At 73.0% G+C, this 47257-nt stretch carries 47 protein-coding genes and 1 pseudogene; 17 read left to right on the forward strand and 31 right to left on the reverse strand.

Translation table 11 applies throughout. The features are described 5' to 3' along the window. Positions 1-89 (forward strand): integrase core domain-containing protein (locus ASD19_RS14250; RefSeq protein WP_156377096.1); only part of this gene is annotated, 89 nt, incomplete at its 5' end. Positions 90-99: 10 nt separating this feature from the next. On the opposite strand, the gene era is transcribed toward ASD19_RS14250, so the two are convergent. The 8 genes from era to hrcA form a co-directional block, all read right to left on the reverse strand. After that, positions 100-996 (reverse strand): GTPase Era, encoded by an 897-nt coding sequence (era, locus tag ASD19_RS03655; RefSeq protein WP_055988803.1) that lies wholly within the window; start codon positions 994-996, stop codon positions 100-102. Next, positions 989-2302, reverse strand: coding sequence for a hemolysin family protein (locus ASD19_RS03660; RefSeq protein ID WP_055988845.1), 1314 nt, complete (start codon positions 2300-2302; stop codon positions 989-991). The genes era and ASD19_RS03660 overlap by 8 nt, the downstream gene beginning before the upstream one ends. Before the next feature lie 46 nt (positions 2303-2348). Further along, positions 2349-2819, reverse strand: a complete 471-nt coding sequence (ybeY, locus tag ASD19_RS03665; RefSeq protein ID WP_055988804.1) for an rRNA maturation RNase YbeY — start codon at positions 2817-2819, stop codon at positions 2349-2351. Further along, positions 2813-3856 carry a PhoH family protein gene (locus tag ASD19_RS03670; protein WP_235562962.1) on the reverse strand — a complete coding sequence of 348 codons (1044 nt, stop codon included), beginning with the start codon at positions 3854-3856 and terminating at the stop codon, positions 2813-2815. The genes ybeY and ASD19_RS03670 overlap by 7 nt, the downstream gene beginning before the upstream one ends. 37 nt (positions 3857-3893) lie before the next feature. Further along, entirely contained in the window at positions 3894-4244 is a 351-nt protein-coding gene (locus tag ASD19_RS03675; protein WP_055988806.1) for an HIT domain-containing protein, read from the reverse strand. 59 nt (positions 4245-4303) lie between these two features. Then, entirely contained in the window at positions 4304-5035 is a 732-nt protein-coding gene (locus ASD19_RS03680) for a 16S rRNA (uracil(1498)-N(3))-methyltransferase (protein WP_055988807.1), read from the reverse strand. 3 nt (positions 5036-5038) lie between these two features. Further along, entirely contained in the window at positions 5039-6151 is a 1113-nt protein-coding gene (dnaJ, locus tag ASD19_RS03685; RefSeq protein WP_055988808.1) for a molecular chaperone DnaJ, read from the reverse strand. 62 nt (positions 6152-6213) lie between these two features. Then, positions 6214-7254 carry a heat-inducible transcriptional repressor HrcA gene (gene hrcA / locus ASD19_RS03690; protein ID WP_055988809.1) on the reverse strand — a complete coding sequence of 347 codons (1041 nt, stop codon included), beginning with the start codon at positions 7252-7254 and terminating at the stop codon, positions 6214-6216. Positions 7255-7407: 153 nt separating this feature from the next. Between hrcA and ASD19_RS03695 the strand changes: the two genes are divergently transcribed. Both ASD19_RS03695 and ASD19_RS03700 read left to right on the forward strand, forming a co-directional pair. Beyond that, positions 7408-7731 carry a hypothetical protein gene (locus tag ASD19_RS03695; protein WP_134746440.1) on the forward strand — a complete coding sequence of 108 codons (324 nt, stop codon included), beginning with the start codon at positions 7408-7410 and terminating at the stop codon, positions 7729-7731. An 18-nt stretch (positions 7732-7749) separates the two neighbouring features. Further along, positions 7750-8598, forward strand: a complete 849-nt coding sequence (locus ASD19_RS03700) for a hypothetical protein (RefSeq protein ID WP_055988811.1) — start codon at positions 7750-7752, stop codon at positions 8596-8598. A 12-nt stretch (positions 8599-8610) separates the two neighbouring features. Here ASD19_RS03700 and ASD19_RS03705 read toward each other — a convergent pair whose 3' ends face one another. The 16 genes from ASD19_RS03705 to lepA all read right to left on the reverse strand — a co-directional run bounded on the left by ASD19_RS03705 (position 8611) and on the right by lepA (position 24604). Then, a complete protein-coding gene (locus ASD19_RS03705; RefSeq protein WP_055988812.1) occupies positions 8611-9081 on the reverse strand; it encodes a hypothetical protein in 471 nt (156 codons plus the stop codon). After that, positions 9078-9749 carry a phage tail protein gene (locus tag ASD19_RS03710; protein WP_055988813.1) on the reverse strand — a complete coding sequence of 224 codons (672 nt, stop codon included), beginning with the start codon at positions 9747-9749 and terminating at the stop codon, positions 9078-9080. Before ASD19_RS03710 ends, ASD19_RS03705 begins: the two co-directional genes overlap by 4 nt. Then, positions 9739-12294: a baseplate J/gp47 family protein gene (locus tag ASD19_RS03715; protein WP_055988814.1), complete on the reverse strand. Its 2556-nt coding sequence runs from the start codon at positions 12292-12294 to the stop codon at positions 9739-9741. The genes ASD19_RS03710 and ASD19_RS03715 overlap by 11 nt, the downstream gene beginning before the upstream one ends. Before the next feature lies 1 nt (position 12295). Then, positions 12296-12742 carry a GPW/gp25 family protein gene (locus tag ASD19_RS03720; protein WP_055988815.1) on the reverse strand — a complete coding sequence of 149 codons (447 nt, stop codon included), beginning with the start codon at positions 12740-12742 and terminating at the stop codon, positions 12296-12298. Further along, the gene (locus ASD19_RS03725) at positions 12739-13083 is read right to left on the reverse strand and encodes a hypothetical protein (protein WP_055988816.1); all 345 of its coding nucleotides are present in this window, start codon (positions 13081-13083) and stop codon (positions 12739-12741) included. Before ASD19_RS03725 ends, ASD19_RS03720 begins: the two co-directional genes overlap by 4 nt. Before the next feature lie 12 nt (positions 13084-13095). Beyond that, complete coding sequence (locus tag ASD19_RS03730) at positions 13096-14640, reverse strand: phage baseplate assembly protein V (protein WP_055988817.1); 1545 nt, start codon at positions 14638-14640, stop codon at positions 13096-13098. Beyond that, a complete protein-coding gene (locus tag ASD19_RS03735; RefSeq protein WP_055988818.1) occupies positions 14637-15449 on the reverse strand; it encodes a CIS tube protein in 813 nt (270 codons plus the stop codon). The genes ASD19_RS03730 and ASD19_RS03735 overlap by 4 nt, the downstream gene beginning before the upstream one ends. Further along, the gene (locus tag ASD19_RS03740; protein ID WP_055988819.1) at positions 15449-16543 is read right to left on the reverse strand and encodes a hypothetical protein; all 1095 of its coding nucleotides are present in this window, start codon (positions 16541-16543) and stop codon (positions 15449-15451) included. The genes ASD19_RS03735 and ASD19_RS03740 overlap by 1 nt, the downstream gene beginning before the upstream one ends. Beyond that, positions 16536-17018 (reverse strand): phage tail protein, encoded by a 483-nt coding sequence (locus ASD19_RS03745; protein ID WP_055988820.1) that lies wholly within the window; start codon positions 17016-17018, stop codon positions 16536-16538. The genes ASD19_RS03740 and ASD19_RS03745 overlap by 8 nt, the downstream gene beginning before the upstream one ends. Next, on the reverse strand, positions 17015-18259 hold the full coding sequence (locus ASD19_RS03750; RefSeq protein WP_055988821.1) for a phage tail sheath family protein: 1245 nt from the start codon (positions 18257-18259) through the stop codon (positions 17015-17017). Before ASD19_RS03750 ends, ASD19_RS03745 begins: the two co-directional genes overlap by 4 nt. 18 nt (positions 18260-18277) lie before the next feature. Further along, positions 18278-18796 carry a hypothetical protein gene (locus tag ASD19_RS03755; RefSeq protein WP_055988822.1) on the reverse strand — a complete coding sequence of 173 codons (519 nt, stop codon included), beginning with the start codon at positions 18794-18796 and terminating at the stop codon, positions 18278-18280. A 92-nt stretch (positions 18797-18888) separates the two neighbouring features. After that, positions 18889-19815 (reverse strand): hypothetical protein, encoded by a 927-nt coding sequence (locus ASD19_RS03760; protein WP_055988823.1) that lies wholly within the window; start codon positions 19813-19815, stop codon positions 18889-18891. An 8-nt stretch (positions 19816-19823) separates the two neighbouring features. Continuing rightward, positions 19824-20729 (reverse strand): hypothetical protein, encoded by a 906-nt coding sequence (locus tag ASD19_RS03765; protein ID WP_055988824.1) that lies wholly within the window; start codon positions 20727-20729, stop codon positions 19824-19826. 83 nt (positions 20730-20812) lie between these two features. After that, positions 20813-22030 (reverse strand): radical SAM family heme chaperone HemW, encoded by a 1218-nt coding sequence (hemW, locus tag ASD19_RS03770; protein WP_055988825.1) that lies wholly within the window; start codon positions 22028-22030, stop codon positions 20813-20815. Positions 22031-22043: 13 nt separating this feature from the next. Continuing rightward, the gene (locus ASD19_RS03775; RefSeq protein WP_055988826.1) at positions 22044-22700 is read right to left on the reverse strand and encodes a DUF1990 family protein; all 657 of its coding nucleotides are present in this window, start codon (positions 22698-22700) and stop codon (positions 22044-22046) included. A gap of 56 nt (positions 22701-22756) precedes the next feature. Further along, positions 22757-24604 (reverse strand): translation elongation factor 4, encoded by a 1848-nt coding sequence (lepA, locus tag ASD19_RS03780; protein ID WP_055988827.1) that lies wholly within the window; start codon positions 24602-24604, stop codon positions 22757-22759. 248 nt (positions 24605-24852) lie between these two features. Between lepA and ASD19_RS03785 the strand changes: the two genes are divergently transcribed. From ASD19_RS03785 to rpsT, 6 genes are all read left to right on the forward strand, one after another. After that, positions 24853-25836, forward strand: coding sequence for an ABC transporter permease (locus ASD19_RS03785; RefSeq protein WP_055988828.1), 984 nt, complete (start codon positions 24853-24855; stop codon positions 25834-25836). A 2-nt stretch (positions 25837-25838) separates the two neighbouring features. Beyond that, a complete protein-coding gene (locus tag ASD19_RS03790; RefSeq protein WP_055988829.1) occupies positions 25839-26780 on the forward strand; it encodes an ABC transporter permease in 942 nt (313 codons plus the stop codon). Beyond that, positions 26777-28840, forward strand: coding sequence for an ABC transporter ATP-binding protein (locus ASD19_RS03795; RefSeq protein WP_055988830.1), 2064 nt, complete (start codon positions 26777-26779; stop codon positions 28838-28840). The genes ASD19_RS03790 and ASD19_RS03795 overlap by 4 nt, the downstream gene beginning before the upstream one ends. Before the next feature lie 101 nt (positions 28841-28941). After that, positions 28942-30651 (forward strand): ABC transporter family substrate-binding protein, encoded by a 1710-nt coding sequence (locus tag ASD19_RS03800; protein WP_055988831.1) that lies wholly within the window; start codon positions 28942-28944, stop codon positions 30649-30651. Positions 30652-30749: 98 nt separating this feature from the next. Continuing rightward, positions 30750-31490: an alpha/beta fold hydrolase gene (locus ASD19_RS03805; protein ID WP_055988832.1), complete on the forward strand. Its 741-nt coding sequence runs from the start codon at positions 30750-30752 to the stop codon at positions 31488-31490. A 117-nt stretch (positions 31491-31607) separates the two neighbouring features. Next, positions 31608-31868, forward strand: a complete 261-nt coding sequence (rpsT, locus tag ASD19_RS03810) for a 30S ribosomal protein S20 (RefSeq protein ID WP_055988833.1) — start codon at positions 31608-31610, stop codon at positions 31866-31868. A gap of 49 nt (positions 31869-31917) precedes the next feature. Here the strand turns inward: rpsT and holA are convergent, their stop codons facing one another. The 5 genes from holA to leuS form a co-directional block, all read right to left on the reverse strand. Next, positions 31918-32961 carry a DNA polymerase III subunit delta gene (gene holA / locus ASD19_RS03815; protein WP_055988834.1) on the reverse strand — a complete coding sequence of 348 codons (1044 nt, stop codon included), beginning with the start codon at positions 32959-32961 and terminating at the stop codon, positions 31918-31920. A gap of 38 nt (positions 32962-32999) precedes the next feature. Next, on the reverse strand, positions 33000-35381 hold the full coding sequence (locus ASD19_RS03820) for a ComEC/Rec2 family competence protein (RefSeq protein WP_235562959.1): 2382 nt from the start codon (positions 35379-35381) through the stop codon (positions 33000-33002). Between the two features lie 106 nt (positions 35382-35487). Next, on the reverse strand, positions 35488-36099 hold the full coding sequence (locus ASD19_RS03825) for a GntR family transcriptional regulator (protein WP_235562960.1): 612 nt from the start codon (positions 36097-36099) through the stop codon (positions 35488-35490). 185 nt (positions 36100-36284) lie between these two features. Then, positions 36285-36908 (reverse strand): ComEA family DNA-binding protein, encoded by a 624-nt coding sequence (locus ASD19_RS03830; RefSeq protein WP_230667816.1) that lies wholly within the window; start codon positions 36906-36908, stop codon positions 36285-36287. A 94-nt stretch (positions 36909-37002) separates the two neighbouring features. Beyond that, complete coding sequence (gene leuS / locus ASD19_RS03835; protein WP_055988836.1) at positions 37003-39576, reverse strand: leucine--tRNA ligase; 2574 nt, start codon at positions 39574-39576, stop codon at positions 37003-37005. A 96-nt stretch (positions 39577-39672) separates the two neighbouring features. Here leuS and ASD19_RS03840 point away from each other — a divergent pair, with 96 nt between their 5' ends. The 7 genes and pseudogenes from ASD19_RS03840 to ASD19_RS14595 all read left to right on the forward strand — a co-directional run. Then, on the forward strand, positions 39673-40311 hold the full coding sequence (locus ASD19_RS03840; RefSeq protein WP_055988837.1) for a DedA family protein: 639 nt from the start codon (positions 39673-39675) through the stop codon (positions 40309-40311). Between the two features lie 52 nt (positions 40312-40363). After that, positions 40364-41398, forward strand: coding sequence for an App1 family protein (locus ASD19_RS03845; protein WP_055988838.1), 1035 nt, complete (start codon positions 40364-40366; stop codon positions 41396-41398). 62 nt (positions 41399-41460) lie between these two features. Next, entirely contained in the window at positions 41461-42177 is a 717-nt protein-coding gene (locus ASD19_RS03850; RefSeq protein ID WP_055988839.1) for an SOS response-associated peptidase, read from the forward strand. 44 nt (positions 42178-42221) lie between these two features. Beyond that, positions 42222-43514, forward strand: coding sequence for a M18 family aminopeptidase (locus tag ASD19_RS03855; protein WP_055988840.1), 1293 nt, complete (start codon positions 42222-42224; stop codon positions 43512-43514). A gap of 2 nt (positions 43515-43516) precedes the next feature. Further along, positions 43517-43690, forward strand: a complete 174-nt coding sequence (locus ASD19_RS13910) for a hypothetical protein (protein ID WP_156377095.1) — start codon at positions 43517-43519, stop codon at positions 43688-43690. Positions 43691-43704: 14 nt separating this feature from the next. Beyond that, complete coding sequence (locus ASD19_RS14490; RefSeq protein ID WP_055988841.1) at positions 43705-44973, forward strand: recombinase family protein; 1269 nt, start codon at positions 43705-43707, stop codon at positions 44971-44973. Continuing rightward, a pseudogene (locus ASD19_RS14595) lies at positions 44928-45287 on the forward strand (zinc-binding dehydrogenase); the annotation flags it as partial. The gene ASD19_RS14490 and the pseudogene ASD19_RS14595, both read left to right, overlap by 46 nt. Before the next feature lie 54 nt (positions 45288-45341). On the opposite strand, the gene ASD19_RS03870 reads toward ASD19_RS14595, so the two are convergent. Then, positions 45342-46349 (reverse strand): nitronate monooxygenase, encoded by a 1008-nt coding sequence (locus tag ASD19_RS03870; RefSeq protein ID WP_055988842.1) that lies wholly within the window; start codon positions 46347-46349, stop codon positions 45342-45344. Positions 46350-46408: 59 nt separating this feature from the next. Here ASD19_RS03870 and ASD19_RS03875 point away from each other — a divergent pair, with 59 nt between their 5' ends. Continuing rightward, positions 46409-46786 (forward strand): YdeI/OmpD-associated family protein, encoded by a 378-nt coding sequence (locus ASD19_RS03875; protein WP_055988843.1) that lies wholly within the window; start codon positions 46409-46411, stop codon positions 46784-46786. Between the two features lie 78 nt (positions 46787-46864). On the opposite strand, the gene ASD19_RS03880 is transcribed toward ASD19_RS03875, so the two are convergent. Further along, a partial coding sequence (locus ASD19_RS03880; protein WP_235562961.1) for an HNH endonuclease signature motif containing protein occupies positions 46865-47257 on the reverse strand: 393 nt, incomplete at its 5' end.

The raw sequence follows: 47257 nt of genomic DNA on the forward strand, positions 1-47257 counted from the left end.
CGCCCTGGCTCGAGCACTACAACTACGCTCGACCACACACCGCCTGCGGCGGCCGACCCCCGATCAGCCGGGTGTCACCAACCTCATGACCGAGTACACCTAGAACCCCAGGCGGCCCAGCTGCTTGGGGTCGCGCTGCCACTCCTTGGCGACGCGCACGTGGAGCTTCAGGAAGACCCGGGTCCCCACGAGCGGCTCGATCTGCGCGCGGGCGCGCGCGCCGACGTCGCGGAGGCGCGAACCCTTGTGCCCGATGATGATCGCCTTCTGGCTGTCGCGCTCGACCACGACGCTCGCGTGCACGTCGGTCAGGTCGCCGTCCTCGCGCCGCGAGATCTCGTCGACGGTCACCGCGATCGAGTGCGGCAGCTCGTCGCGCACGCCCTCGAGCGCCGCCTCGCGGATGATCTCCGCCACGCGGTCCTCGGTCGACTCGTCGGTCACGACGCCCTCGGGATACAGCGGCGGGCCCTCGGGCATGAGCTGCAGCAGCTCGTCGGTCAGGACGTCGAGCTGGTCGCCCGTGAGCGAGGACAGCGGGATGACAGCGGCCCAGTCCTCGCGCAGCGCGTCCACCTCGATGAGGCGCTCCATGATGTCATCGCGCGAGGCGGCATCCGTCTTCGTCACGATCGCGACCTTCTTGGCGCGCGGGTACCCGTCGAGCGACTCGGCGATGCGGCGGTCGCCCGGTCCCACCTTCTCGGTCGCAGGCGCGCAGAACGCGATCACGTCGACGTCGCCCAGCACCTGCTCCACCAGGTCGTTCAGGCGCTGGCCGAGCAGCGTGCGCGGCTTGTGGATGCCCGGCGTGTCCACGACGACCAGCTGGCCGGTCGGGCGGTTCAGGATGCCGCGGATCGCGCGCCGCGTGGTCTGCGGCTTCTCGCTCGTGATCGCGACCTTCTCGCCGACCAGGGCGTTCATCAGCGTCGACTTGCCGACGTTCGGCCGTCCCACGAACGTCACGAATCCGGACCGGGTCGCGTCAGCCATCGTTGTCTCTCTCCCTGTACTCCTCCATGGCCCGCAGCGCCTCGCCGCGTTCCACGAAGACCGTGTTGATGCCGCGGCCGCGCCCCCGCGACGTGCCGCCCGTGAGCACGATGCCCGCGACCTCGGCGACGTCGCCGGGCTGCGGCACGCGTCCGAGCGCCTTGCCGAGCAGGCCGCCGATCGAGTCCACGTCCTCGTCCTCGAGCTCGACGTCGAACAGGTCGCCGACCTCGTCGAGCGACAGCCGCGAGCTGACGCGGTAGCGACCGGGCGCCACCTCGACGACCTCCTTCGACGGGGCGTCGTACTCGTCTGCGATCTCGCCCACGAGCTCCTCGATGAGGTCCTCGAGCGTGACGAGCCCCGCGATGCCGCCGTACTCGTCCACGACGAGGCACACGTGCACGGCGTCCCGCTTCATCTGCTGCAGCAGGGTCTCGGCGCGCATCTGCTCGGGCACGAACACGGCCGGGCGGGCGATCGCCCGGATGCCGGACTCGCGCCACGCGCCCGAGTCGGGCAGGCCCGCGGCGTCGCGGAAGCCGAACTGCACGACGTCCTTCAGGTACAGCACGCCGATGATGTCGTCGACCTCGCCGTCGACGACCGGCATGCGCGAGATGCCGCGATCGAGGAAGATCCGCATGGCGTCGCGGATCGTGGCGTCCGCCTCGACCGTGACCATCTCGGTGCGCGGCACCATGACGGCGCGCACGACCTGGTCCGTGAAGTCGAACACCGAGTGGATGAGCGCGCGGTCGTCGGCCTCGATGACGTCCTGCGACGCGGCCTCGTCGACGATGCTGAGGAGCTGCTCCTCGGACTCGAAGCTGCGGCGCCCGCCGCCGGGCGTGACGCGGCTGCCGAACGCCGCGAGGGCGGTCGAGATCGGGCCCAGCACGATCATGGCCCCGCGGACGAGGGGCGCCAGGAGCGGGAGCAGCGTGGACGCGTACCGGCGCCCGAACGACGCGGGGCTCGAGGACACCGCGACGTAGGAGACCCCCGTCATGATGAGCGCCGCGACCAGCAGCGCCCACCAGATGCTGTCGAGGAGCAGTGCGAAGGCGGCGGTGACGAGCACCGCCGCGGCCGTCTCGGCGAACACCCGCACGAACACGACGACGCCGGCGTGGCGATCCGGATCCGCCGCGATGCGCCCGAGGGCCCGGGCGTTCCGTCCCTCCGCCGCGAGGTCGACGAGGTCGCCGCGGGACGTCACCCCGAGCGCCGCGTCGACGGCCGACATCACGCCCGCCAGCAGGATGAGCAGGAACGCGGCGCCGATCAGCAGCGCGGCGAGCAGGCCGACGAGATCGGGACTGAGTGCGTCGGTCATTCGGGCGCGTCGGTCACTTCGCGCCGCGGCGGCGCTCGGAGGCGGCGAACGCCGCGATGAGCTCGCGCTGCAGGCCGAACATCTCGCGCTCCTCGTCCGGCTCGGCATGGTCGTAGCCGAGAAGGTGGAGCAGGCCGTGCGTGGTGAGCAGGATCAGCTCGTCCATCGTCGAGTGGCCGGCGGTCTCGGCCTGCGCCTCCGCGACCTGCGGGCACAGCACGATGTCGCCGAGCAGCCCGGGCGGCGTGGGCTGGTCCTCGGTGCCCGGCCGCAGCTCGTCCATCGGGAAGCTCAGCACGTCGGTCGGGCCCGGCTCGTCCATCCACTGCAGGTGCAGCTGCTCCATGGCGCCCTCGTCCACCAGGACGATCGCGACGTCCGCGTCGGGCGACACGTGCAGCGCGGCCAGGTTCTCCTGCGTGAGGCGCAGCAGCACCGACTCGTCGATCTCGACGGCGGACTCGTTGTTGATGTCGATCACGATCGTCCTCGCTTGGGCATGCGGTCTCGGGGGCCGGTCGCCCGCGAGGCCTTCGGGAAGTTCGCGGCGCGTCGCTCGGCCCGGTTGGCGAACTCCGCGGCCTCGTCGCGCTCGTGACGCGCGGCGAGGCGGCGCTCGTCGTACTCGCTGTACGCGTCCACGATGCGGCCCACCAGCGAGTGCCGCACCACGTCGTCGCTCGTCAGGCGCGCGAAGTGGATGTCGTCGATCCCCTCCAGCACGCGCGTCACGAGGCGCAGGCCCGACGCGCCCTGCGGCAGGTCGACCTGGGTGATGTCGCCGGTGACGACCATCTTGGTGCCGAAGCCGAGACGCGTCAGGAACATCTTCATCTGCTCGGGCGTGGTGTTCTGCGCCTCGTCGAGCACGACGAACGAGTTGTTGAGCGTGCGGCCGCGCATGTACGCGAGCGGCGCGACCTCGATCGTGCCCGTCGCCATGAGCTTGGGCACGAGCTCGGGGTCCATCATCTCGTTGAGCGCGTCGTACAGCGGGCGCAGGTACGGGTCGATCTTGTCGGTGAGGGTGCCGGGCAGGAAGCCGAGCCGCTCGCCCGCCTCGACCGCCGGGCGGGTCAGGATGATCCGGTCGACCTCGCGCCGCTGCAGCGCCTGCACGGCCTTCGCCATCGCCAGGTAGGTCTTGCCCGTTCCGGCGGGGCCGATCCCGAACACGATCGTGTTCTGATCGATCGCGTCGATGTAGTCCTTCTGCCCCACGGTCTTGGGCCGGATGGTCTTGCCGCGGCTCGACAGGATCGCCTCGCCCATGACCTCGCTCGGCCGCGGGCCGGACTCGTCGCGCATCATGCGCGCCGAGCTCGCCACGTCGGCCTCGCCGAGCGCATGCCCGGCCTTGGTCATCTGGAGCAGCTCGTCGACCAGCGCGCGCGCCGCGCGCACGTCGCCCTCCGCCCCGCGCAGCGTGATCTCATTGCCGCGCACGTGGACGTCGACATCCGGGTGCGCGCTCTCGACCATCCGGAGCAGGCGGTCCTGCGGGCCGAGCAGCTGCACCATCGCGACTCCGTCGGCGGTCACGGTCTCCGTGTGAAGCTCACTCACCGACGAGGCTTCTCTCTCCCAGGCCGCCCGCGAGCACGTGCGCATGGACGTGGAACACGGTCTGGCCCGCGCCCGATCCGGAGTTGAACAGCAGACGGAAGTCGCCGTCGGCGTGCTCGGATGCGAGGCCCTTCGCCACGGACACCATCTCGGCCAGCAGCTCGGGGTCCCCCGCGGCGAGCTCCGCGACGTCGCGGTACTCCTGCGTCTTCGGGATCACCAGCAGGTGCAGCGGCGCCTGCGGCGCGATGTCCTTGATGGCGAAGACCCGCTCGGTCTCGGCCACGATCTCGCCGGGGATGTCGCCCTGCAGGATGCGGGTGAAGATCGAGGGATCGCTCATGGACCTCAGTCTATGCGCGCGCCCCTCACCCGACCCGGGGGCTTGACCCGCGTCGCGGGTCACCAGCGGCCCAGGCGCGCGTTCACGAGCGCGAGCGCCGCGGGCCCGGCGGTGGACGTGCGCAGCACCGTGTCGCCGAGCCGGACGCGCACGGCGCCGGCGGTCCCCAGGCGGTCCAGCTCCTCCGGGGAGATGCCGCCCTCGGGACCGACCACGAGCACGATGGATGCGGCGTCTCCGAGATCCACCGCCGTCAGAGGGGTCTCGGCGGTGGGCTCGAGGACCAGGACGCGCTCGCCGGCCGCGCGCGCCGCGAGGGCCGCGGTCGTCGCGACCGGCACGACCTCCGGCAGCCACGCGCGGTGGGCCTGCTTGGCCGCCTCGCGCACGATGGCGGCCCAGCGGACGCGCCCCTTCTCGGCCTTGGGCCCCTCCCAGCGCGACACGCTGCGGGCGGCCTGCCACGGCACGATCTCGTCGGCGCCCAGCTCGGTCGCGGCCTGGACCGCGAGCTCGTCGCGGTCCCCCTTCGCCAGGGCCTGCGCCAGCACGAGGCGCGGCCGCGGCGCGTCCTCGTCGCGGCGGGCGGTGATCCGGACGACGACCTCCCGCGGCTCGACGCTCTCGGCCTCGCCCTCGAGCCACGCGCCCCGGCCGTCCGTCACGGTGACCGCCTCGCCGACGCGCACGCGGCGCACGGCGGCGGCGTGATGCGCCTCGGCGCCCGTCAGCGTGACCGCGTCGCCGACGCGGGCGGCCCCGGCTGTCTCGTCTATGAAGTGCAGGGCCACGCGTCAGCCCCGGAACCGGTCGCGCAGCTTGGAGAACAGGCCCTGCTGGAACTCCGCCAGGCGCGGCTTCGGCGCCTTGGTGCGCTTCGCGAGCTCCTCCACCAGCGCCCGCTCCTTGGCGTCCAGTCGCGTCGGCGTGACGACGTGGATGCCGACCCGCAGGTCGCCGCGCTGCGAGGACCGGAGCCCAGTGATGCCGCGGTTCTTGACCGTCAGCACCTCGCCGGCCTGGATGCCGGGCCGCAGCTCGAGGTCGACCGGGCCGTCCAGCGCCTCGATCGTCGTGGTGGTGCCCAGGATGGCGTCGGTCATCGACACCTCGAGCGTCGCCAGCAGGTCGTCGCCGTCGCGGCTGAAGACCGGGTGCGGCGACACCTGGACCTCGATGTAGAGGTCGCCGTTGGGGCCGCCCGCCGGGCCGACCTCGCCCGAGCCGGGCAGCTGCAGGCGCAGGCCGGTCTCGACGCCGGCCGGGATGTCGACCGACACGGTGCGGCGCGAGCGCACCCGGCCCTGGCCGTGGCAGGTCGTGCACGGGTCGGGGATGGTCGTGCCGTAGCCCTGGCACGCGCCGCACGGCTGCTGCGTCACGACGTTGCCGAGGAGGCTGCGCACCTGGCGCTGGATGAAGCCCGAGCCGCCGCAGATCTCGCAGCGCGCCAGGCCCGTGCCCGGCTGGCAGCACGAGCCCTGGCACGTCTCGCACAGCACGGCCGTGTCGACCTCGAGGTCCCGGTGCGCGCCGAAGACGACGTCGCCGAGATCGAGCGTGACGCGCACGAGCGCGTCCTGGCCGCGCTCGCGGCGCGACCGGGGGCGTCCCGCGCGGCCGCCGCCGGCGCCCGCGCCGAAGAACGTCTCGAAGATGTCGCTGAAGCCGCCGAACCCGCCCGCGCCTCCGAACGGGCTCTCGTCGCCGCCCATGTCGTAGCGGCGGCGCTTCTCGTCGTCGCTCAGCACCTCGTACGCGTGCGTCACGAGCTTGAAGCGCTCCGCGGCGTCCTCGCTGGGGTTGACGTCGGGATGCAGCTGGCGCGCCAGCTTGCGATACGCCTTCCTGATCTCGTCGGACGTCGCCTCGCGCGACACCCCGAGCACCTCGTAGTGGTCAGCCACACTCGCCTTTCATGGTCGCGCGCCGTCTGCCGCGCGCTCCCGCGTGATGAAATCGGCGCCGCCTAGCGGCGGCCCTCGTCCTCGTCCAGCAGCCGCGACAGGTACCGCGCCACCGCGCGGGCCGCCGACAGGTTGCTGGGGTAGTCCATGCGCGTCGGGCCCATCAGCCCCACGCGCGCGCGGCCCACGCCCGCGTCGTAGTCGCTCGCGATGATCGACGCCTCGGGCAGCCCGAACTCGTCGTTCTCGCGGCCGATGCTCGCCGACAGGCCGTGCTCGTCCGCGACCATCTCCGACATCAGCCGCAGCAGCGTGACCTGCTCCTCGATCGCCTCGAGCAGCGGGTGGATGCTGCCGCGGAAGTCCTGCTCGCGCTTGGCGAGGGTCGCCGCCCCGGCCATCACGAGTCGGTTCTGGCGGAACTCGTCGAGCTCCTCGCCCACGACGGCCGCGAGCGACAGCAGCGCGTCGTCGCGGCGGCCGCGGTCCGCCGGCGCCGCGGCCCGCAGCGCCTCGATCCGCTCGGACGCGTCGCGCACCGAGCGCCCCGTGACGAGCGACGCGAGCTGCGCGCGCAGCACCGCGACGTCGTCCTCGTGCACACCGCCCGGCGTCGCCGTGAGGCGCTGCGAGACCCGGCCCGTGTCGGTCACGATGATCACGAGCATCCGGATGTCGCCGAGCCGCACCAGCTCCACGTGCGTGACGTTCGCGGACGCGAAGGACGGGTACTGCACGAGCGCGACCTGACCCGTCAGCTGCGTGAGCACGCGCACGGTGCGCGACAGCAGGTCGTCCAGGTCCGAGGGGTCGGCCAGGAACGTCGAGATGGCCGAGCGCTGCGCCTGGGACAGCGGCCGCAGCTCGGCCAGGTGGTCGACGAAGACGCGGTAGCCCTTGTCGGTCGGCACGCGGCCCGACGAGGTGTGGGGAGCGGTGATCAGCTCCTCGTCCTCGAGCAGCGCCATGTCGTTGCGGATGGTGGCCGCGGAGACGCCGAACGCGTGGCGCTCGACGATCGACTTGCTGCCCACCGGCTCGTGCGTGTCGACGTAGTCCTGCACGATGGCGCGGAGCACCTTCAGCCCACGTTCCGTGACCATGCCGCACCTCCCCGACGTCTCCTGGCACTCGCTCGTTCTGAGTGCCAATTCTAGCGAGGATCCACCCGGATGACGCCGAAGGCGCTGCGAGCGCCGCGCGTCTCCGGCGCACACGGCGGGTATCAGCGGGGCGCGGCGCGGGCTCCTCAGAGCATGAACACCACGCTGAACGGCATCACCGGCAATCCCACCGTCAAGCTCGTGCTCACGATCGCGGGCTACATCCTGGGCGTCGCGGCGGGCGTCACCGCCGTCGTCGTCGGGATCATGCGCTCCGAGGCCGGCTTCATCGTCATCGGCGTCGCCTTCCTCGCCGCCGTCGCGGTCGCCTTCATCGCGGGCGCCACCGCGACGCCGCACGCGTCGCTCCAGCCCTCGTACGGCGGAAAGTTCGTGCCGCCCGACTGGGCCTGGTACGTCGCGGCGGGCATCCTCGTCGTCGGCCTCGTGGCCGGCGGCATCCTGCTGGCACTCTGAGAGACCGCGCGGCGCCCCGTGGACAGCCTGCGCAGGTGGGCGCTGTGGGTCGCCGTCGCGGCGATCCTGCTGGCGGTGCTCGCCTGCGTCGGCGCGGGGGTCGTCGTGTCGCCGCCACCCCTGGGCGAGCGCATCGCGGCGCTCGCCCAGCCGGGCGCGTCGCTGCCCGAGGGGGTGGACGCGGGCGACGTCGCGGCCATCGCCGAGGACGGCGCGTTCGGAGCGGAGGCCGAGGACCCGCCGGGCCTCGGCATCCCGTTCCTGGCGCTGCCGCTCGCGCTGACGCTGCTGATGGTGGGGATCATGGCCCTGCCGCTGCTGATCGGGCACCGCGCGGGCGCGCTCGTGAACGGCATCGCGAGCCTCGTGGGCGGCCTCGGCGCCGCGGTCGCCGGCGTGCTGCTGGCCCTGCTCGCCTTCGCCGCCCTCACCACGATGGTGGCGCTGTTCCTGGCGGCCCCCTTCGGCACGCTCGCCTACCTCGCGGTGTTCGGGTTCTTCGATGTCGGCGCGTCGGCGGCGATCCTGGGGGCGGCCCTGGTACTGCAGCTCGCCGCCGTCGCATTCCTCATCGTGGCGCAGCCGCGCATGCTCGGCAGCAAGCGGATGGTGTTCTTCCTGCTGCTGGTCCTTCTCCTCACGCTCCTGACGATGGTGCTGCACTCGGTCGTCCCGGGGATCGTGGTGAGCATCGCCGACGCGCTCGCCGCGCTCATCACCGCGGTGGTCGGCGCCGTGTGGGGGTTCCTCGTGCTCATCGGCGGCGTCGTCGCCGTCCTGAAGCAGCTGAGCCTGGGCCGCCAGGGCGGCGGGGCCCTGCGCGAGCGCGACGCGGGGACCGCCACGGTTCCCACCGCCGGCGCGTGATGCAGAGCGCGGTCACCCGGCATCCTCGGGCGGGAGCACCCGCACCACGCATTCGCCCGCCACGGCGGTGCACACGAGCATGAGCGTGCTCTCGTCGTCGTACACGGGGACGGCGACCGGCCTCGCGCACGACAGGTCGGCGGCGTCGACCTCCTGCTCCGGGTAGTCGGCGCCCCTCGTCCTCACGATCACGTCGCCGGGCGTCTCGGTGCAGAGCAGGATCCGCGCCGGGTCGGGCACCGCCGCACTGCAGGCGCTCGCCGCCGGCACGACGAGCGCCTCCAGATCCGCGCGGGCGCACGGCGCGTCCGCGACGTCCTCGAACGACAGGGGCCGGCTCAGGTCGAGCCAGCCGAGCGATCCCTCCACGCCGCCGCGCGCGTCGTCGGGCGATGCCGGGGGTTTCAGCGCGCCGTAGAACAGCACGAGCCCGGCCGCCACGACCAGGGCGACCAGCACCACGACGAGCGCCTTCACGTTCATCCCGGCGGCTCCCCCGCCGCGGGCGGCTCGGCGCCGGGGAGCAAGGGCTCCGGCGACGAGGGCGGCGCGCCGACGGGCAGCGTCGGCGGTGCCTCGGGGGCCGCGGGCTCGTCACCCGGCTCCGGATGGGCGTCGGCAGAGCCCGGACCGGGGTCCGCGAACACGAGCTCGACCGTGACGTGCGCCGGCTTCTCCTGCGCCACGATCCGCCGCGCGAGCGCCAGGTGCGGGGCCGCCTCTCGCGGCAGGACGACCCGCGCGTGGAACAGCCGGGGCGCACCGGACTCGTCGGCCGCGGCCTCGTCTACGCGGACGCCCGAGACGCCGAGCGCCCACTCGAGCGCCTCCCGCAGCCCCTCCGCGGTCCCGCGCCGTCGCGACAGGCGCGGCGCCGCGGCGATCACCTGCCGGAGGCGCCCGACGCCCGTGTCGAACTCGCCCGAGGCGTCGTCGATCCAGCGCGCGAGGTCGACCCAGTGCGCCAGGAACGGCACGAACCGGTCGGGTGCGCGCTGCGGGTCGAAGTGCGACGGCAGGTCGGCGAGCACGTCCTCGACGGGCGCGTGCAGCTCGGCCATCACGTCGACGAGGGCCGCGATCGGCGTGCCCGGCACGATCGTGCGCCGGTGGACCTCGGGAAGGAGCCGCCCGATCCTCTCAGCCCGCATCGCCGTACCCCACGTCGATCTCGTGCGCGCCGGGGGCGAAAAGCCAGTTCGGCGGCAGGGCGACCTCGTCGGACAGCTCTGCCGGCGCGGCCGGTCGCCAGGTGCGGCCGTCGGAGCTTCGGAACAGGCCTGCGGGGCCGCCCGTCAGCACGAGCGGCGGCACCGCGTCCCCTGCGGCCACGCTGCGCAGCGCCTGGAACGCGCCGGTCTCGCGGAGCGGCAGGCCGCAGTCGCGCGTCGGGGTTCTCCAGACGCCGTTCGCCTGCCGCGGGTTCGCGACCGTCACGCCGGCGCGCTCGGTGGCGGCCAGGACGGTGTCGCCGATGAACGCGACGTCCCGGCAGCTGCCGCCCGTCCAGTTCGCCCCCACGGGGCCCCAGCCCTGCGCGTCGAGCTCGGTGCCGTGCAGCTCGACGCGGAACACGCCTGCGCCCTCCTCGTCGCCGGTCGCGTACGCGCCGGCCACGAGCACGCGCCGGTTGGAGAGCTCCAGCGTGCGCAGCACGCGGATGTCCTGCCCCGTCAGACCGGTCTGCGTGAACGTCCCCGGACGCCCCTCGTCGAACGACAGGTACACGCCCTTGAGCTCCTGCGCGGCCGCCGCGACCCGCAGCTCGCCGGAGGGATCGACGACGGTCGTCACCGCGTAGAAGCCCAGGCCCGCGTCCTCCCCGACGACGAGCAGGCGGTCGCCCACCGCGCCCTCGCGCAGCGGCTGCCGGAACAGGCCGGCGTCCGTGGCGAGGAACGTATGCGGCGCGCCGTCGATCAGCGCGAGCGCGACGTCCTCCACATGGAACTCGAACTGGGCGATCCGGCTCCAGGTCTCGCCGTAGTCGGCCGAGGCGTGGACCACGCTGGACTCGGTGTCCCCGACCCGCGTGCAGGCCACGACCCACCCGGGTGCCTCGCGCAGCACGCCGATCCGCTCGACGACCTCTCCCTCGATGCGCGCCACCGCGACCCAGCCGCGCGCGTCGTCCACCGTGCGGAACACGCGCGCGCCGCCGCCCGCGTACCAGGTGCGCGGATGATTCGGATCGCGCACGGTCGCCGACACGGCGTCGGGCACCTCGTCGACGACCAGCCGGACGTCGGACACGTAGCGCACGCCCCGCTCGCCCTGCAGCGCGTCGTAGACCCGCGCGACCCGCAGGTGCTCGCCGAAGGGCCATCCGCCCGCACCGTCGAGCGGCACGGGCGAGAGCATCCGGTCGAGCCGGTCGCGGAGCCGGCGCTCGACCGCGACGCGGTCCTCGGCGCGGTGCACCACCACGGAGGCCCGCACCCGGATGGGCATGAGACCCGCCCATCGCACGCGCACGCGCGTGCCGATCGGCTGACGGGCGTGCAGCGCCTCCTCCAGCCGCTCCAGCACCTGCGCGCTCATCCGCGCCTCCAGCACGTCGGGGGCGAAGGAGCCGCCCTCGAGGCCCGGCACCACGTACACCTGGACCTCGCCGGGCGGGGCGCCCGTCCACGCCTCGGCGCGCGTCACGGCGCGAGCGCGCGACACGCCGCCGTGCGCGGCCACGGCGAACTGCTCGTAGTCGCGCCCCGTCACGACGCGGTCCAGCGTGTGCAGCGACTGGGGTCCGCGGATCATCGCGTTCTCGAGCGTCTCGCGGTCCCGTCCGCCGGTGGCGCCTCTGGGGTTGGTGACCGACACCCCCGGCATCGCGTCCTTGAGGACGGTCAGAGTGCCGGCGGCGACGTTGCCGTTCGCGCCCCCGCCGCGGCGGTACCAGGCGACGATGCGGCGGCCAGCGGCGGGCACCGCCGCCAGGGCCACGGGCTGCGCGGCGAGGCCGCCGCCGGGATCGGCGTGCGCCGCGGGCGCGAACGCGATCACGCCCTCGGCGCGGTCGACCACGTAGAGGTGGCGCTCGTCGTCCGGTCCCGGGGGCGCGCCGAAGTGCTCGGTCTCGGTCCAGATCCGATAGGTGACGCCGCCGGATTCGCGGGCCGGCTCCCGGTTGCCGAGCTCGTCCGGCTCGGCCTCGACCCCCACGACCAGGTCGAGCACGTCGCCGGTCGCGAGCGAGATCGGCGGGCGCGCCACCCGTGCGGACTGCCCAGGGCGGCCGTTCCCCACGCCGAGCGGCTCGGCCTCGACGATCTCGCCGGCGTGCGCGCGCACCATGGCCGTCCGCGACCCGGCCGCGATGCGCGCGTCCTCGGCGGTCGCGAAGACCGGCGAGTCCGCGCCGGAGCGCGCGGTCGTCACGCGGCTGCCGCGCGGGATCACCACGTCCGTCGCCGCGGCGGCCGCGAGTGAGAACTCCAGGTCCACGCTCGCCGCGGCCGGCGGCATGACCTTGACGCCGATGAGGTCGAGGAACTGCACGAAGGCCTTCTCCGGGAGGCGGTTGACGCGATAGATCAGCGTGTCGGTGAGGTAGGCGAACACCTCGAGCAGGGTGACGCCGGGATCGCCGGGCGACAGATCCGTCCACTCGGGGCTGCGCGCCTCGATCAGCGCCTTGGCGTCGGCGAGGAGCCGGGCGAAGTCCCGGTCGTCCAGGTTCGGAATGGGAAGAGCCATGTCACTCAGCCCCCTGCAGCGGGATCGAGGCGACCAGCCGGCCGGCCGGGCCGCCGAGCCTCGGGCGGTAGTCGAGCACGACCTCCAGGCGGTCGGGTGCGTCCGGCGCCGGGCCGGCGTCGAGACCGAGCACGACGACGCGGGGCTCGAAGCGCTCGACCGCGCGCCGCACGTAGTGGATCGCCAGGCCCGCCGTGGTGTCGTCGTTCGGCCAGAACACAAGCCGCGCCAGCTCGCACCCGTAGTCCGGGCGCATGACGCGCTCGCCGGGCACGGTGGAGAGCAGCAGGATGAGCGACTGCCGGACGGCGTCCGCGCCCCGCACGAGCTCCACCCTGCCGGTGTCGGCGATCGTCAGCCCGCCCGGACCGCGACCGGAGTCGGGATGGGCGAAGCGCCATCCGGTCGTGACGGGCGGCGTCCGCCTGACGGGGGCCCGGGTGCTCATGGCATCTCCGACACCAGGAGCTGCCCGGGATGCTCGACCCGGTACCGCACCCCACCCTGCGGGGTGCCGTCGGTCGTGCCCGCGAGATCCGCCCGGATGACCGGCCGCCCCGCGATGGTGACGAACCCGGACCGGCCGGTCTGCACATCGAACGTCGTGGTGCACGGCTTGATGCCGACGTTCACGTTCGGGCATCCGCCGATCGGCCGCCGCAACGGCTCGTCGCCCGTCACCACGGGCCGGGCCCCGACGAACACGAAGTCCTCGCCGGCGATCATCGCCACACGGCCGAGCTTGTGGTCGCACCTCACATCGGCATCCGCCGTCACCCAGAACCACATGTCATCCCCCGCTCACGCCCGCTCCAGCTCGATCCGTCCGGCGCGCAGTCGCAGCAGCCGGCCGGGCGCCTCCAGGACGAGGTCGCCGGCGGCATGGACGACCACGCCCGTGTCGGTGAGGGCGACGCGGCTGCCTGCGGCGTTCGCGAGCGCGAGCGCGTCCCCGTCCGCGCTCAGGCGCAGCGACTGGCCGGACGGCAGCCGCATCCCGTACGCGCCGACGGCTCCGCCGACGACGCCGACGCCCGGCTCGCCGCCGTCGCTCGTGCGCAGCCCTCCGAGGACGACGCCCCTGCCCGGGTCGCCCGCCTCGTGCGCGACGAGCACGCTGTCGCCCACGTCCGGCTGCAGCGCCAGGCCCTTCCCCTCGCCCGCGCCCAGTGCGAGCACCGGCAGCCATTCGGATTCGAGGCCGTCGAACGCCGGCAGCGTCACCCGCACGCGGCCCCGCGCCTCGGGATCGTCGACGCGCAGCACCTGAGCCGCGGTCAGCGTCATGGCGCCGCGCGGCGGCCGCCCGCCGGCGGGTCCGAGGGCCCGCAGGTGCGCGGGCGGCTCCGACGTGACCGTGCACGTGTACCCGCCCGACGCGTCGATCACGTGGTCCGCGGCCAGCAGCACGAAGTCCCCGGTAGCGCCGGGCGTGAGTCCCGCGAGGCGCAGCACGCTGCCCGGGCCGAGCTCTGGATGACCCTCGACGACCGCACGCACGACGCGCGCCGATGCGCCGTCCTCGGCGGCGAGTCCCCGGGCGAGCGCCTCGAGCTCGTCGGCCCCGGATGCCACGGCGCCGCCCCGCACGGCGTCGCGAGCGTCGGGGTCGTCGACGCCCGAGTCGGCCGAGCCGTCCGACACCTCCCCCGTGACCGGATCCCACCCCACCACGCGCCAGCCGGAGCGATGCGCGAGCGCGCTGTCGGTGACCACCGCCTCGATCAGCCCGTCGCCGTACGCAGCGCGCGCCTCGTGCCCGATCCCGGATCCGTCGAACAGGCGCAGGGTGCCGCCCGCGGCGTCCACCTGCCACCACAGCCCCGCCTCGCGCGTCAGTCGCGTGAGCATCTCCAGCGCGGACCGCCCGTCGCGCAGCAGCCGCGGCAGGCGCGGGCCCTGCGCGTCGGCGGCGACGGACAGGCCCGCGGGCTCAGCGAGCTCGCGCACGAGCTCGGCGAGGGACACGTCGACGTGCGCGCGCAGCTGCGAGTCGCCGCGCAGCCGGTGGGCGGCGTCCTGGCAGCGGGCGGTCATCGCCACGGTGCCGTCCGCGCGGAACGCGCGATCCAGCACGACGACGTCGCCGGTGAACAGCGGGACGGCGTGCCCCTCGACCGCAACGTCGAGGCCGGCACCAGGCGTCAGAGCCGATTCGAGCGCGGCGGGGTCCACCGGGTCCTCGAACACGAGCGCGCACGCGGCCGGCGCGCTCGCCTCGCGCCGGACGCGCACCGAGGTCAGCCGGGCGACCCGGTCGACGTCGAGCTCCGCGCCGTCCACGCGCACGCGCACGCCCGGGATGACCGCCGGGGCGGGCGCGACGAGGTCGATCGTGTCGGTCATGGCCGCTCCCCCGTCGAGACCTGCTCCGGCGCGGGCGGGACGATGAGCTCCCTGCCCGGCTCGGGCCACACCACGTCGTCGAGGCCGTTCACGTCGGCGATCCAGCGCCACAGCGCGGCCCGGCCCCCGAACCAGCGCGCCGCCAGCTCGGCGAGCGTCTCGCCGCCGCTCGGGGCGCCGTCGTCGCCCGGCCCGGCTCCGATGACCGTGTGGACCGCGGCGGGCGCGGCGGCCGCGACAGCAGCGGCCGCCGCATCGGGGATGTCCGCGGCGGGAGGCGTCTCGGGAGCCGGCGGATTCGGATCCGGCACGCGCACGAGCCGCAGGCTCATCCACGAGCGTCCCGGCGTGCCGTTGCGGTCGAACCTCTCGAACCGCTCGGCCACGGCCTCGACGACGGCGAGGACGTTCCAGCTCTTGCCGAGCACCATGCGCACGTGCGGCACGCCGCGCCCGGAGGGATCGCTGTTCTCCGCGAGCTGCCAGAGCGCGCGGGTGTAGTCCCGCACGTCCGCGCGCACGGCGGCCGGTGGCGGCGCACCGCCGTCCGCCCCGGAGGCGGCGGGAGCCGGCGGCGCGAGCGGAGGGGGCACCAGGTCGACGTCGAACAGCAGCTGCAGGTCGAGCTCGGTCCGCCCGCCGCCGGTGTGCAGCAGCGGGGAGTCGCTGAGGGCGGCACCGGACACGACCCCCGAGCCGCCGCGCCGCGGGGCGAGGCCGGCGACGCGCCGCTGCACGACGTGCTCCGGGTTGAGCATGCACGTCACGCGTGCGCCGGTCTGCTCGTCGATGAACGCCACGCGCTCCATCACGTCCTCCGCTGCTCGGCCACGAGCGGGTCGGCGGACGCATCGCCTGCCCAGCCCCATTGCGCCGCCCACCCGGCGGCGTGGTCGGCGAGGGCGCCGTCCCGCGGCGACCGGTCGGCGGGGCGCGGCGGCAGCTCCGGCCACGGCGCGGCGCCCACGCCCGCGTATGCCCCGCGCCCGCGCGCCCCGGCCTCGGGGCCGGAGTCAGGCCGGTCCGCCCGCCGCGGGAGCGCGCGGGGCGCGGACGACGCGCCGGGTGCGGCATCGAGCACCGGGAACGGGTGCCGCTCCGGCGCCGGCGACGGAGACGTCGCCGGCTCCCCCGGGCGCTGCCCGCGCGACCGCGTCTCCAGCGGCGTCGGCCGGGGGCTCGCGGGCGTCATCCTGTCGTCGCTCGCGCGCTGCGGGGTCTCCGGCCCATCCTGCGGCACGGCGGGAACAGGCGCGGGGCCGCTGAGGACGCGGTTCGTCGCACCCGGCTCGGGGAACGGCACGGTGCTCGGCTCCCGGCGTACGCGCTGCTCCACGCGGACCCCCGCCGGCCGCGCGGCCGCCGGCGAGGAGGGGGCGTGCTCGGGTGCCGAGGGCGGGTGTGCCGCGGTCGGCGTCGCCGCGCGGAACGCCACGTGAGGCGCGCCGGAGGGTTCCGCGGGGGACTCCCCGGCCGCCTCCGCCGTCGCGGGCGCGGGAGCCGCCGGGGCGCCGGGTGCCCTCGGCCGCGCGGGCGGATCGACGTGCGTCACAGCGACCCTTCCGTGAGCCTCCGTGCGCTCCGTCTCGCCGCGCACGCGGGCGCCGGGGCCGGGGCCGGGGCCGGGGCCGGCAGCGGGTTCCGCCGCCGCCGGATCCCCGGCCTCGAACGCGAACCACTCGGGATCGCGCGCCGCGACGTACGCGGCGATGTCGGGATCCGCCCCCGCGAGGTGCGGGTCGTCCGGCGGCGCGCCCCGAGGGGCGGCCGGCCGCGGACCGGCGCCCAGTCGGGCGGGCGGGTCGCGGCGGACGAGCGCGCGCCACACGCCGGCGAGCGCCTGCCGCACCCGCCGCAGCACGCCCGCGGCGCCCCGACGCGCGGGGCCGTGCCGGTCAGCCATCGCGCGAGCCCACCCTCTCGATCGACTCGTACTTCAGCCCGAACTCCTGGATGTAGACCTCGCGGGCGGTCGCCCGGAGGTCGGCGCCCAGGAACCGCACGGGCAGGGCCTGGTCCAGGTCCAGCTGCATGACCGGCGTCGTGCCCCGAGAGTCGAGGAGGATGATCGACACCGGCAGGCGCCGGATCTCCCCCGCGACCGTCGCCATGAACCAGTCCCACAGCTCGGTCGACCGGGTGAGGCCCTGGCGCAGCGTGATCTCGCCGTACGTCGTGATGGTCGGGATGTGGTGCACGACCTGCGCCTGCCCCGCCTCCCGGTACTCGACCGTGTCGATGGTCACCTGAGGCCCGGAGCACTCGGTGAAGTGCCCGACCGCCATCCCGCTGATCATGAGCTTGAAGTTGTAGGCGCCGAACGGGTCGGTCCACTGGGTCTTCGCGGACGCCGAGGGCGCCGCCGTCGCATCGCTCACTGTGCTTCCTCTCCTCCGGCGGCCGCGTACTGGCTCACCTTGAACACGATGAATTCGGCGGGTTTGACCGGCGCCATCCCGATGAGGGCGGTGACGATGCCGGCGTCGATGTTCTCCTGCGGGTTGGTCTCGGCGTCGCACTTGACGAAGAACGCCTCGCGCTCGGTCGCGCCCAGCAGCGCGCCGTCGCGCCACAGCCGGCGCAGGAAGGCCCGGATGTCACGCCGGATCGCGTTCCACAGGACCTGGTCGTTGGGCTCGAACACCACCCATCCGGTGCCCTGCTGGATCGACTCCTCGGCGAAGGCGAACAGCCGGCGCACCGGCAGGTACCGCCACTCGCTCGAGCCGCCGGCGAGGGTGCGCGCGCCCCAGATCCGGATGCTCCCCAGGATGCTGCGGATCGCGTTGACGCCCGCGCTGTTGAGCAGCCCCTGCTCGCTCGGGGTGAGCGCCCGCGTCAGGTCGAGCGCGCCGCGCACGGTCTCGTTCGCGGGCGCCTTGTGCACCCCGCGGCTGCCGTCGGTGCGCGCCCACACGCCGGCCACGTGGCCGGACGGCGGGGCGTCGACGAGCGCGCCCGTGAGCGGATCCAGGACGCGGATCCACGGGAAGTAGACGGCACCCCACTCGGACTGGCGCGGCGCGGCCCCGTCGCCCGACGCCCGAGGCTTCGGCGGCGACGCGGCCTCGCCCGAGTCGGCGTCACCCGCCTCCGCGTCCGACGCCGAGCCGCCCGACGCGGAGGCACCGGGCGAGCGCGGCTTCGCCGGACGGGTCAGCGCGTTCAGGTCGGCGACGTCCGCCGGGGCGTCCAGCACCGCCACGCGGTCGCGCATGAGCTCGCAGTGACTGAGGACCGCGTCGAACGACCCGGCGTCCGTCATCCCCGGAGCCGCCACGATCGCGATCTCGTCGATGTGCTCCAGCGCCGAGATCCCGGGGCTGTCGGCGGTGCCGCCCACGGTGCCGTCGGGCCCGACGTTGAGCACGTAGCAGCGGTCCCCGCCGTTCAGGAAGAACCCGTGGACCGCGAGCGTGAGCGCGCTGCTGGGCCCGTCCCCGCCGAACACGCTGGTGTACTGGGTCCAGTTGTTCACGGCGGTGGGGACGCCCACCGGCGCATCCGGGTCCGTGACGAACCCGACGAAGGCGGCCACCTGGGTGCCCACCCCCTCGATGGGGCGTGCACCGCCCATGATCTCCTCGACGTAGACGCCCGGAGTGAGGTACTGGGGCATGACGGTCCTTTCTCGGCACTATCCGACGGGCGCCGTGCCCGAGCGGAGTGGGGCCTCCCGGCCCCGGGGATCGGCCGGCATCGGCACGAGGTCGGCATGCAGCGGCTCGCGCACGGGCGGCGCGGCGGCGCGTTCGATCAGGCGTCGCACGGGCACCTGCAGGATGAAGGCCGGCTGCGGCGGGCGCCCGAGGGCCCGCCACAGACCCGGGTCGACCGGACCGGGCTCGAGCCGCCACGGGACGTCGGTCTGGGCCGCGAGGGCGAGGGCGACGGCGGCTCGCGCGGAGTCGTAGGCGTTCCGGCCGACGACGGTGACGAGCACGTCGAGAGTCACCTCGGCGCTCGAGATGTGCCGGAGCACCGGCCCGGTCGCGGGTGCGAGCGCGATCGAGAGCGGACGCAGCAGCACGGCTCCGCCCGCCGCGGCGTCGCCCTCGTCGAACACCACCGGCAGGCCGGTCGCCTCCGCCGCCCAGCGCTCGACCGGTTCGAGCGCGGCGACCAGGTCCGCGCCGAGCTGCTCGCTCGCGCTCATGCCCGCCCCCCTTCGGCACCGCACGGCGGGTCGCCGCGCACCCTGAAGGAGGCGCACCCGCCGACGGAGATACCGTCCTGCGGGAGAAACGCCTACTCGCCGCGGGCCCACACGGTGGCCGCGATCACGTGCACGCTGCTGCCCGCCTCGGTCGGGCGGACCTCCAGGAGCGCGCGGCGCTGCTGATCCGTCAGGTCGACGCAGACATAGGTGGTCTCGTCCGCCGGGATGGGCAGCGGCTGGCCCTGGGTGTAGTCCGTGGCCGCCTCGCAGGCCTCGAAGGTCGGGTCGGGCACGACGGCCAGCCGGGCGGAGAAGTACCCCACCGCGTTCAGGAAGCCCGAGCTGTGGAACTCACCGGAGAACGACAGATCGGCACCGGTCACGTCCACGGCCGCGTCCACGCTCCGTCCGGCGTCCAGATCGTACGAGAGACCTCCGTACGCCTCGAACTCATACGCGGCGAACACCTCGTGCTCGATCACGGGAGGGCCCGTGGTCGCCGCGGGCGTCGGCTCCGGCGCGGGCTCCTCGCGCGTGAGCCACCAGATCAGCGCTGCGCCCGCCGCGAGCAGCGCCGCCGCCACGACGACGATCCACCACGGGAACCGGCGGCGGGCTCGCTCGGGCACGGTGAAAGCCACGGTGGGGCCGGACACCACCTGATCCGGCGACTCCTCCAGGGCCGCGCCGATCGTGAAGGTCCCGGGCCCGGCAGGCGCGTCATCCGGGACGGCCACGGTCACGTCGACCGTCGTGGTCCCGGCGGTCGGCAGCGCCCGCTCGGCCTCCCCGACGATCGAGAACCAGCGCTCCTCCGTGCCGGCCCCGGCGCGCACGATCAGACGCGCCTTCACGGGGCGCCTCGTGACGTTCGACACGGTGAAGGATCCCGTTCCGCGCCGGGCGGCGTCGATCGCCACCTGCGTCGGACCCGCGACCGAGAACGGCGGCGCGGATGACGGCGCGGGCCCGTCGGGGCCGAAGTCTCCCGGTCCCGGAGTCGGAGCATCGGACATTCCGCTCCTCACTCCCACACCGTGACCGCGATCTCGCGCGGCTCGCCGGCGCCCGTCGGTCCCACCTCGAGCACGGCGGCGTGGCCGCCGGTCGTGAACGTGCACACGTAGCTGGTCGGCCAGCCGTCCTGGATCTCGACGGAGTCCCGGAGCATCACGTCGCGGCACAGGTCGAATCGCGGCTCCCCGATGAACTCGACGCCGCGCATCAGCCCGTAGACGAACGTGGGGTGAGAGAAGGCGAGGAACGAGAAGTCGTTGTCGGTGAGCAGGATGTCCGGCTCGCCGTCCTCGTCGAGGTCGGCGTACACCGGCGTGGTGTCCTGCACCACGGTCGTCTGGAGGATCACGGCCGGCCCGGTCGGCACGGGCGTCGGGGTCGGGGTCTCGCTCGGGCTCGGGGTCGGCGAGGGGCCGGGACCGACGGCCTCCGGGCGCGTCAGCATCCAGATCAGGATGCCGCCGCCCGCGAGCACGACGAGCGCCACCGCCGCGACGATCACGATCCACCAGGGGAAGCGCCGCCTGCCTGCCGGTGCGACGGCGAGCGCGACCGTGGGCCCCGGCACCACCTGATCGGGCGACTCCTCGAGCGCGGCGCCGAGCGTGAACGCGCGGGCGCCCTCGGGGGCGTCCGCCGGCACGGCCACGTCGACGTCGACCGTGGTGGTGCCGGCCAGCGGCAGGGAGCGCTCCGCGTCGCCCGCGATCGTGAACCAGCCCGCGGCCGCGTCGGGCCCGGGCGTCACGATCAGGCGGGCCCGGACGGGACGTCCCGACACGTTCGAGACCGTGAACGAGGCCCTGCCGCGGCGTCCGCCGTCGAGGGCCAGCTGCGTGGGACCCGCCACGACGAACGGGGGCGTCGCGCCGGCCGCGGGGGCGGTGGGGCCGAAGCCGTCGTCGGGCGTCATGGTGTCCCCCTTCGCGGCGGCATGGCCGCCGCCGCCTCTGCAGAAGGGAGCCGCGGCCGCACCGCGTGATACACCCGGGCGCTTCAGGCGGTCAGCGCGCGCACGACGGCGTCCGCCAGGAGGCGCCCCTGGAGCGTCAGGACGACACGCCCCCGCACGGCCGCCGCTCCGTCGACCAGGCCGTCGGCTACCAGGCCGGCGACGGCCCGCCGCGCGTCGTCTCCGAGCGCCGCGATCGGGAGCCCCTCGCGGATGCGGCTCTCGAGCAGCACGCGCTCGAGCGCGCGGGCGTCGGCATCCGGCGTCTCGCGTCCCGCCGCGGGCGACTCGCCGAGCGCGAGGCGCTGCGCGTAGGCGGCGGGGTGCTTCACGTTCCACCACCGCATGCCGCCGACATGGCTGTGGGCGCCGGGACCGAAGCCCCACCAGTCGGTGCCACGCCAGTAGGCGAGGTTGTGACGGGAGCGGTGCTCCTCGCCGCGCGACCAGTTGCTGATCTCGTACCACTCGAAGCCGGCGGCGGCGAGCCGCGCATCCGCCAGCTCGTACATGTCGGCCTGCAGGTCGTCGTCGGGCGCCGGGACCTCGCCGCGCCGGATCTGGCGCGCCAGCTTGGTGCCGTCCTCGATGATCAGGGCGTACGCCGAGAGGTGATCGGACTCGAGGGCGAGCGCCGCGTCGAGCGAGGCCTCCCAGTCGGCGAGCGACTCGCCGGGCGCGCCGTAGATCAGGTCGACGCTCACGTCGAGGCCGGCGTCGCGCGCCGCGTCGACCGCCGTGCGGACGTTGGACGGCGTGTGGGTGCGATCGAGCGCGGCGAGGACGTGCGGCACGGCGGACTGCATGCCGACGGACATCCGGGTCACGCCTGCGTCGGCGAGCTCCCGGGCGACGTCCGGCGTGACCGTGTCGGGATTCGCCTCCACCGTCACCTCCGCGTCCTCCGCGATCCCGAACGCGTCGCGCACGCCGTCGAGCATTCGGGCGAGGTCGCCGGCGGGAAGCAGCGTGGGCGTGCCGCCGCCGAAGAACACCGTGCGCGCGGGCCGCAGCCCGCCCGCCTCGAGGAGCACGTCGCGGCTCAGCGCGACCTCGCGCAGCAGCGTGTCGGCGTACTCGTCCTGGCGGGCGCCGCGCAGCTCGCCCGACGTGTAGGTGTTGAAGTCGCAGTACCCGCACCGCACGCGGCAGAACGGCACGTGCAGGTAGACACCGAAGTCGACGTCCGGGTCGGCGCGGACGCCCTCGGGAAGGCGCCCGTCGGCGGGAGCCGGGTCGCCGAGCGGCAGCGGACCGGCCATCAGGATCGGCCCATCAGGAGCCGGGCGTGGCGAACAGCGGCGAGATGGCGCGGAGGTACCCCGCGAACAGCACGCGGCGGCGACGGCGCACGAACCCGCGGAACATCCGGTAGAGCAGACCCACGGGGCGGTCGAACGCCTTGACCGTGAACCACACCTCGTCGTTGTCGCGCCACTCGATCATGAACGACTCCTCGCCGCTGACCATCGAGCCGCCGACCGTGCCGAGCGCGAACCCGATGCGGCGCGGCTCCTCGATCACGAAGATGACCCGCAGCTCGGCGTCGGCGCGCATGCCCTCGACCCGTCCGTGCACGCGCAGCGTGGTGCCCGGTCCGGCCCACGGCGTGCCTTCGGCGTCGTAGCGCTGGTCGGCCTCGAGCTTCGAGGGCGTCACGGGGTTGCCCTCGCCGTCGAAGCTGACGCCGGAGTACGCGGGGCCGGGCGCCGGGCGGACGTCCGTGACCTTCAGGCCCGCCCCCTTGAGCGCGCCCCACGACAGCAGCGCCTCGCCGGCGGTGCGGAAGCGGTCCTCGCCGCTGCCGATGCGCCACGAATCGGCCGCCGGGATGCTGTGCTCCGGCGGGTACTGCAGCAGGTCCTGCGCCTGCGTGGCGCCGACCGCCGCATAGTCGACCGTCTCGTCGTCCTGGAACGTTCCGCGACGCATGCGGGTCAGCCTACTTCCTTCGCCTGGGTCCCCCTGGGGAACCGGTGCCCTTCGGCTTACTTGGCCTTGGTCTCGACGTCGCCCGAGAGCGCCGCGATGAAGGCCTCCTGGGGGACCTCCACGCGTCCGACCATCTTCATGCGCTTCTTGCCCTCCTTCTGCTTCTCGAGGAGCTTGCGCTTGCGGCTGATGTCGCCGCCGTAGCACTTGGCGAGCACGTCCTTGCGCATGGCGCGGATGTTCTCGCGGGCGATCACGCGCGCGCCGATGGCGGCCTGGATGGGGACCTCGAACTGCTGACGCGGGATGAGCTTGCGCAGCCGCTCCGTCATGGTCGTGCCGTAGGAGTAGGCCTTCTCGCGGTGCACGATCGCGCTGAACGCGTCGACGCGGTCGCCCTGCAGGAGGATGTCGACCTTCACGAGGTCCGCCTCCTGGCGGCCGGCGGGCTCGTAGTCGAAGCTCGCGTAGCCCTGCGTGCGCGACTTCAGCTGATCGAAGAAGTCGAAGACGATCTCGCCCAGCGGCATCGTGTACTTCAGCTCGACGCGCTCCTCGGACAGGTAGTCCATGCCGAGCATGGTGCCGCGGCGCGACTGGCAGAGATCCATGACCGTGCCGACGTAGTCCTTCGGTGTCAGGATCGACGCGCGCACGATCGGCTCCGACACCGAACCGATCTTGCCGTCGGGATACTCGCTCGGGTTGGTCACGACGATCGTCTCGCCGGTCTCGGTCGTGACCTCGTAGATCACGCTGGGCGCGGTCGTGATGAGGTCGAGCCCGAACTCGCGCGACAGGCGCTCCGTGACGATCTCGAGGTGCAGCAGGCCCAGGAAGCCGCAGCGGAAGCCGAAGCCCAGCGCGACCGACGTCTCGGGCTCGTACGCGAGCGAGGCGTCCGACAGCTTCAGCTTGTCGAGCGCGTCGCGCAGGTCGGGGTAGTCGCTCGCGTCGATCGGGTACAGGCCCGAGTAGACCATCGGCTTGGGGTCCACGTAGCCGGCCAGCGCCTGGGTCGCGGGGTTCCGCGCCGTGGTCACGGTGTCGCCGACCTTGGACTGGCGCACGTCCTTCACGCCCGTGATCAGGTAGCCCACCTCGCCGACGCCGAGGCCCTTGGACGGGACCGGCTCCGGCGCGGACACGCCGATCTCCAGGAGCTCGTGCGTCGCCCTGGTCGACATCATCTGGATGCGCTCACGCGGCGTGAGCGTGCCGTCGATCATTCGGACGTAGGTGACGACGCCCCGGTAGGCGTCGTAGACCGAGTCGAAGATCATCGCGCGGGCCGGCGCGTCGGCGTCGCCCTTCGGCGCGGGGATCTCGGCGACCAGGCGGTCCAGCAGCTCCTCCACGCCCTGTCCCGTCTTGCCCGACACGCGCAGCACGTCCTCGGGACGGCCGCCGATCAGGTCGGCCAGCTCCTTCGCGAAGCGCTCCGGGTCGGCCGCCGGGAGGTCGATCTTGTTGAGCACGGGGATGATCGTGAGGTCGTTCTCGAGCGCCAGATACAGGTTCGCGAGCGTCTGGGCCTCGATGCCCTGCGCGGCGTCGACCAGCAGGATCGCGCCCTCGCACGCGGCGAGCGAGCGCGACACCTCGTACGTGAAGTCCACGTGCCCGGGGGTGTCGATCATGTTCAGCGCGAACGTCTGACCGTCCTGCTCCCACGGCATGCGCACGGCCTGCGACTTGATCGTGATGCCGCGCTCGCGCTCGATGTCCATCCGGTCGAGGTACTGCGCGCGCATGTCGCGGTCGGCGACCACGCCGGTGATCTGCAGCATGCGGTCGGCCAGCGTGGACTTGCCGTGGTCGATGTGGGCGATGATGCAGAAATTGCGGATGCGCTCGGGGGGCGTCGCGGCAGGCTCGAGCGGCGTAGAGGCACGGGGTGACATGTCCGTTCGATTCTACGGTGCGCGGTCCGCTCCGCCCGCCGCGCGCGGGAGCGCTCACATCGTGCGCCCCGCGGCCGTGCGCTCGCGCGTGCACTATGCAGGTTGCGCGGTCGTCACCCGCATGTTGCGCGCTTTTCACGACGAGAGCACAGATCGGTAACGCTTTTCGCCCATCCGTGTCTCGTCATGGTGATATTGCGGCTCGACGGTAGAGTCGCCGACAACGTCGTCAGAAAGAGTTCCACGCCTTGATCCGATTCCTGCTGCGCCGCACTGCGGGCTGGCTGTTGATGATCGTGGCGGTGACCAATCTCACGTATTTCCTGGCCTGGGGCTACCTCGACCCCCGCGCCAACTACGTCGGCCGCCGTCCGCCCCTGTCCGAGCAGGAGATCGTGAATCTCCTCGAGCCGCGCAACCTGAGCGACACCGTGCCGCTCGTGACGCGCTGGTGGAACTGGATCAGCGGCATCGTGCTGCGCTGGGACTGGGGCGTGAGCCCGGTCGGGCAGTCGGTCAACGAGCAGGTCGCGTACCGCATGTGGGTCTCGGCGGAGCTGATGCTCGGCGCGACCATCCTCCTCACGCTGCTCGGCGTCGGCCTCGGCGTGTACACGGCGTCGCGGCAGTACAAGACGGCCGACCGCGTGTGGCAGGGCATCTCGATCGTGACCATGAACATCCCCGTCGTGGTCGCCGCGCTCGGCATCGTTTTGCTGGCGATCGCGCTGAACAACGCGGTCGGCGAGCGCATCTTCTTCGTCACCGGCGCTTCATCACCGGGCGTCGAGGGCCTCTTCCCCGTGCTCGTCGACAAGCTGCAGCACCTCGTGTTGCCGACCCTGTCGCTCGTCCTGATCGGCTACGCCACGTACCACTTCCTGCAGCGCTCGCTGCTGCTGGACAACATCAAGACCGACTACGTGCGGATGGCGCGCGCCAAGGGCCTCACGAAGCAGCAGGCGATCCGCCGCCACGCGCTGCGGACGTCGCTCATCCCCGTCGCCACGCAGGTGGCCTTCTCCATCCCCGGCATCTTCACGGGCGCGATCCTCACCGAGCGGATCTTCGCCTGGGAGGGCATGGGCAAGTACTTCCTCGACACGATCACGCTGAACGACATCCACGGCGTCGTCGCGATCGCGGCGTTCAGCGCCGTGCTCACGGCCATCGGCGCCGTGCTCGCCGACATCGCCGTCGTGATCCTCGACCCCCGAGTGCGGGTGAGCTGAACATGAGCATCGCAGACCAGCTGATCGACCCGCTCGAGCACGGCGACAACCCGCCGCCCTCCGAGCCCGAGCTGCGCGCCGGCCGCAAGCGCATGTCGAAGTGGGAGCTCTACTCCCGCCGCTTCGCGCGCAACCGCCCCGCGCTCGCGGGCCTCGCGATCTTCGCGCTGCTCGTCGTCTTCGCCGTGGTGGGGCCGCTGTTCCAGAAGTACGACCACATCGAGCTGGACTTCCTCGCCCTCAGCGACCCGCCGAACGCGGACCACTGGTTCGGCACCAACAACGCCGGCAACGACCTCTATGCGATGGTCGTCGTCGGCCTGCAGCGGTCGCTCATGATCGCGGTCGTCGTCTCGACCGGGTCGACGATCATCTCGGCGGTCGTGGGCGCGGCCGCGGCGTACTTCGGCGGATGGATCGAGAAGGTCAGCCTGTTCGTCATCCACTTCCTGATGCTGACGCCGACGTTCCTGCTGCTGTCGATGATCTCGAACGACTCGGGCGGCGACTGGCGCGTGATCGCGCTCGTGCTGATCTTCGTCAGCTGGTTCTTCGCGGCCCGCACGATCTGGACCCTGTCCCTCTCGCTGCGCGAGCGCGAGTACATCCACGCCGCGCGCTACATGGGCGTGCCCGGCATCACGATCGTGCTGCGTCACATGCTGCCCAACATCGGCTCGCTGCTCGTGATCAACTTCACGCTCGGCGTCGTGAACGCCGTCGTGGCCGAGACCGGCCTGTCGTTCATCGGCTTCGGCGTCAAGCTGCCCGACGTGTCGCTGGGCTCGCTCATCGGCATCGGCGCCAGCACGGTGTCGAGCGCGCCGTGGCTGTTCTACTTCCCCGCCGCCGTCCTCACGCTGCTGACCGTCTCGATGGCGCTCGTCGCCGACGGTCTGCGCGACGCCCTCGACCCGACCTCGGCGGCGGGAGGCCGCGCATGAGCCCCGCCACCAGCCCCGTCCTCTCCGTCCGCGACCTCACCGTCAGCTTCGCCTCCGAGGCCGGCCGGGTCGACGCCGTGCGCGGCGTCTCGTTCGACCTCATGCCCGGGCGCACGCTCGGCATCGTGGGCGAGTCGGGCTCGGGCAAGTCGGTCACCTCTCTCGCGGTCATGGGCCTGCTCGACGACAACGCCCGCGTGGGCGGATCCATCGTGTTCGACGGCCAGGAGCTGCTGGGCCGCACGGACGCGCAGCTGTCCAAGCTGCGCGGCAACGGCATCGCGATGATCTTCCAGGACCCGCTGACGTCGCTCACCCCGGTGTTCACGATCGGCGACCAGATCATCGAGGCGCTCACGGTCCACAACGGCCGGATGTCGCGTCAGGCAGCGACCGAGCGCGCGATCGAGCTGCTGCGCCTCGTGGGCATCCCGAACCCCGAGAAGCGGCTCAAGTCGTTCCCGCACGAGTTCTCGGGCGGCATGCGCCAGCGCGTCGTGATCGCGATCGCGATGGCCAACGATCCGAAGCTGATCATCGCGGACGAGCCGACCACCGCGCTCGACGTGACGATCCAGGCGCAGATCCTCGAGCTGATCAAGACCGCGCAGCGCGAGACCGGCGCGGCCGTGATCATGATCACGCACGACATGGGCGTCGTCGCGAACATCGCGGACGACGTGCTCGTGATGTACGCGGGCAAGCCGATCGAGCAGGCGCCGGTCGACGAGCTGTTCGGCGACACGCGCATGCCGTACTCGATCGGCCTGCTGGGCGCGATCCCGCGCGTGGACAAGGCCGAGAAGCAGCCGCTGGTGCCGATCAAGGGCAACCCTCCCCTGCTGATCGATCTGCCGGACGCGTGCCCGTTCGCCGACCGCTGCCCCATCGTCGTCGACGCGTGCCGCCGCAAGGAGCCCGAGCTGCTGCCGGTCGGGGGCAAGGCCGACCACCGCGCGGCCTGCATCCGCGCCGAGGAGATCCGCAGCGGCCGGATCGACGGCGCGCCCGTCTACCCCGTGCCGGTCATCCCGACCTCCGACCTGGTGCGCACCCCGCGCGAGGAGCGGCTCGTCACGCTGCAGGTCGAGAACCTCACGAAGACGTTCCCGCTCACCAAGGGCGCGTTCCTGAAGCGCAAGATCGGCGAGGTGCACGCCGTCAAGGGCGTCACGTTCGACGTGCGCGAGGGCGAGACCATGGCGATCGTGGGCGAGTCCGGCTCGGGCAAGACCACGACCCTGCTGCAGATCATGGACTTCGTCCCGCAGGACGACGGCGACATCCGGATCGTGGGCACGAGCGTCGGCGACGTGAAGGGCGGCCGCGACGAGCGGCGCCTGCGCCGCGACATCCAGATCGTGTTCCAGGACCCGATGGGCGCGCTCGACCCCCGCATGACGGTGTTCGACATCATCGCCGAGCCGCTGCGCACGATCCGCGAGCCGCGGGAGCGCGTCGAGGCGCGCGTCGACGAGCTCATGGACCTCGTGGGCCTCAACCCGGCGCACAGCGACCGCTTCCCGACCGCGTTCTCGGGCGGCCAGCGCCAGCGCATCGGCATCGCGCGCGCCCTGGCGACCAACCCGAAGGTGGTCGTGCTCGACGAGCCCGTCTCGGCGCTCGACGTGTCGATCCAGGCGGGCGTCATCAATCTCCTCGACGAGCTCAAGGTCAAGCTGGGGCTCTCGTACCTGTTCGTCGCGCACGACCTCTCGGTCGTGCGTCACATCGCCGACCGCGTGGCGGTGATGTACCTCGGAAGCTTCGTCGAGCACGGCGACGTGGACGAGGTGTTCGACAATCCGCAGCATCCGTACACGCAGGCGCTGCTGTCGGCGATCCCCGTGCCCGATCCAGTGAAGGAACGGACCCGTGAGCGCATCGTGCTCTCGGGGGATCTCCCCAGCCCGACCGAGAAGCCCAAGGGCTGCCCGTTCGTGAGCCGGTGCCCGCTGTACCGGACGCTCGGTGACGCGGAGCGCACCCGCTGCGAGTCGGAGACACCGGCTCTCACGGGGCGCGAGGGGGTCCACGTGAACGCCTGTCATTACCGCTGATGTCCGACGGCCGGCGGCCCTCGGCCGCCGACTCACGCAATCCAACTGAACAGTCCCCACCATCCCAAGGGCGCCCACCAGGCGCCGAAAGGAGCACCAAGATGAAGCTGCAGCACAAGCTGCTGGGCGTGGTCGCCGCAGGCGGCGCGCTCGCTCTCACCCTCGCCGGCTGCGCCGGCGGCGGCAACGGCGGAGGCACGACCGAGGAGACGCCGGCCGAGACGATCGAGGGCGCGGACTACAACCCGCAGCCCCGCGAGAACCTCGAGCAGGGCGGCGAGGTCGTCTTCCCCATCACCGAGATCACGCCGCAGATGAACGTGAACCACTCGGACGGCTCGGTCGACACCGCGACCATCTGGGAGTGGTACAACCCGCAGACGATCCTGATGTCGCCGGAGGGCGAGGCGTCGGCCAACCCGAACTACCTCACGGGCTGGGAGGCCGAGGAGGTCGACGGCAAGACGGTCGTCACCTTCACGATCAACCCCGAGGCGACCTTCAACGACGGCACGCCGTTCACGTGGGAGTCGTACAAGGTCACGTGGGAGGCGAACCGCTCGAGCGAGGAGGGCTACAACCCGAACTCGACCGACGGCTACTCGCTGATCGAGTCGGTCGAGCAGGGCGAGGACGAGTTCCAGGCCGTGGTCACCTTCTCGCAGGTGTACCCCTGGTGGCAGGGCCTGTTCTGGCACCCGCTGCACCCGGCCGTGAACAGCCCGGAGATCTTCAACGAGGGCTACCTCGAGGAGCCGAACGCCGACTGGGGCGCCGGTCCGTACAAGGACGAGTTCGACAAGAACGGCGGCACCATCTCGTTCGTGCCGAATGAGAACTGGTGGGGCGACGAGCCGCTGCTCGACAAGGTCACGTTCCGCGTGCTCGAGCCGGTCGCGGCGGTCAACGCCTTCCAGAACGGCGAGATCGACTACGTCGACAACCTGTCGGCCGACAACCTCGAGCAGCTCAAGGACGTCGAGGGCGCCGTCACGTACCGCGCGCAGCGCACCGCGACGAACCTGCTCCAGATCAACGCCGAGCGCCCGCAGTTCGCCGACCTCGAGGTCCGCGAGGCGATGTTCAAGGCGATCGACCGCGAGCAGATCAAGCAGGTCATGTGGGACGGCCTCGGCTACACCGAGGAGCCCGTCGGCTCGCTCAACCTGTTCCCCTTCCAGGAGGGCTACGTCGACGCCCTGTCCGAGGCGGGCTGGGAGTTCAACGTCGAGGACGCGAACGCGATCCTCGACGAGGCCGGCTGGACGCTGAACGGCGATGTCCGCGAGAAGGACGGCGTCGCGCTCGAGGGTCGCCTCCCGATCTTCGGCGACGACCCGCTCACGCAGGCCCGCGCCCAGGTCGTGCAGTCGCAGCTCGCCGAGATCGGCGTCAAGGTCGAGATCGACGCCCGCCCCGCGAGCGACTTCTCGACCGTCCTGACGACGAAGGACTGGGACCTCGTGATGCTGGGCTTCTCGTCGAGCGACCCGTATGGCGTGGCCTACATGTGCCAGCTGTACTGCTCGGACAGCGGCCTGAACCTGTCGGCCACCGGCACGCCGGAGATCGACGAGCGCATCAAGAACGAGGTGTCGGCTCTGCCCACGGCCGAGGAGCAGACCGAGGCCGGTCTGAAGCTCGAGGCCGAGATCATCGCCGAGACCTGGGGCATCCTGCCGCTGTACATGGGTCCGTGGATCTCGATGGCGACCGAGGGTCTCGCGAACCTCACGCCCGAGACCTACACGGGTCTGGACCTCTTCGGCCTGCAGCCGGTCGAGAACGTCGGCTGGGAGAAGTCGGAGTGATCCGTCGCTGATCTGACGATCCGCACGTCGGGGTCGGTGGTTCGTCCACCGGCCCCGACGTCGTCCCCGGGCCCGTCACCGGGCCTAGGGTGAGGGGCATGCCGGTGCAGGTCGTGCTCGTCCACGGGATCCGGACGTCCGCGACCATGTGGCGCGCGCAGGTCGCCCACCTCGAGCGGCGCGGCGTCGCGGCCCACACGATCGACCTGCCCGGCCACGGCACGCGGATGGCCGAGACGTTCACGCTCGAGGGCGCATTCTCGGCGATCGACGCCGCGGTGCGCTCGGCCGCCGCCGCCGGGCCCGTGCTGCTCGTGGGCCACTCGATGGGCGGTCTCCTCGCCACCGAGTACGTCGGGGCCGAGGATCCGCCGCCGGTGGCGGGACTGGTCGCGGTATCGAGCACGTCCATCCCCCGCGGCCTCGGGCTGCGCGCGTACCGCACGCTCATGGGCGGCTTCAACGCGCTGCCGGGTCGCGGCGTGGTCTTCACGAAGGCGATGCTGCGCGCCACCCTGCCGGACGAGACCCGCCGCGACTTCGGCGCCGGCGGGTACGCCTTCGGGGCGCAGGACGCGGCCCTCCGCAGCCTCTCGGTCCTGGACCTGATGGCCGCGCTGCGACGCATCCGGGTGCCCGTGTGGTTCGTGAACGGGCAGTGGGATCAGCTGCGGCTGCACGAGAGGCGGTTCGCGGCCGCGGTGCCCGGGGCGGAGCTGATCGTCGTGCCGCGCACGACCCACCTCGTCACGGCCATGCGACCGGACGTGTTCAACGCCGTGCTCGACCTGGCGATCGCCGTGATCGAGAGCCGCGAACGCCGGGAGGATGCGCGCTGACCTGGTAGAGTAGGTCCTTGGCTTGCGTGTGGGTCCCACCCCGCACCCGTCGTGCGACGCCCCTCTACCGTCAAGCGACATCGTCCGAACAACCTCTGAACGAAAGTCCTCTGACACGTGGCAAACATCAAGTCGCAGATCAAGCGCAACAAGACCAACGAGAAGGCCCGCGAGCGCAACAAGGCCGTGAAGAGCGAGCTGAAGTCGGTCGTCCGCCGCACCCGCGAGGCCATCGCCGCCGGCGACAAGGCCGCCGCCGAGGCCGCCCTGCTCAAGGCCGCCAAGAAGCTCGACAAGGCCGCCAGCAAGGGCGTCATCCACAAGAACCAGGCCGCCAACCGCAAGTCGGCGATCGCCAAGAAGGTCGCCGCTCTCTGAGCCGCCCCTTCTGAAGAGAGCCCGTCCCCGTCGGGGGCGGGCTCTTCTCTTACTCTCCGAAGGGGCGGCGGGTCGCGATGACCGCGACCATGCGCTCGAGCGCGAACACCGGGTCGCGCGAGGCGCCCTTGACCTCGGCGTCCGCACGCGCGGCGGCCTGGATCGCGAGGCCGAGCGTCGACTGCGTCCAGCCGGCCTGCAGGTCGCGACGCGCGCGATCCACCTGCCAGTCCTTCATCCCCAGCCGCGCGGCCAGCGCACGGGCGGGCTCGCGGGATCCCGCGACCTTCGCCATGGTGCGCAGCTTCATCGCGAACGCGGCCACGATCGGCACGGGGTCGGCGCCCGACGCCAGCGCGTGGCGCAGGCCGATGAGCGCCTCGCCGTAGCGGCCCGCGATCGCCGTGTCGGCCACCGCGAACGCGTTGGTCTCGACGCGGCCGCCGTAGTAGCGCGTCACGATGTCCTCGGTCACGTCGCCGTCGACGTCGGCGATCAGCTGCTGGCAGGCCGCCGCGAGCTCGGTGAGGTCGTCGCTGAAGGCAGACAGCAGTGCCTGCAGCGCCCGGGGCGCGATGCGTCGACCCGCGGCCTTGAACTCGCCGGCGGCGAAATCATGACGCTCGGCGTCGCGCTTGATCGCGGGGCACGGCACCTCGACTCCCCCACCGACACCCGCGCGGATCGCGTCGAGCAGCTTCTTGCCGCGCACGCTGGCGCCCGTGTGGCGCAGCACGACGGTCGCGCCCTCCTGCGGCTGGTCGATATAGGCCAGCGCCTCGGTCAGGAACGCATCCGAGCACTTCTCCACGCCCGACACGCGCACGAGGCGCGGCTCGCCGAACAGCGAGGGCGCAGACACGGCCAGCAACGTGCCCGCCGTGTAGTCGTCGGCCCGGATGTCGCTGATCTCGACGGCCGGATCCTCGGCCTTCAGGTAGTCGCGCACGCCTGCGATCGCGCGCTCGGCGCAGACCTCCTCGGGGCCGGACACCAGCACGATCGGAGCCGGGCGCGGCGCACGCCACGACAGCTGCGGGATCAAGGACTTCGCACCGCGCGCCGGGGACTTCGAAGCGGGTGCGGGTGCCATGACCTCAGCCTACCGGCGGGCGCAGACACCGCCCGCGCTCACGGCGGCCGCTCGCGCCAGACGGTCACGCCGTCCGGCGAGGGCGAGACGAGCACGAGGCCGGATCGATCCGTGCGCGCGACGGAGGCTCCGAGCGCCGCGAGCGTGGTGAGGATCTCCTCGCGCGGGTGACCGTAGTCGTTGTCCGCGCCGACCGTGACGAGGGCGACCGACGGGCCGATCTCGCCGTAGAGCTCGGGCAGCTGGTCGGCGCTGCCGTGGTGGGCGACCTTCACCACGGGGTACGGTCCCGCGAGCAGTCCGGTCCCGAGGAGCGCCGCCTGCGCGGAGGCGGACAGGTCGCCGAGGAGGATCGACCGCGGCACGTCGGGGCCCGCGATCTCGATCACCACGCTCGCGTCGTTGCCCGCGGGGAAGGCGGCGGATGCCGCCCGCGGCCACAGCACGCGCCATCGCGCGGAGCCGAGCATCCCCGTCGCGCCCGCCGCGACCTGGATCCGCTGCGCCGCGCCCAGCTCGTCGAGCGCGCGCGCATCCGCCGCTTCGCCGAGCGGGCCGTGCAGCACCGTGCCGACCCGGTCGCGCAGCGCCGCCGCACCACCGGCGTGATCGACGTCGAAGTGCGTGAGCACGAGCAGGTCGACGCGGGCGACCCCGAGCCTGGCGAGGCAGGAGCTCAGCGGCTCGGGCTCGGGACCCGTGTCGATCACGGCGACGGATCCCGCGGAGCGCACCACGAGCGCATCCCCCTGGCCGACGTCACAGGCGGCGATCGCCCAGTCGCGCGGAGCGGCGAGCGGCCCGGCGACGCCCGTCAGGGCGGTCGCGCCGACCGCAGCCCCCGTGCCGAGCGCCAATCCCGCCGCCCCGACGCGACGGGCCCACACGTCCCACGCGCCGATGCGCCCTGCGCGCGCGATCAGGACGCCCGCGGCCGCTCCGGCCAGCGCGAGGAGGACGGCGCCGCCCAGCCCGGGCGGCCACAGCACGCGCGCTCCGGGCAGGGCCGACACCGTCTGCGCGGTCGCGGCGATCCACGCGGACGGCACCCACGCCACGGCGGCGAGGCCGTCCGCGAGCACCGGCAGCGGCGCGGCCAGGCACGCCGCGAGCCCGACGATCGTCACGAGCGGCGCCGCCGGCGCGGCCAGGAGGTTCGCGACGACGCCGTACGCGGGAACCTCCGGCGCCAGCAGGACGAGCACGGGCCCGCACGCGAGCTGGGCCGCGAGCGGCACGCTGAGCGCAAGCGCGAGCGGCGAGGGCATCCAGCGGGAGAGCCCCGCCGCAAGAGGCCGGGCGAGGAGGAGGAGCGAGCCCGTCGCGACCACCGACAGCACGAATCCGTACGACGCCGACAGCCACGGATCGGCGATCACCAGCACGGTCGTCGCCAGGGCGAGCACCGAGACCCCCGCGCCCACCCGTCCCAGCACGAGCGCGAGCAGCGCGATCGACGCCATGGTGGCCGCGCGGACGACGCTGGGCTCCGGCGTCACGAGCACCACGAACCCCGCCAGCGCCGCCGGCGCGACGGCCACGCGCACGCCGCGCGCGGCGCCGAGCAGCGCGGCGGCGCCGAAGGCGATCCCGACGACGAGCGCGCAGTTGGCCCCCGACACGGCGGTGAGGTGGCTCAGCGACGCCGCCTTCATCGCCGCATCCAGGTCTTCGGACACCGCGCGCGTGTCCCCCACCGCGAGGCCGGGCAGCAGCATCGCGCCCGGCGCAGGAAGGGCGGAGGCCCGCTCCACCAGTCCGTCCCGCAGCTCCGCGGCGAGATCGAGCCCGGCCGGCGGGGTCGAGGTCACCTGCACCTCGCGGGCGAACACGACCAGCGCCGCGCGCTCCCCCGCGTCACCCGGCTGCGCGCTGCCCCGCGCCACCGCCGTCGAACCGAGATCCAGCCCGGCACCGCTCACGGCGTCCTGCGGGACGCTGACGGTCACCGGCACCGCGCCGAGCAGAGAGTCCGCGTCCCGCCGCACCGCCGCGGCCTCGGCGTCGAACCACAGCGCATCGCCGTGGCGCTCCACCTTCGAGGCGACCACGACCTCGACCTCGATGGCGCGGCCGCCGCCGGTCGCGAAAGCGACGGCCGCCTCGCGCGCCGGATGGGCAAGCGCCACGTGCCCCGATACGGCACCCGCGGCGGCACACGCCAGAACGGCCACCGCGCACGCGGTGCGCGCCCCGACCCACCGCCACGCGAGCACGCCGCCCAGGGCGAGAAGCCACGCGGCGATCGACACCGCACCGGCCGAGGCCGGGACCGCGACCGCCCACAGGGCCACCGCCCACGCGGCGATCGCGACCGGCACCAGCCGCATGTCGCGCGCGCCCACTCGGTCGACGGCATGGACGACGCGGCGCGACCGCGGCTCGATCCGCTCGACGGGATGCCCCTCGATGACCGACACGGGCCCACGCTAGGGAGGCAGAGCGTCGCGCCGGAGCGACGCCTGCGCTCTCGTGGAGCACCCGCGGCACCGCACCGCCTGGGGACGAACGACCGGCTCGCGGCGGTCAGCTCATGGCGCGCTGCGCGACCTCCGGAAGGTCGCCGTCGATCCCGTGCAGTTCGCGCACGACGCGCTCCGCGGCGTCGGCGTCGCCCTCCGCGATCGCCCGGCGCAGTCGGTCGAGCATCGGGCGCACGACGTGCATGATCCCGTCGAACGACACGTTCCTCGTCACGTAGTCCACGGTGTAGACCAGGTCGCTGACGAGCAGGAAGCTGCGGTTGCCGCACGACGCGAGAATGTGCCGGTTGTACGCGCGTCCCGCCTGGAAGTACGCGTTTCTGTCGGTGCCCGCCGCGATGATGGCGTCGAGCAGCGCGAGCGCCTCGGTGCGCTGCGCGTCGTCCATGCGTCGCGTCGCCATGCGGGTCGCCGCGCCGTACAGGTACCCGGCGTGCTCGACGATCTCGAGCGTGCGCTCCGGCGTGATCTCGATCACCCGGGTGTACCGGCTGGCCGACGTCTCGACCAGTCCGGCGCGCTCCAGCCGCAGCAGCGCCTCGCGCACCGGCATCCGCGAGACCCCCAGCCGCTCGGCGAGGCCCTGATCACGCAGGTTCTCTCCCGGGAGGATCTGTCCGTGGACGATCGCTTCGGCGAGGCGATCGAACACCATGTCCGACAGCCGAGGAGCCTGCGGAGGGCGCAACGGCGCGCCGAAGTCGAGGGGCATGCACGATCCAATCCGACCGGGGGTCGTCAGATAAGGGGTCGGGTGAACACCCCTTCGGCTCAGGATTGTGCATTCCCCGTATTTTGTCGGGTCCCCATGACGCAATTCCGGAAGCCGTTGCCGCCGCCTCACCCGACCCGCACATGCGGTCGCAGGGTCTCGAGCATGCGGTCGCCGATGCCCGGGACCGCGAGCAGGTCCTCGACGCTCGTGAAGCGGCCGTTGGCGTGGCGCCACTCGATGATCCGCTGCGCCAGCGCGGGACCGATGCGCGGCAGCTCCTCCAGCGCGGCCGCGTCGGCCGCATTGAGGTCGATCAGCGCGTCGCCCTCCGGCGCGGCCCCGCCCGCAGCCGCGACCGGCGCCTCGCCCACGGCCGGCACGACCAGCTGCTCGCCGTCGCTCACGACGCGCGCAAGGTTCACGGCCCCTCGGTCGGCGCCGTCGCCGAACCCGCCCGCGGCGGCGAGGGCGTCGACGACCCGCGCGCCGGCGGGAAGCACGTACAGCCCGGGTGCGCGCACCTCGCCCGCCACGTGCACGTAGATCCGCCCCGCGGCGACCGTCGCGCCGGCCGACGGCATGGGGCCCGTCACATGCTCGACGGGAGCGGTCGCGCCGCGCCACATCCCGATGCCGATCGTCACGGCGAGGGCGGCAAGCGCCAGGACGATCACCGCGCCGAGCCCGAGTCTCACGCGCCGCGGCGGCGGCGCGATCTGCTCGATGGGACTCCCCTCGATGCCCGGCACCCGCCCACGCTAGGTCGGGCGCGAACGCCGGCGGGCGGGCATCCGGCCCTCCGTGGAGAGCCCGCGACGCCCGCCCGCCTGGGGACGAGAGCCCTCAGCGCGTCGAGAAGCTGACGACCTTCGGGGCGCGCACGATCGCGCGCACGATCTCCTTGCCGCCGAGCGCGCGGATGACGCGCTCGTCGCGGCGGGCCATGTTCTCCAGCGTGTCGGGGTCGACCTTGGCCGCGACCTCGAGCGTCGCGCGCACCTTGCCGTCGATCTGCACGACCGCGGTGACCGACTCCTCGACCAGCAGGGCAGGATCGGCGCTGCGCCACGACACGAGCCCGATCGAGCCCTCGTAGCCCAGCAGCTGCCACATCTCCTCGGCGGTGTGCGGCGCGAACAGGTCCAGGATCATCGCGGTCGCCTCGACCGCCTCGCGCACGGCGGGGTCGGCCGGGCCCGCGGCGCCGTCGACGGCCTTGCGGATCGCGTTGACCAGCTCCATCAGGCGCGCGACGACCACGTTGAACTTCGTCTGCTCGATCAGCACGGGCGCGTCGGCCAGCAGGCGGTGCGTCACGCGGCGCAGGCCGGCGTCGCCCTCGGCCCACACGACGTCGGGCTCGCTCGCGACCTCCTGCGCCAGGCGCAGCGCGCGCGCCAGGAACTTCTGGGCGCCCGTGGTCGAGACGTCCTTCCAGTCCTTGTCGTCCTCCACGGGGCCCGCGAAGGCGAGCGCGACGCGCAGCGCGTCCGCGCCGTGACGCTCGAGCTCCTCCTTGAACAGCACCAGGTTGCCCTTGGACTTGGACATCTTGGCGCCGTCCAGGATCACCATGCCCTGGTTGATCAGGCTCGAGAACGGCTCGGTGAAGTCCACCAGGCCCATGTCGAAGAGGACCTTCGTGATGAAGCGCGCGTACAGCAGGTGCAGGATGGCGTGCTCCACGCCGCCGATGTACGCGTCCACGGGCGCCCAGCGGTCGGCGTCCTTCGGGTCGAAGGCGGCCTGGTCATTGCCCGGCGACAGGAAGCGCAGGAAGTACCAGGAGCTGTCGACGAACGTGTCCATCGTGTCGGGGTCGCGCAGCGCGGGCTCGCCCGTGCGGGGATCCGTCGTCTCGACCCAGCCGGCGGCGGCGCCGAGCGGCGACTGGCCCTTCGGCTTCAGGTCCAGGCCGGCGGCCTCCGGCAGGCGCACCGGCAGTTGGTCGGCCGGGACCGGCACGATCTCGCCGTCCTGCGTGTGGATCATCGGGATCGGCGTCCCCCAGAACCGCTGGCGCGAGATCAGCCAGTCGCGCAGGCGGTACTGCTTGGCGGCGCGGCCGAGGCCCTTCTCCTCCAGCTCCTCGATCACGCGGGCGATCGCGTTGCGCTTGGACAGCCCGTCGAGGCTGCCCGAGTTGATCATCCGGCCCTCGCCGGTCAGCGCCTCGCCCGTGTGACGCGGGTCGAGCTCGCTCAGCTGCGGGTCGATCGGCACGCCGTCCTCGTCCACCTCGATCACGGGGATGGCGCCCGTGATCGGCGCCGTGGTGTCGACCACGACGCGGACGGGCAGGTCGAACGCGCGGGCGAAGTCCAGGTCGCGCTGGTCGTGCGCGGGCACGGCCATGACCGCGCCGTGACCGTAGTCGGCCAGCACGTAGTCCGCGGCCCAGATCGGCAGGCGCTCGCCGTTGATGGGGTTGATCGCGTAGCGCTCCAGGAACACGCCCGTCTTGGGACGGTCCGTGGCCTGGCGCTCGATCTCGGTCTCCTTCTGCGTCTGCTCCAGGTACTCCTGGAAGCGGGCGCGCGCCTCGGGCGACGCGGTGGAGACGAGCTCGGCGGCCAGGTCGCTGTCGGGCGCGACGACCATGAACGTCGCGCCATGCAGGGTGTCGGGGCGGGTCGAGAAGACCGTGATCTTCTCGGCGCGGCCCTCGATCTCGAAGTCGATGTCGGCGCCGACCGAGCGGCCGATCCAGTTGCGCTGCATCTGCAGCACCTTCTGGGGCCAGAAGCCCTCCAGCTGGTTCAGGTCGTCCAGCAGGCGGTCGGCGTAGTCGGTGATCTTGAAGTACCACTGGGTCAGCTTCTTCTTGACCACGGTGGCGCCGCAGCGCTCGCACGCGCCGTCGACGACCTGCTCGTTCGCGAGCACGGTCTGGTCGTTCGGGCACCAGTTGACCGGGCTCTCCTTGCGGTAGGCCAGGCCGCGCTCGTGCAGCTGCTGGAACAGCCACTGGTTCCAGCGGTAGTAGTCGTCGTCGCTCGTGTGCAGCACGCGGCTCCAGTCGAACGAGACGCCGTACGCCTTCAGGCTCTCGCGCTGCTGCGCGATGTTCGCGTACGTCCACTCGCGCGGGTCCGCGCCGCGCTGGATGGCGGCGTTCTCGGCGGGCAGGCCGAACGAGTCCCAGCCGATCGGGTTGAGCACGTTGTAGCCGCGGTGGCGCCAGAAGCGGGCGACGATGTCGCTGTAGAGGTAGTTCTCGGCGTGACCCATGTGCAGGTCGCCCGACGGGTACGGGAACATCGCCAGCACGTACTTGCGGGGCCGGGTGTCCTCCTCGCCGCCCGCGAGGAACGTCTCGTTCTGCTCCCAGTACGCCTGCCACTTGGCCTGCAGGGCGTGGACGTCGAACGCGCCGTCGACGGGCGCGGTGGTGGGTGCGGGAGGAGTCTGCGACACGGGAGTGATGAGCCAATCGGTTCGTGAGCACGCCGAAACAGCGCGTTGATGCGAGATTCCAGGTTAGCGCCCGGTGAGCGCCCATATGCTCGTGGCGTGAACGAGGCGCTCAACTGGCTGCTCGGCGCGGTCCAGTCCGTGGATCCCGTGCTGCGGACGGTCATCGCGGGCCTGGCGATCATGCTGGAGACGAGCGTGCTGATCGGCCTCGTGGTGCCCGGCGACACGGTCCTGATGGTCGCGGCCACGGGCGTCGGCAGCCTGACCGAGGGGCTCGTGCTCGGTGCCGTGGTCGTCGTGGGGGCGCTGGTCGGCGAGTCCATCGGCTTCGCGCTCGGGCGCTGGCTCGGGCCGCACATCCGCGCGTCCTGGGTCGGGCGCAGGATCGGCGAGCACAACTGGGAGCGGTCGGAGCGCTACCTGCGGCGGCGCGGCGGGATCGCGATCTTCCTGTCCCGCTTCCTTCCCGTGCTGCACTCCCTGGTCCCGCTGACGGTCGGGATGAGCGGCTACTCGTACCGCCGCTTCCTCGCGTGGACGCTGCCCGCGTGCCTGCTCTGGACCACGCTGTACGTCTCGATCGCGGCCGGCGCCGCCCACGGGTACCGCGAGGCGTCGGGCACCGCGCACTACGCGGGGTACCTGTTCGTGGGCGCGATCGTGCTGTTCATCCTGATCGTGTTCGCGGTGAAGAAGATCATCGCCCGCATCGAGCACCGTCACATGCACGACTGATCGGGTCCTTCGGGCGTGTGCCGGGCGCACGGCGCATGAAAGACTGTGCGGGATGTCCTCTGCCACGCCCCGCGACAGGATCCACTGGATCGCCCGGCTCGAGCGCCGCATCCACGCGTGGCGCGAGCGACGCGCCCGACGGCGCGGACGCAAGCCGACCGTGCTCGTGTTCCCCGGCTACGGCGGCGACGGGTGGGTGCGCGTCCTCGGCCGCGTGCTGATCGTGCCGCCGACCAAGCGGGACGCGAACGGGCAGCTCGCGCGCGTTCGCGGCTGGCGGAGCTTCCTCGGGATCCCGGTCGGCTATGCGACCGTCCGGATCACGATCGGCGACGAGGTGCACGAGGTCGTGGCCGACCGCGGCGGCGTGATCGACGCGCGGATCGAGGCCCACCTCGAGCCCGGCTGGCAGATCGTGCGGATGTCGGTCGAGAACGGCGAGCCCGGCGAGTCGCCCGTTCAGATCGTCGGGCCCGACGTCCGCACGGGCGTCGTGTGCGACATCGACGACACCGTGATGGTCACCGCCCTGCCGCGCCCGCTGCTGGCGGCCTGGAACTCGTTCGTGGTCGCCGAGCACGCGCGCCAGCCCGTGCCAGGCATGGCCGTGCTGCTCGGCCGCCTCACGCGACAGGAGCCGGGCATGCCCATGATCTACCTGTCGACGGGAGCCTGGAACGTCGCGCCGACGCTCACCCGCTTCCTGCAGCGGCACCTCTACCCGCCCGGATCGCTGCTGCTGACGGACTGGGGCCCCACGCACGACCGCTGGTTCCGCAGCGGCTCGGAGCACAAGGCGACCAACCTGCGCCGGCTCGCCGAGGAGTTCCCGGATGTGCGCTGGCTGCTGATCGGCGACGACGGTCAGCACGACGACGAGATCTACACCCGCTTCACGAGCGAGTACCCGTCGTCGGTCGCGGGCGTGGCGATCCGCCGCCTGTCCCCCGCCGAGGCCGTGCTCGCGGGTGGCCGCACGGCCGTCAACGACCACTCGGCCGCGGCCGTGCCGTGGGTCACCGCCGATGACGGCGCCGGCCTCGCCGAGCGCCTCGAGGCCGTCGGCCTGCTCGCGCACGACAGGTAGCACCCGCTTGCACCCATCCGGTCTTCGGGACGGGTGCCGGCGGCCCGGCATAGTCTGACGGCATGTGCGGACGGTTCGTGGTGGCGAAGGCGGGGAACGAGCTCGTGGGCGAGCTGCGCGTGGACCTGGTGGCCGACGAGCTGCCGCCGCCGTCGTACAACGTCGCGCCGACGGATCCGGTCGCGATCGTGCTCGACTCGGCCAAGACCGAGCCGCCCACGCGCCGCCTCGAGGTGGCACGCTGGGGCCTGATCCCCTCGTGGGCGAAGGACGTCAAGATCGGCGCCCGCGCCTTCAACGCGCGCTCGGAGGAGCTCGAGGAGAAGCGGATGTTCCAGAACGCGCTGCAGAAGCGGCGCGCGATCATCCCCTCCAGCGGCTACTACGAGTGGAAGCTCATCGGCGGCGAGAAGGTGCCCCACTTCATCCACCCGGAGGACGGCTCGCCCCTGCTGTTCGCGGGCCTGTACGAGTGGTGGAAGGACCCGGCGAAGGCGGACGACGACCCGGACCGGTGGGTGCTGAGCTTCACGATCCTGACCCGCTACGCGATCGGCGCTCTCGGCTCGATCCACGACCGGATGCCCGTGTTCCTCGACGCGGACCACGCCGACGCCTGGCTCGACCCGACGGTCGACTACCCGCGCGACGTGCTCGACGCGGCCGTCGACGCGGCGCCGTACGTCGCCGAGACCCTCGTCTACCACCCGGTGGCCAAGGAGGTCGGCAACGTCCGCAACAACGGCCCGGAGCTCATCGAGCCGCGCCCGGCGGCCTGACCCCGGGCGCCCGGGCCGTCACGGCCCCGGGCGATAATGGGACGATGATCGCCGACCGAGTTCCCGCAGATGCCCGTGACCACATCGAGGACCTCGCCGCGTTCGTGACGGCGTCGCCGTCGTCCTATCACGCCGCCGCCGAGGCGGCATCGCGCGCCGAGGCCGCGGGCTACGAGCGACTCGACGAGGCCGACGCCTGGTCGATCGAGCCCGGCGGCCGCTACGTCGTGCTCCGCGACGGCTCGGTCATCGCCTTCGCGCTGCCCGAGGACGCCGGCGCCATCACGCCGTTCACCATCATCGGCGCGCACACCGACTCCCCCGGCTTCAAGCTCAAGCCGAAGCCGACCATGCAGGGCGCGGGCGGCTGGTGGCAGCTGGGCCTGGAGGTCTACGGCGGACCGCTGCTGAACTCGTGGCTCGACCGCGAGCTCGAGCTCGCGGGCCGGATCGTCACGCTCGACGGCACGGAGCACCTCGTGCGCACCGGCTCGCTGCTGCGCATCCCGCAGCTCGCTGTGCACCTCGACCGCGGCGTGAACACGGAGGGCCTCAAGCTCGACAAGCAGCGCCACACCCAGCCCGTCTGGGGACTCGGCGACGCCGAGAGCGCCGACATCCTGCAGGCGCTCGCGGCGCGCGCCGGGGTCGACGCGGCCGAGATCGGCGGCTACGACATCGTCGCGGCCGACACGCAGGAGCCGCGCACGTTCGGTCACGCGCAGGAGCTGTTCGCCTCGGCGCGCCTCGACAACCTCCTTTCCGCGCACGCCGCGCTCGTCGCGCAGCTCGCGACCGCGCCGCAGGGCTCCATCGCGATGTACGCCGCGTTCGACCACGAGGAGATCGGCAGCGCGTCGCGCTCGGGAGCCGCCGGCCCGTTCCTCGAGGACGTGCTCGCGCGCATCTCGGCCGCGCTGGACGCGGGGCCCGAGGAGCGGGCGCAGGCGTTCGCCGCGTCGCTGCACATCTCGAGCGACGTGGGCCACGCCGTGCACCCGAACTACCCCGAGAAGCACGATCCCGCGAACCGCCCCGAGGCGGGCGGCGGCCCCATCCTGAAGATCAACGCGAACCAGCGCTACGCCACCGATGCGCACGGCGCGGCGGCGTGGAACGCCGCGTGCGAGTCGGCCGACGTGCCGACCCAGGAGTTCGTGTCGAACAACGCGGTGCCGTGCGGATCGACCATCGGCCCGATCGCCGCGACGCGCCTGGGCATCCGCACGGTCGACGTGGGCGTGCCGATCCTGTCGATGCACTCCGCGCGCGAGCTGACGGCGGTCGTCGACCCGTGGTACCTGTCCCGCGCGATGGCGGCGGTGCTCGCCCGCTGAGCATGTCGGCCGCCCTCGACACCGCCACCGTCACGCGCCTCGCGCGCGACGAGTGGCGTGCGCGCGAGGCGGCGCACGAGGCGCGGGCCGACGCGCTCACGGCGGAGCACCGCGAGCGCGCCGCGCGCGGCGAGAAGCACCCGGTGTGGGACTTCCTGTTCACGTACTCCCGATAGGTACAATGGGCCGCATGCCGCCCACCGCCCCGCGCCGCGCCGCCGTCTACCTCCGCATCTCCCTCGACGCCTCGGGCGACGGCCTAGCGGTCGAGCGCCAGCGCGAGGACGCTCTCGCCCTCATCGAGGCCCGCGGCTGGCATCTCGTCGGCGAGTACGTCGACAACTCGGTCAGCGCCTCCAAGCGCGACGTCGTCCGCCCGGCGTACTCCCGCATGGTCGCCGACTACGAGCGCGGCCTCTTCGACGCCATCGTGTGCTACGACCTCGACCGCCTCACCCGCCAGCCCCGCCAACTGGAGGACTGGATCGATGCCGCCGAGCGGGGCGCGCTCGTCATCGTGACGGCCAACGGCGACGCCGACCTCGGCACGGATGCGGGGCGCCTCTTCGCCCGCGTGAAGGCCGCCGTGGCCCGCTCCGAGATTGAGCGCAAGGGCGCCCGCCAGCGCCGCGCGAACGAGCAGCGCATCGCGCAGGGCCGACCCCTCCCGACGCGCCGCCGTTACGGCTACGAGGCCGACGGCGTCACCGTCCGCGAGGACGAGGCCGCGGTCGTGCGCGACATCTTCGAGCGCGTCGCGCGCGGCGACCACCTCCGCGCCATCGTGCGCGACCTCCTCGACCGCAGGGTCGACCCGGCGACCGGCCGGACGTGGTCGACCGGGCGCCTCCGTCAGATGCTCCGCAACCCGGCCTACGCGGGCGAGCTCCGCGCGCACGGCGTCACGCACGACTCCGACGCCATCGAGCCCATCGTCTCGCGCGAGCTGGCCGCCGAGGTGCGCGCGATCCTGGCCGACACCTCGCGACGCACGGACACCCGCGGCCCCGGCCGACGCTACCTCGCCTCCGGGCTCGTCGCGTGCGGCGGCCCCGAGTGCGAGCGCGCGCTCACGAGCCGCGGCGCCTACTACGTCTGCCGCTCGACGGCGGAGGAGGACAAGCCCCGCGACGCGGACGGCCGCCTCATCCGGCGCGAGGGCCACGTCGGCATCGCGCGCGACCTCCTCGACCGCCACCTCCGCGAGGAGATGGCCCTCGCCCTCCTCACGACGCGCCCCGAGGTCCTCGCTGGCGAAGCCGCCCCCATGGCGCCCCTCGTCGCCCGCCTGGACCGCATCGAGGCCGCGACGCTGGCGATCATCACCGACCGCGACGAGGGCCTCGTAACGCCCGCTGCAGCCCGCGCACGGCTCGTAACCCTCCGGGAGGAGCGCGAGGCCGTCGAGGCCGCCCCGAGACCTTCGAGCGGCTCGCCAACCGGTTCGACCTCATCGTGAACACGGTCAGCGCGCCCCTCGACGTCGACCGCTACCTGTCGCTGCTCGCGCTCGACGGCACCATGGTGAACGTGGGCGCCCCGCCGGAGCCGCTGCCCGTCACCCTCTTCACGCTGTTCGCGAACCGCCGCTCGTTCTCCGGCTCGACGATCGGGTCGATCGCCGAGACGCAGCAGATGCTCGACTTCTGCGCGGAGCACGGGATCGCGCCCGAGATCGAGCTCATCGAGGCGACGCAGATCAACGACGCGTATGAGCGCGTGCTCTCGAGCGACGTCCGCTACCGCTTCGTGATCGACGCCGCGACCCTGTAGGCCCTGCGCGCGGCGCGATCGACGGCCCCGTCGGCCGGCCGATCGCGCCACCGCTCACGGCGTCAGGTCACGGAGGATCTCCGCCGCAGGCGCTTCCCTGGCGTCCCGCCAGCCCTCCCCCGCCCACAGGTGCACCCCTCCGCTGTCGCCGCGCGCCGCGGCGTCCGCCCGCATCGCCCGGGTCAGGTGGTGGATCGCAGGATAGCCCGAGGGCGCGTGCGCCGAGTGGGCCTCGACGAATCGGTTCACGAGCGCCCGCGCGGGCCGCCCCGTGAACGCGCGGGTGAGCTCGGTGCGCGCGAACGCGGGATCCGCGAGGGCGGACCGGTGCACGCTCGACGTGCCGCTCTCGCGCGCCCGGAGCAGCGCCGTGCCCACCGCCACGGCGTCAGCGCCCCCATCGAGCAGTTCGGCGACCTGATCGCGGCGCGACACCGCTCCTGTCGCGACGATGGGAGCGGCCACGGCCTCCCGGATGCCCCGCACGAGGTCGACAAGCGGGACCGCTGCCGGGAGCACCCCGGCCTCCCACACGCCGGAGTGGCCGCCGGCCCCGTATCCCTGGACGACGAGCACATCGATGCGGGCGTCGATCGCGCTCCGCGCCTCGGCGGCCGACGTGACGGTCTGCAGGACCAGCGTGCCGGCGTCGCGGAAGGCGTCGATCACCGTGCGCTCGGGAAGGCCGAATGTGAAGCTGACGGCGGGCACGGGGTCGGCCAGCAGCAGCTCGACCTTCGCGCCCCAGGCGTCGTCGTCCTCGGTCTTCGCGGGCATCGACGTCCCGCTCGGCGCGATGCGCTCCCAGTAGCGGGCGTACGCCGCGTCGTCGATGCGATGGATGTTCGGCACGAAGAGGTTCACGCCGAACAGGTCGACTCCCGCCTCGCGCACCGCCCCGATGTCCGTGCGCAGCGCGTCGACGGCCTTGTATCCGGCGGCGAGCTGCGCGAAGTGGCCGGCGCGCGCCGCCGCGATCACCAGCGCCGGCGTGCTCGGGCCGCCCGCCATCGGGGCGGCGAACACCGGCTTGCTGCGCGACAGCGGCTCGGGGAGGCTCATGCGTCCATCCTGCCCGCCGCGCTCCCGGCGATGTCCGATGTGCGCAGTAGCGTGCCGCCATGACGGAGATCGACGGCGAACCCGTTCTCGACCGCCCGTCGGTGGCCGACGTGGAGGCGTTCTTGGAGCAGGCCGGGCCCGAGACCCGGGTCGGGTGGCTCCGGCTGACGCGGAAGGGCGTCGTGCCCGCCTCGCTCAGCTCGGACGAGCTGGTGGACGTGGGGCTCTGCTTCGGATGGGTCTCCGCCGTCCGCCGCGGCGGCGACGAGGAGACCTACCTGCAGCGATACGCGCGGCGGCGCCCGGCGTCGAAGTGGTCCCGCCTCAACATCTCAAAGGTCGAGCGGCTGATCGCCGAGGGCCGGATGCGCCCCGGCGGGCTCGCCGAGGTCGCGGCGGCGCAGGCGGACGGACGGTGGGACCACCCGTGGACGTGACGGCGACGGGTGGCGGTCAGGCGCCCGAGCGCCCGCCGGCACTGGGTGCTGACGCTCGGCACTCAGCCGCCCCGCACGTCAGAAGGGTGGTGCGCCGCCACCGACGTACTCGATGCGGTAAGGGGTGTCGTAGTACTCGTACCCGGCCGGGGACCGGTACCGCAGGATCCCCCTCCCGACCTGGTCGACGTCCCAGGGCGAGTAGTGCTTCATCATGTGATGCGGCTCGCACAGGTGCGCCAGGTTGTCCACGCTGGTGGGCCCGTCCTTGGACCACGGGATCGTGTGGTCGATGTCGCAGTGCTTCGCCTTCGTGGCGCACCCCGGGACCCGGCACGTCCCATCCCGCGCCAGCAGGTACCGCCGCTGCGCCGCCGTCGGGGTGCGGTGATCGACCGTGAGGAGGGCCCCGGTGTCGGGGTGCAGGACAGCCGCTCCCACCCCACCGCACCCGCCGCCAGCCGGCGGGCG

It is taken from the genome of Microbacterium sp. Root53, assembly GCF_001426925.1.
In the GTDB taxonomy this organism is placed as follows: Bacteria; Actinomycetota; Actinomycetes; order Actinomycetales; family Microbacteriaceae; genus Microbacterium.

Excerpts from the sequence above, each read along its gene's own strand:
- ASD19_RS03670 (WP_235562962.1), bottom strand. The coding sequence starts at position 3,856 with ATGGTGCAGCTGCTCGGCCCGCAGGACCGCCTGCTCCGGATGGTCGAG.
- ASD19_RS03725 (WP_055988816.1), bottom strand. The coding sequence starts at position 13,083 with ATGTGGTTCTGGGTGACGGCGGATGCCGATGTGAGGTGCGACCACAAG.
- ASD19_RS03740 (WP_055988819.1), bottom strand. The coding sequence starts at position 16,543 with ATGGCTGACCGGCACGGCCCCGCGCGTCGGGGCGCCGCGGGCGTGCTG.
- ASD19_RS03730 (WP_055988817.1), bottom strand. The coding sequence starts at position 14,640 with ATGACCGACACGATCGACCTCGTCGCGCCCGCCCCGGCGGTCATCCCG.
- ASD19_RS03855 (WP_055988840.1), top strand. The coding sequence starts at position 42,222 with ATGATCGCCGACCGAGTTCCCGCAGATGCCCGTGACCACATCGAGGAC.
- ASD19_RS03695 (WP_134746440.1), top strand. The coding sequence starts at position 7,408 with ATGAACACCACGCTGAACGGCATCACCGGCAATCCCACCGTCAAGCTC.
- ASD19_RS13910 (WP_156377095.1), top strand. The coding sequence starts at position 43,517 with ATGTCGGCCGCCCTCGACACCGCCACCGTCACGCGCCTCGCGCGCGAC.
- ASD19_RS03850 (WP_055988839.1), top strand. The coding sequence starts at position 41,461 with ATGTGCGGACGGTTCGTGGTGGCGAAGGCGGGGAACGAGCTCGTGGGC.
- ASD19_RS03805 (WP_055988832.1), top strand. The coding sequence starts at position 30,750 with ATGCCGGTGCAGGTCGTGCTCGTCCACGGGATCCGGACGTCCGCGACC.
- ASD19_RS03755 (WP_055988822.1), bottom strand. The coding sequence starts at position 18,796 with ATGAGCGCGAGCGAGCAGCTCGGCGCGGACCTGGTCGCCGCGCTCGAA.
- ASD19_RS03750 (WP_055988821.1), bottom strand. The coding sequence starts at position 18,259 with ATGCCCCAGTACCTCACTCCGGGCGTCTACGTCGAGGAGATCATGGGC.
- holA (WP_055988834.1), bottom strand. The coding sequence starts at position 32,961 with ATGGCACCCGCACCCGCTTCGAAGTCCCCGGCGCGCGGTGCGAAGTCC.
- ASD19_RS03775 (WP_055988826.1), bottom strand. The coding sequence starts at position 22,700 with ATGCGTCGCGGAACGTTCCAGGACGACGAGACGGTCGACTATGCGGCG.
- ASD19_RS03735 (WP_055988818.1), bottom strand. The coding sequence starts at position 15,449 with ATGGAGCGCGTGGCGTTCATCGACGAGCAGACCGGCGCACGCGTGACG.
- era (WP_055988803.1), bottom strand. The coding sequence starts at position 996 with ATGGCTGACGCGACCCGGTCCGGATTCGTGACGTTCGTGGGACGGCCG.
- ASD19_RS03800 (WP_055988831.1), top strand. The coding sequence starts at position 28,942 with ATGAAGCTGCAGCACAAGCTGCTGGGCGTGGTCGCCGCAGGCGGCGCG.
- ASD19_RS03675 (WP_055988806.1), bottom strand. The coding sequence starts at position 4,244 with ATGAGCGATCCCTCGATCTTCACCCGCATCCTGCAGGGCGACATCCCC.
- ASD19_RS03870 (WP_055988842.1), bottom strand. The coding sequence starts at position 46,349 with ATGAGCCTCCCCGAGCCGCTGTCGCGCAGCAAGCCGGTGTTCGCCGCC.
- ASD19_RS03765 (WP_055988824.1), bottom strand. The coding sequence starts at position 20,729 with ATGACGCCCGACGACGGCTTCGGCCCCACCGCCCCCGCGGCCGGCGCG.
- ASD19_RS03845 (WP_055988838.1), top strand. The coding sequence starts at position 40,364 with ATGTCCTCTGCCACGCCCCGCGACAGGATCCACTGGATCGCCCGGCTC.
- ASD19_RS03790 (WP_055988829.1), top strand. The coding sequence starts at position 25,839 with ATGAGCATCGCAGACCAGCTGATCGACCCGCTCGAGCACGGCGACAAC.
- hemW (WP_055988825.1), bottom strand. The coding sequence starts at position 22,030 with ATGGCCGGTCCGCTGCCGCTCGGCGACCCGGCTCCCGCCGACGGGCGC.
- ASD19_RS03710 (WP_055988813.1), bottom strand. The coding sequence starts at position 9,749 with ATGCGGGCTGAGAGGATCGGGCGGCTCCTTCCCGAGGTCCACCGGCGC.
- ASD19_RS03825 (WP_235562960.1), bottom strand. The coding sequence starts at position 36,099 with ATGGTGTTCGATCGCCTCGCCGAAGCGATCGTCCACGGACAGATCCTC.
- lepA (WP_055988827.1), bottom strand. The coding sequence starts at position 24,604 with ATGTCACCCCGTGCCTCTACGCCGCTCGAGCCTGCCGCGACGCCCCCC.
- ASD19_RS03875 (WP_055988843.1), top strand. The coding sequence starts at position 46,409 with ATGACGGAGATCGACGGCGAACCCGTTCTCGACCGCCCGTCGGTGGCC.
- ASD19_RS14490 (WP_055988841.1), top strand. The coding sequence starts at position 43,705 with ATGCCGCCCACCGCCCCGCGCCGCGCCGCCGTCTACCTCCGCATCTCC.
- ASD19_RS03795 (WP_055988830.1), top strand. The coding sequence starts at position 26,777 with ATGAGCCCCGCCACCAGCCCCGTCCTCTCCGTCCGCGACCTCACCGTC.
- ASD19_RS03720 (WP_055988815.1), bottom strand. The coding sequence starts at position 12,742 with ATGAGCACCCGGGCCCCCGTCAGGCGGACGCCGCCCGTCACGACCGGA.
- ASD19_RS03715 (WP_055988814.1), bottom strand. The coding sequence starts at position 12,294 with ATGGCTCTTCCCATTCCGAACCTGGACGACCGGGACTTCGCCCGGCTC.
- ASD19_RS03760 (WP_055988823.1), bottom strand. The coding sequence starts at position 19,815 with ATGTCCGATGCTCCGACTCCGGGACCGGGAGACTTCGGCCCCGACGGG.
- hrcA (WP_055988809.1), bottom strand. The coding sequence starts at position 7,254 with ATGGTCACGGAACGTGGGCTGAAGGTGCTCCGCGCCATCGTGCAGGAC.
- ASD19_RS03705 (WP_055988812.1), bottom strand. The coding sequence starts at position 9,081 with ATGAACGTGAAGGCGCTCGTCGTGGTGCTGGTCGCCCTGGTCGTGGCG.